Annotated in this window: 50 protein-coding genes (2 of these 50 running past the window's edge); 19 read left to right on the top strand and 31 right to left on the bottom strand. The window is 70.3% G+C overall.

All coding sequences use genetic code 11. From position 1 onward, the window contains the following. Positions 1–341, top strand: partial view of a PPOX class F420-dependent oxidoreductase gene (locus tag ACGFJ2_RS18850; RefSeq protein WP_357947820.1) — the 3' portion only. Its footprint begins 124 nt before the window's first position; the window shows 341 of its 465 coding nt (coding positions 125–465); its start codon lies off the left edge, out of view; its stop codon occupies positions 339–341. 65 nt (positions 342–406) lie between these two features. Here the strand turns inward: ACGFJ2_RS18850 and ACGFJ2_RS18845 are convergent, their stop codons facing one another. Further along, the gene (locus ACGFJ2_RS18845) at positions 407–2416 is read right to left on the bottom strand and encodes a beta-galactosidase (protein ID WP_393469792.1); all 2010 of its coding nucleotides are present in this window, start codon (positions 2414–2416) and stop codon (positions 407–409) included. A gap of 286 nt (positions 2417–2702) precedes the next feature. Here ACGFJ2_RS18845 and ACGFJ2_RS18840 point away from each other — a divergent pair, with 286 nt between their 5' ends. From ACGFJ2_RS18840 to ACGFJ2_RS18825, 4 genes are read left to right on the top strand one after another with little or no spacing between them, the layout of a single operon-like run. Further along, entirely contained in the window at positions 2703–4004 is a 1302-nt protein-coding gene (locus tag ACGFJ2_RS18840; RefSeq protein ID WP_393469790.1) for an ABC transporter substrate-binding protein, read from the top strand. Beyond that, positions 4001–4846 carry a sugar ABC transporter permease gene (locus ACGFJ2_RS18835; RefSeq protein ID WP_358429757.1) on the top strand — a complete coding sequence of 282 codons (846 nt, stop codon included), beginning with the start codon at positions 4001–4003 and terminating at the stop codon, positions 4844–4846. Before ACGFJ2_RS18840 ends, ACGFJ2_RS18835 begins: the two co-directional genes overlap by 4 nt. A gap of 2 nt (positions 4847–4848) precedes the next feature. Next, positions 4849–5634: a carbohydrate ABC transporter permease gene (locus ACGFJ2_RS18830; protein WP_357947829.1), complete on the top strand. Its 786-nt coding sequence runs from the start codon at positions 4849–4851 to the stop codon at positions 5632–5634. Between the two features lie 12 nt (positions 5635–5646). Continuing rightward, entirely contained in the window at positions 5647–6522 is an 876-nt protein-coding gene (locus tag ACGFJ2_RS18825; RefSeq protein WP_357947832.1) for a nucleoside hydrolase, read from the top strand. Here the strand turns inward: ACGFJ2_RS18825 and ACGFJ2_RS18820 are convergent. The 10 genes from ACGFJ2_RS18820 to ACGFJ2_RS18775 form a co-directional block, all read right to left on the bottom strand. Continuing rightward, the gene (locus ACGFJ2_RS18820; RefSeq protein ID WP_393469785.1) at positions 6519–7532 is read right to left on the bottom strand and encodes a LacI family DNA-binding transcriptional regulator; all 1014 of its coding nucleotides are present in this window, start codon (positions 7530–7532) and stop codon (positions 6519–6521) included. The two genes, ACGFJ2_RS18825 and ACGFJ2_RS18820, sit on opposite strands and share 4 nt — an antisense overlap. Positions 7533–7627: 95 nt before the next feature. After that, positions 7628–8482, bottom strand: coding sequence for a geranyl diphosphate 2-C-methyltransferase (locus ACGFJ2_RS18815; RefSeq protein WP_357947837.1), 855 nt, complete (start codon positions 8480–8482; stop codon positions 7628–7630). A 55-nt stretch (positions 8483–8537) separates the two neighbouring features. After that, positions 8538–9812 (bottom strand): family 2 encapsulin nanocompartment cargo protein terpene cyclase, encoded by a 1275-nt coding sequence (locus ACGFJ2_RS18810; RefSeq protein ID WP_393469782.1) that lies wholly within the window; start codon positions 9810–9812, stop codon positions 8538–8540. A gap of 21 nt (positions 9813–9833) precedes the next feature. Then, a complete protein-coding gene (locus ACGFJ2_RS18805; protein ID WP_393469779.1) occupies positions 9834–11228 on the bottom strand; it encodes a family 2B encapsulin nanocompartment shell protein in 1395 nt (464 codons plus the stop codon). Between the two features lie 368 nt (positions 11229–11596). Then, entirely contained in the window at positions 11597–12643 is a 1047-nt protein-coding gene (locus ACGFJ2_RS18800) for an aldose 1-epimerase family protein (protein WP_393469776.1), read from the bottom strand. Next, positions 12640–13344: an SDR family NAD(P)-dependent oxidoreductase gene (locus ACGFJ2_RS18795; protein WP_393469773.1), complete on the bottom strand. Its 705-nt coding sequence runs from the start codon at positions 13342–13344 to the stop codon at positions 12640–12642. The genes ACGFJ2_RS18800 and ACGFJ2_RS18795 overlap by 4 nt, the downstream gene beginning before the upstream one ends. After that, on the bottom strand, positions 13341–14384 hold the full coding sequence (locus ACGFJ2_RS18790; RefSeq protein WP_393469770.1) for a hypothetical protein: 1044 nt from the start codon (positions 14382–14384) through the stop codon (positions 13341–13343). The genes ACGFJ2_RS18795 and ACGFJ2_RS18790 overlap by 4 nt, the downstream gene beginning before the upstream one ends. After that, entirely contained in the window at positions 14372–15550 is a 1179-nt protein-coding gene (locus ACGFJ2_RS18785; protein WP_393469767.1) for a CaiB/BaiF CoA transferase family protein, read from the bottom strand. The genes ACGFJ2_RS18790 and ACGFJ2_RS18785 overlap by 13 nt, the downstream gene beginning before the upstream one ends. Beyond that, positions 15550–16314, bottom strand: a complete 765-nt coding sequence (locus ACGFJ2_RS18780) for an enoyl-CoA hydratase/isomerase family protein (protein ID WP_393469764.1) — start codon at positions 16312–16314, stop codon at positions 15550–15552. Before ACGFJ2_RS18780 ends, ACGFJ2_RS18785 begins: the two co-directional genes overlap by 1 nt. Positions 16315–16322: 8 nt before the next feature. Next, positions 16323–17024, bottom strand: coding sequence for a FadR/GntR family transcriptional regulator (locus ACGFJ2_RS18775; protein ID WP_358173986.1), 702 nt, complete (start codon positions 17022–17024; stop codon positions 16323–16325). Positions 17025–17130: 106 nt separating this feature from the next. Between ACGFJ2_RS18775 and ACGFJ2_RS18770 the strand changes: the two genes are divergently transcribed. Continuing rightward, positions 17131–17997: a fumarylacetoacetate hydrolase family protein gene (locus ACGFJ2_RS18770; protein WP_393469761.1), complete on the top strand. Its 867-nt coding sequence runs from the start codon at positions 17131–17133 to the stop codon at positions 17995–17997. A gap of 91 nt (positions 17998–18088) precedes the next feature. Here ACGFJ2_RS18770 and ACGFJ2_RS18765 read toward each other — a convergent pair whose 3' ends face one another. After that, on the bottom strand, positions 18089–18403 hold the full coding sequence (locus tag ACGFJ2_RS18765; protein ID WP_357947865.1) for a DUF6289 family protein: 315 nt from the start codon (positions 18401–18403) through the stop codon (positions 18089–18091). Positions 18404–18582: 179 nt separating this feature from the next. Between ACGFJ2_RS18765 and ACGFJ2_RS18760 the strand changes: the two genes are divergently transcribed. Both ACGFJ2_RS18760 and ACGFJ2_RS18755 read left to right on the top strand, forming a co-directional pair. Beyond that, positions 18583–19536, top strand: coding sequence for a hypothetical protein (locus ACGFJ2_RS18760; protein WP_393469758.1), 954 nt, complete (start codon positions 18583–18585; stop codon positions 19534–19536). 74 nt (positions 19537–19610) lie between these two features. Next, complete coding sequence (locus tag ACGFJ2_RS18755; RefSeq protein ID WP_393469755.1) at positions 19611–24821, top strand: DNRLRE domain-containing protein; 5211 nt, start codon at positions 19611–19613, stop codon at positions 24819–24821. Positions 24822–24964: 143 nt separating this feature from the next. Here the strand turns inward: ACGFJ2_RS18755 and ACGFJ2_RS18750 are convergent, their stop codons facing one another. Then, positions 24965–26548, bottom strand: a complete 1584-nt coding sequence (locus tag ACGFJ2_RS18750) for an MDR family MFS transporter (protein WP_393469752.1) — start codon at positions 26546–26548, stop codon at positions 24965–24967. Between the two features lie 113 nt (positions 26549–26661). On the opposite strand from ACGFJ2_RS18750, the gene ACGFJ2_RS18745 reads away from it, so the two are divergent. After that, positions 26662–27300, top strand: coding sequence for a helix-turn-helix domain-containing protein (locus ACGFJ2_RS18745; protein ID WP_357947874.1), 639 nt, complete (start codon positions 26662–26664; stop codon positions 27298–27300). Here the strand turns inward: ACGFJ2_RS18745 and ACGFJ2_RS18740 are convergent. Both ACGFJ2_RS18740 and ACGFJ2_RS18735 read right to left on the bottom strand, forming a co-directional pair. Further along, the gene (locus tag ACGFJ2_RS18740; RefSeq protein ID WP_393469749.1) at positions 27272–30577 is read right to left on the bottom strand and encodes a glucodextranase DOMON-like domain-containing protein; all 3306 of its coding nucleotides are present in this window, start codon (positions 30575–30577) and stop codon (positions 27272–27274) included. The genes ACGFJ2_RS18745 and ACGFJ2_RS18740 overlap by 29 nt on opposite strands. A 57-nt stretch (positions 30578–30634) precedes the next feature. Next, positions 30635–31792, bottom strand: a complete 1158-nt coding sequence (locus ACGFJ2_RS18735) for a DUF418 domain-containing protein (protein WP_393469746.1) — start codon at positions 31790–31792, stop codon at positions 30635–30637. 242 nt (positions 31793–32034) lie between these two features. On the opposite strand from ACGFJ2_RS18735, the gene ACGFJ2_RS18730 reads away from it, so the two are divergent. The 4 genes from ACGFJ2_RS18730 to ACGFJ2_RS18715 all read left to right on the top strand — a co-directional run bounded on the left by ACGFJ2_RS18730 (position 32035) and on the right by ACGFJ2_RS18715 (position 33621). After that, complete coding sequence (locus ACGFJ2_RS18730) at positions 32035–32724, top strand: type 1 glutamine amidotransferase domain-containing protein (protein ID WP_357947880.1); 690 nt, start codon at positions 32035–32037, stop codon at positions 32722–32724. Continuing rightward, the gene (locus tag ACGFJ2_RS18725; RefSeq protein ID WP_393469743.1) at positions 32721–32852 is read left to right on the top strand and encodes a hypothetical protein; all 132 of its coding nucleotides are present in this window, start codon (positions 32721–32723) and stop codon (positions 32850–32852) included. Before ACGFJ2_RS18730 ends, ACGFJ2_RS18725 begins: the two co-directional genes overlap by 4 nt. A 17-nt stretch (positions 32853–32869) precedes the next feature. Beyond that, positions 32870–33127 carry a dienelactone hydrolase family protein gene (locus tag ACGFJ2_RS18720; protein WP_393469740.1) on the top strand — a complete coding sequence of 86 codons (258 nt, stop codon included), beginning with the start codon at positions 32870–32872 and terminating at the stop codon, positions 33125–33127. An 86-nt stretch (positions 33128–33213) separates the two neighbouring features. Further along, the gene (locus ACGFJ2_RS18715) at positions 33214–33621 is read left to right on the top strand and encodes a nuclear transport factor 2 family protein (RefSeq protein ID WP_357947886.1); all 408 of its coding nucleotides are present in this window, start codon (positions 33214–33216) and stop codon (positions 33619–33621) included. A gap of 124 nt (positions 33622–33745) precedes the next feature. On the opposite strand, the gene ACGFJ2_RS18710 is transcribed toward ACGFJ2_RS18715, so the two are convergent. Continuing rightward, positions 33746–34639: a TauD/TfdA dioxygenase family protein gene (locus ACGFJ2_RS18710; RefSeq protein WP_393469737.1), complete on the bottom strand. Its 894-nt coding sequence runs from the start codon at positions 34637–34639 to the stop codon at positions 33746–33748. Positions 34640–34884: 245 nt separating this feature from the next. On the opposite strand from ACGFJ2_RS18710, the gene ACGFJ2_RS18705 reads away from it, so the two are divergent. After that, positions 34885–36480 carry a protein kinase gene (locus tag ACGFJ2_RS18705; protein WP_393469734.1) on the top strand — a complete coding sequence of 532 codons (1596 nt, stop codon included), beginning with the start codon at positions 34885–34887 and terminating at the stop codon, positions 36478–36480. Here the strand turns inward: ACGFJ2_RS18705 and ACGFJ2_RS18700 are convergent. The 3 genes from ACGFJ2_RS18700 to ACGFJ2_RS18690 form a co-directional block, all read right to left on the bottom strand. After that, positions 36372–36797, bottom strand: coding sequence for a DUF4832 domain-containing protein (locus ACGFJ2_RS18700; protein ID WP_358174780.1), 426 nt, complete (start codon positions 36795–36797; stop codon positions 36372–36374). The two genes, ACGFJ2_RS18705 and ACGFJ2_RS18700, sit on opposite strands and share 109 nt — an antisense overlap. Before the next feature lie 219 nt (positions 36798–37016). Then, a complete protein-coding gene (locus ACGFJ2_RS18695; protein ID WP_357947893.1) occupies positions 37017–38270 on the bottom strand; it encodes an FxsB family cyclophane-forming radical SAM/SPASM peptide maturase in 1254 nt (417 codons plus the stop codon). Positions 38271–38362: 92 nt separating this feature from the next. Beyond that, the gene (locus ACGFJ2_RS18690; RefSeq protein WP_363991017.1) at positions 38363–38560 is read right to left on the bottom strand and encodes a hypothetical protein; all 198 of its coding nucleotides are present in this window, start codon (positions 38558–38560) and stop codon (positions 38363–38365) included. A 380-nt stretch (positions 38561–38940) separates the two neighbouring features. On the opposite strand from ACGFJ2_RS18690, the gene ACGFJ2_RS18685 reads away from it, so the two are divergent. Continuing rightward, positions 38941–39153 carry a hypothetical protein gene (locus ACGFJ2_RS18685; RefSeq protein WP_357947899.1) on the top strand — a complete coding sequence of 71 codons (213 nt, stop codon included), beginning with the start codon at positions 38941–38943 and terminating at the stop codon, positions 39151–39153. Between the two features lie 34 nt (positions 39154–39187). Further along, complete coding sequence (locus ACGFJ2_RS18680) at positions 39188–41317, top strand: hypothetical protein (RefSeq protein ID WP_393469729.1); 2130 nt, start codon at positions 39188–39190, stop codon at positions 41315–41317. A 40-nt stretch (positions 41318–41357) separates the two neighbouring features. Here the strand turns inward: ACGFJ2_RS18680 and ACGFJ2_RS18675 are convergent, their stop codons facing one another. From ACGFJ2_RS18675 to ACGFJ2_RS18630, 10 genes are all read right to left on the bottom strand, one after another. Next, positions 41358–42371 carry an NAD-dependent epimerase/dehydratase family protein gene (locus ACGFJ2_RS18675; RefSeq protein ID WP_357947904.1) on the bottom strand — a complete coding sequence of 338 codons (1014 nt, stop codon included), beginning with the start codon at positions 42369–42371 and terminating at the stop codon, positions 41358–41360. Continuing rightward, positions 42368–43603: a hypothetical protein gene (locus ACGFJ2_RS18670; protein ID WP_393469726.1), complete on the bottom strand. Its 1236-nt coding sequence runs from the start codon at positions 43601–43603 to the stop codon at positions 42368–42370. Before ACGFJ2_RS18670 ends, ACGFJ2_RS18675 begins: the two co-directional genes overlap by 4 nt. Further along, complete coding sequence (locus ACGFJ2_RS18665; protein ID WP_393469723.1) at positions 43600–44880, bottom strand: phenylacetate--CoA ligase family protein; 1281 nt, start codon at positions 44878–44880, stop codon at positions 43600–43602. The genes ACGFJ2_RS18670 and ACGFJ2_RS18665 overlap by 4 nt, the downstream gene beginning before the upstream one ends. Positions 44881–44882: 2 nt before the next feature. Then, on the bottom strand, positions 44883–45575 hold the full coding sequence (locus ACGFJ2_RS18660) for a hypothetical protein (protein ID WP_393469720.1): 693 nt from the start codon (positions 45573–45575) through the stop codon (positions 44883–44885). Beyond that, the gene (locus tag ACGFJ2_RS18655; protein ID WP_358173956.1) at positions 45572–46780 is read right to left on the bottom strand and encodes an ATP-grasp domain-containing protein; all 1209 of its coding nucleotides are present in this window, start codon (positions 46778–46780) and stop codon (positions 45572–45574) included. The genes ACGFJ2_RS18660 and ACGFJ2_RS18655 overlap by 4 nt, the downstream gene beginning before the upstream one ends. Beyond that, a complete protein-coding gene (locus ACGFJ2_RS18650; RefSeq protein WP_393469717.1) occupies positions 46777–47808 on the bottom strand; it encodes a glycosyltransferase family 2 protein in 1032 nt (343 codons plus the stop codon). The genes ACGFJ2_RS18655 and ACGFJ2_RS18650 overlap by 4 nt, the downstream gene beginning before the upstream one ends. After that, positions 47801–49021: a hypothetical protein gene (locus ACGFJ2_RS18645; protein ID WP_358173950.1), complete on the bottom strand. Its 1221-nt coding sequence runs from the start codon at positions 49019–49021 to the stop codon at positions 47801–47803. Before ACGFJ2_RS18645 ends, ACGFJ2_RS18650 begins: the two co-directional genes overlap by 8 nt. 121 nt (positions 49022–49142) lie before the next feature. Continuing rightward, positions 49143–49505, bottom strand: a complete 363-nt coding sequence (locus ACGFJ2_RS18640) for a nuclear transport factor 2 family protein (protein WP_357947922.1) — start codon at positions 49503–49505, stop codon at positions 49143–49145. Further along, positions 49506–50501, bottom strand: coding sequence for a UDP-glucuronic acid decarboxylase family protein (locus ACGFJ2_RS18635; RefSeq protein WP_393469714.1), 996 nt, complete (start codon positions 50499–50501; stop codon positions 49506–49508). It abuts the gene before it with no gap. Between the two features lie 346 nt (positions 50502–50847). After that, positions 50848–51219, bottom strand: coding sequence for a hypothetical protein (locus tag ACGFJ2_RS18630; protein ID WP_358173940.1), 372 nt, complete (start codon positions 51217–51219; stop codon positions 50848–50850). Between the two features lie 139 nt (positions 51220–51358). Here ACGFJ2_RS18630 and ACGFJ2_RS18625 point away from each other — a divergent pair, with 139 nt between their 5' ends. The 3 genes from ACGFJ2_RS18625 to ACGFJ2_RS18615 are packed head-to-tail and all read left to right on the top strand — an operon-like array spanning position 51359 to position 53479. Continuing rightward, the gene (locus ACGFJ2_RS18625; protein ID WP_358173938.1) at positions 51359–51886 is read left to right on the top strand and encodes a SigE family RNA polymerase sigma factor; all 528 of its coding nucleotides are present in this window, start codon (positions 51359–51361) and stop codon (positions 51884–51886) included. Further along, complete coding sequence (locus ACGFJ2_RS18620; protein WP_393469710.1) at positions 51879–53054, top strand: hypothetical protein; 1176 nt, start codon at positions 51879–51881, stop codon at positions 53052–53054. The genes ACGFJ2_RS18625 and ACGFJ2_RS18620 overlap by 8 nt, the downstream gene beginning before the upstream one ends. 29 nt (positions 53055–53083) lie before the next feature. Beyond that, positions 53084–53479: a hypothetical protein gene (locus ACGFJ2_RS18615; RefSeq protein ID WP_393469707.1), complete on the top strand. Its 396-nt coding sequence runs from the start codon at positions 53084–53086 to the stop codon at positions 53477–53479. On the opposite strand, the gene ACGFJ2_RS18610 is transcribed toward ACGFJ2_RS18615, so the two are convergent. Then, complete coding sequence (locus ACGFJ2_RS18610) at positions 53460–54710, bottom strand: MFS transporter (RefSeq protein ID WP_393469704.1); 1251 nt, start codon at positions 54708–54710, stop codon at positions 53460–53462. The two genes, ACGFJ2_RS18615 and ACGFJ2_RS18610, sit on opposite strands and share 20 nt — an antisense overlap. A 184-nt stretch (positions 54711–54894) precedes the next feature. Next, positions 54895–56206: the end of an NACHT domain-containing protein gene (locus ACGFJ2_RS18605; RefSeq protein WP_393469701.1), read on the bottom strand. The gene runs 1757 nt beyond the window's last position; 1312 of the gene's 3069 nt are visible here — the last part of the coding sequence; the start codon falls outside the window, past its right edge; it ends in the stop codon at positions 54895–54897.

Below are 56206 nucleotides of genomic sequence, written 5' to 3'. Positions count from 1 at the left end.
TGTCCTGCGGGGTGGACGAAGGCGGCCGGATCGTGGTGTCGACCTATCCCGACCGGGCCAAGACGCGCAACGCCCGCCGTGACGAGCGGGCGTCGATCTGCGTGCTGTCCGACGACTGGGACGGCCCGTACGTCCAGGTCGACGGGCGGGCCGAGGTGCTGGACATGCCCGAGGCGCTCGACGCGCTGGTGGACTACTACAGGTGCATCTCCGGCGAGCACCCCGATTGGGATGACTATCGGGCCGCCATGGAGCGGCAGGGCAAGTCCCTCATCCGCCTCCATATCGACCGTTGGAGTCCGATCGCGACCGGTGGTTTCCCGGCCCGTCTGGCGCTCTGACCGGATCAGCTCTGACCGGATCAGCTCTGACCGGATCAGCTCAGACGGGATCAGCTCTGACGGGATCAGTCGAGAGGCCGTAGTGCGACGACCGCGCGCGGCGCCAGTGTCACCATGCCGTCGGCCGTGGACCCGGTCAGCAGGTCCTCGGCCGGATAGGGGATCGGCACGCGCCGCGTCTCGTCACCGTGGTTGAGCACGAACAGCACGGGCCCCCGGCGTACCGCCTCGACGCCGGGCGGCAGCTCGGGCAGGGCCCCGGTCACGTCCGCGTCGGCCAGCACCCGCGCGGTCAGCTCGGCCAGCCCGTCGGCCTCGGGCACCGTCGCCACGTACCAGGCGACGCCCGCGCCGCTCTCGTGCCGCAGCACCGCCGGGCGGCCGGCCAGATCGCCGTCGGCGAATGTGGCCACCGGCTCGGCGCCCTCGGCGGCCATCAGCTCGGTCCAGATCCGCGCGGTGAAGCCGGTGCCGTCGGCCCAGTGGCAGCGCACCGGCCGGTCCTCCGGCGCGGGCAGCCACTCCTCGCCGGACGCGCCCAGCACCTCGCGCAGCGGCGCGGGAAAGCGGCCGGTACGGACGTGCGCCCGCGGGTCCGCCACCCCGGAGAAGGGGCCGACCAGCAACACACCGCCGCGGTGCACGTACTCGGTCAGGGACGCGGCGTCCCCGTCACTGATCAGGTAGAGGTTCGGCACCACGGTCAGCGCGTACCCACTGAGGTCCGCGGACGGCGGCACCAGGTCCACGGTCACGCCGCGCTCCCACAGCGGCCGGTAGAAGCGCAGGAGCTGGTCGGGCAGGGTGAGCCGGTCACTGGGCCGGCCGCGCTCCTCCAGTGCCCACCAGCTGGCCCAGTCGTGCACCATCGCCACCTTGGCGGGCACCGGCGTGCCCGCCACCGAGGCCAGCCCGCGCAGCTCGTTGCCGTGGGCACGGACCTCGGCGTGCAGCCGGGTCTCCGGCCCCGCGTGCGGCACCATCGCGGCGTGGAAGCGCTCGGCCCCGAACCGGGAGGCCCGCCACTGGAAGTAGCACAGCCCGTCGGCGCCGCGGGCGAGCGCCTGCAACGACTCCAGCCGCAGCTGTCCTGCCTGTTTGGGGAGGTTGTGCGGGCGCCAGTTCACCCCGTTCGTGGCCTGCTCCATCAGTAGCCACGGCCGTCCGCCGCCGAGTGAGCGGGTCAGGTCGTGGGTGAGCGCCGAGCGGGCGGGGGAGAGCGGGTCGGCGGGGTCGGGGTACCAGTCGTTTGAGACAATGTCCTCTTCTGGCGCCCACGCCCAGTAGTCGACGGGCTTGAACAGACCCATGAAGTTCGTGGTGATGGGCACGTCCGGTGTTCGTTCGCGCAGGATGTCGCGTTCGGCGCGATAGTGCGCGAGCAGCGCGTCCGAGCAGAACCGCCAGAAGTCGAGCTGCTGTGTGGGGTTGATCATGTACGGGGCGCGGCGCGGGGTGATGATCTCGGCCCACTCGCCATAATGCTGGCTCCAGAAGCTGGTGCCCCACGCCTCGTTCAGGGCGTCCAGGTCGCCGTAGCGCTCTCGCAGCCAGGTACGGAACGCCGCCGCCGTGTCACCGCAGTGGCAGACCTGGCCGTACTCGTTGCCCACGTGCCACAGCGCTAGCGCCGGGTGTCCGGCGTAGCGGTCGGCGAGGTCGGTGACGATGGCCAGTGCCTTCTCCCGGTAGGCCGGGGACGATGGGCAGAACTGGTTGCGCGAGCCGTACCAGAGCCGGTGTCCCGACTCGTCCACGGGCAGGGTCCGCGGCCAGCGGTGGCCCAGCCACGGCGGCGGCGAGGCGGTCGGGGTGGCCAGGTCGACCGCGATCCCGGCCGAGCCGAGCAGGTCGAGCACCCGGTCCAGCCAGCCGAAGTCGCGCGCGCCCGGCCTCGGCTCGATCCGCGCCCAGCTGAACACGCCGACGGTGACCAGGTTGACCCCGGCCGCCCTCATCAGTTCGACGTCCTCGGTCCAGACCTCTTCTGGCCACTGCTCGGGGTTGTAGTCGCCGCCGAAGAGCAGCCCGCGCTCTTCGGTGAGGGTGTGCGTGCCCAGTCGCGGCGAGGCCATCGAATGCCTGCTCCGTCGCGCCGGGCCCGAGCCTAACGAAGTCATTCCACTCCGGCCTGGGCGGCTCGGCGCAGCAGTGGGCCGAGACGAGTTGGTGAAAACGTTTCGCAAAAAAATCTATGGCCCGGTTTGCGGGTATGTCAACGTCTTTAGGTGGTGCGTCCTAAATGTCCAGTCGGGCGGCGTACGAGCCGCCTGACCTGGCCCTTGTCCTTCTGCGCGCTTGGTGGCATCCTGGCCGCCTGAAGGTGACACGTGTAGACCTCGGTCCAGAAGGAGCTAGGGGATGAAGTTCTTCAGGGTGGTTATCGCCACGACAGCCCTGGCCGGCGCCCTGGCCGCCTGCGGCTCAGGTGGGTCGGGCGGGTCGGGCGGGTCGGGCGGCGCGAGCCAGGCCGCCGACGCCTCGGGCCCGATCCAGTTCGTCGGCCCCGAGGACCCCAAGACCTTCGCCCCAGTCATCGCCGGGTTCGAGGCCAAGAACCCGGGGACCAAGGTCAACTACACCCAGGTCCCCTTCGACCAGCTCAACAGCGTGCTCCAGCAGCGCCTCGCGGCCAAGGACGACTCGATCGACGTCTACACGGTCGACCAGCCGCGCGTCGCCGCGCTCGCCACCCGCGGCTTCCTCACCGACCTGAGCGACCTGACGGACAAGGTCAAGAGCGCCGCGCTCCCCGGGCAGTACGAGGTCAACGTCTTCAGAGACAAGCTGTGGGCGCTGCCCATCTGGACCTCCGACCAGTTCCTCTTCTACAACACCGAGTTGCTGGAGAAGGCGGGCGTCCAGCCACCGCCGAGCGACCCGGCCAAGCGGTGGACGTGGGAGCAGACGGTCGAGGCCGGCAAGAAGGCGCAGGAGAAGGCCGGCGCCCAGTGGGCGGTCATCCCTGAGCAGATCGAGCAGTTCTACCAGCTGCAGAGCCTCGCCGAGTCGCTCGGCGGCGGATCCGGGATCACCGGCCCCGAGATGCTGACGCCCGCCATCACGACCGACGGCTGGTTCAAGGCGATGACCTGGTACCACGGCCTGTTCGCGAACAAGCTGGCCCCGCGCGGCGTCGGCTCCTTCCAGACCTCGCCGCTGTTCAGCGAGGGCAAGGTGGCCTTCTTCGCCGGCGGCCCGTGGGACGTGGGCACGTTCGCCGCGGCCAAGGGGCTGAAGTGGGGCGTGGCACCGTACCCCTACTTCCAGGGCGGCAAGCCGGTGACCCCGACCGGCTCGTGGTCGTGGGGCGTCAACCCGGCCTCCAAGAGGCAGGCGGCGGCGAAGAAGTTCATCGAGTACGCCGCGCTCGACCCCGAAGGCAACCTCCAGACCACGCAGAACACCACGATCATCCCGTCGAACAAGGCGGCGTTCGACAAGTACGTACCCCTGCTCGACGCCAAGGCGAAGGGCGTCGGCGAGATCATGAAGTACGACGCCCAGAACACGGCGGTGGCGCGGCCCAGGTCGGTCGGCTACATCCAGTTCGAGGACATCATGACCAAGGCGTTCGCCGACATTCGTAACGGCGCCGACCCCAAGGCCCGGCTCGACCAGGCGACCCAGGAGATCACCACCGCCTGGAAGCAGCTTCGATGAAGGTCGCGCTGGCCTTTCTGGCGCCCGCGCTGGTGGCGCTGCTGGCGCTCCGGCTGATCCCCGCGGCCATCGCCGTGGGCAGCAGCCTGCGGCACACCAGCCTGGTCACCGGCGAGACGTCGTTCGTCGGCCTCGGCAACTACGCGACGCTGTTCGACGACCCGACGTTCCTGCAGAGCGTCAAGGTCACGCTGGTGTTCAGCCTGATCGTGAACCCGCTGCAGATCGCGGTCGCCCTCGCGCTGGCGGTTCTCTACACGCGGAAGTTCGCCGGGGTGCGCTTCCTGCGTTCCCTGGTGATCCTGCCGATCGCGGTGCCGCCGGCGGTGTCGGCGGCCATCTGGAGCGTGGCCTACCGGCCCGACGGGATGCTCAATGCCGTGCTGCACGTGCTGGGCATCCCGCAGCAGCCGTTCCTGACCTCGCCGCAGCAGGCGCTGTGGTGCCTGATCGTGCTGCTGTCGTGGATCGGGGTCGGCTACTGGATGATGTTCCTCATCGCCGGCATGCAGGACATCCCGCGCGCGCTCTACGAGGCGGCGGCCATCGACGGCGCCTCGTCCTGGGCCAGATTCTGGCATGTGACGCTGCCGCTGCTGCGCAGGCCGCTGGCGTTCGTCCTGGTGGCCGACACGGTCTCCAACTTCCTGGTCTTCGCCCCGGTCCAGATGCTGACCAACGGCGGCCCGCAGGGCTCCACGAACGTCACCATGTTCGACATCTTCACCCGCGCCTACAGCGTCGGCGACCTCAATCTGGCCCAGGCCGAGGTCATGCTGCTGGTGCTGGTCGTGCTCGCGGTCGTCATCGTCCAGTTCCGTCTGCTGCGCGCCAAGGACTGAGCATGCTCAGAAAGACACTCGCCGGCGTCGTCGGCCTCGCTTTCGCGCTGCCCCTGCTGTGGGCGCTCAGCAGTTCGCTGCGCGGCACGGGCAACCTCGGCAACTCGCTGATCCCCGCCGACCCGACGCTCGCCAACTATCTGGCGCTGCTGACGGGCGGCTTCGGCCGGGCCATCGCCAACTCGCTGCTCGTCGCGCTGGCCACGGTCCTGATCGGCCTGGCCATCTCCGCGGCGGCGGCGTTCGGCCTGTCGGCCATCAGGTTCCGAGGTCAGGGCGTGCTCTTCGGCCTCGTCGTGCTGAGTTTCCTCATCCCGTTCGACGCGATCGCGATCCCGCTGGCCACGCTCTTTCGCGACTGGAACCTGCAGAACACCTACGCGGGCCTCATCCTGCCCGGACTCGGTCACGGCCTGGCGATCTTCCTGCTGCGTCAGTTCTTCCTGGCCGTCCCGGCCGAGCTGGTGGAGGCGGCGCGGATCGACGGGCTGGGGTGGTTCGGGGTGTTCGCCCGGCTGTATCTGCCGTTGTCGCGTCCCGCCCTGGTCAGTGCGGGTCTGACGTTGTTCATCTTCCAGTGGCAGGCGTACGTCTGGCCGCTGCTCATCGGCACCGACGCCGAGCACCAGCTGGGGCCGATCGCGCTGGCCAACATGCGCGGGCAGTTCACCATCGACTACGGGCAGCTGTTCGCCGGCTCGGTCGTGCTGACCGTGATCCCGCTGGTCATCATCCTGCGCTTCCAGCGCCAGTTCACCCAGTCCATCGCGACGACCGGGCTCAAATAGAGAAAGGCCATCATGGCTGACCGTCAGATCGTTCTCGACACCGACCTCGGCTCCGACGTGGACGACGCGCTCGCGCTGGCCGTCCTGCTCGGGTCGCCGGAGGTGGACCTGCTCGGCTGCGTCACCGTCTACGGTGACACGGCGCTGCGGGCGCGCCTGGCCCAGCGGCTGGTACGGCTGGCCGGCCGTACCCTCACCGTGGTGCCCGGCGCGGAGAAGACGCTCACCGACCGCGAGGTCTGGTGGGCGGGCCACGAGGGCAAGCTCTTCCCCGACCTCGACACCGAGCGGATCTCCCATGAGCCGGACGCCACCGCCTACCTCACCGAGCTGGTACGCCAGGCACCGGGCCAGATCGACGTCGTCGCGATCGGCCCGCTGACCAACATCGCGAACGCCATCCAGGCCGACCCGGAGTTCGCGGCGAACGTCGGGCACCTGTGGATCATGGGCGGGCGCTTCGACTCCGCGAAGCCGGAGCACAACTTCAAGTGCGACCCCGAGGCGGCGAAGATCGTGTTCGACTCCGGCGCTCCGATCACCGTGACCGGGCTGGAGATCACCACGACCGTGCGGCTGGAGGCCGGCGACGTGGCCAGGATCGCTGAGGCAGGCGAGTTCGGGCAGGCGCTGAAGGCGGAGATCGAGCAGTGGTGGCGGTTCTGGAACGAGGAGTGGAACAGCCCGCACGACCCGATCACGGTGCTGACCCTGCTGGCGCCCGATCTGTTCGGATTCACGCCGGAGGGCCACGTGGCGATCGGTCCCGATGGGGGGAGCGTGTTCACGGAAGGCGCGGGCCGCACGAGGATCACGGTCGCGGCGCGCGCGGACGAGGTCGCCGCGCAGATCGTCGCCAGGACCGTGGCGGCGGATCACGCCACCTAGGGCGTCCGCCGGTCCTGGCAGCCGCACGAGCCGCGGACCACGAGCTCGGCGGGGTAGATCTTCGTCACCGGCTGGTGGGCGCCCTGCTCGACCCCGGCGATCAGCGTCTCCGTGGCGAAGCGGGCCATCTCGTCGATCGGCTGCCTGATCGTCGTCAGGCCCGGCACGGTGAACGCCGACTCGCGTGCCCCGTCGAACCCGACGATCGCCAGGTCACCGGGCACCCGCAGGCCCAGGTCGGCGGCGGCGCGCATGGCGCCGATCGCCTGATGGTCAGTGGTGGCGAACACCGCGGTCGGCCGCTGGGCCAGCAGCTCGACGGCGGCCGAATAGCCGCCCTCCATGCTGAGCGGGCCCAGCGCGACCAGTGAGCTGTCGAGCCCGGCCTCGGCCAGCCCCCTGCGCCACCCTGCCAGCCGCAGCTCGACGGCCGTGATGTCCAGCGGCCCTCCGATGAACGCGAGCCGGGTGTGGCCGTGCCCCGCCAGGTGCGCGGCCGCGAGCCGGCCGCCCTCCTCATCGTCCACGGCCAGCCTGGAGAAGAAGGGGGGCGCCTCGTGGTCGATCGTCACGACCGGGATGCCGCCCTCCATCTCCTTGACCTGTTGGGGCGACGGGCGCACCCGCATCAGCACCAGGCCGTCGACCTGCCGCTCCATGAACGAGCGCACGTAGCCCTCGGCGCGTGCGGGATCCTCGGCCGAGTTGCCGAGCAGGACGGAGTAGCCGCGCTCCCAGGCCACGTCCTCGCACGATCTGGTGAACTCGCCGAAGAACGGGCTCTTGCCGCCCGCGCTGTCGGAGGCGATGACGCCGATCGTCCAGGTCCGCCGCGCGCGCAGCGACCTGGCCACGGCGTTGGGACGGTAGCCCAGCTCCTCGACGGCCGCCAGCACCCGGCTCCGGGTCGCCGCGGACACCGGCTTGGGGCCGTTGTTCATCACATAGCTGACCACGGCGGGCGAGGTCCCGGCCAGGCGCGCCACGTCGTTACGGGTTACCACGATCACACCACTTTACCGCCCGGTACACGCCTTTGAGCGCCGCCCAGGGAGGGGTGCCGCCGGCGACGCTCGCGTCGCCGGCGGCCGGGACGGCAGGTCTGTCAGGCGCGATCGGCCGCGATGAGCAGGTACTGGAAGCTGCCGTTCTTGTAGGCGTCGAGGAAGGGCTGTTCGATGCCGGTGGCCAGGGCGGTCTGGGCGCGGAGCTCCCAGTAGGGGATCGTCGCGGGCGTGAGGTCCACGACGCTGATGGGGACGAGGCGGTTGGCCGCCATTTCCCTGAAGTACGTGCTGCGCGGATGGATGTCGCAGATGTAGTGCGCGTTGATCTGGCTGATGGCCCGGGACGGCAGGCCGTAGGCGTCGTTGTAACAGCCGGTGATGCACACATATCGGCCACCGCGGCGCAGCAGCCGGGCGTGTTCGGCGAACAGCAGCGAGAGCTCGACGTACATGGTGCTCTCGTTGTTCCAGATCGCCTGGAACGTTCCAGACTCGAACCCGGTGTCGAGCATGTTGCGGAAGTGGAAGCGCACCTTGTCGGCCACGCCGCGCTTCCTGGCCTGCTCGTTGGCGAAGGCGACCTGCGACTCGGAAATGGAGACGCCGTCCACGTGGCAGCCGAACCGCAGGTTGGCGACGATGCTGGAGCCGCCTCGGCCCGAGCCCGCGTCCATGGCCCGGTGGTGGGGTTCGAGCGGGCCGAGCCGGCTCATGAGGAAGTCGGCCTGCGCGGATTCGAGCCGGTGGAGCTCCTTGATCACGCGTTCGTCCCGGGTCTCCGCGGGGCCGTCCAGGACCGTCCAGTCGACCTCGCCGATGCCGTAGTGATGGTGGTAGATGCCGTCCACTTCGCCCAGCCGGAGGTTGACCGGGTTCTGCTCGGTGTTCCAGTAGTCGGCGACGGATCGCTGGTAGAGGCTGCTGAGAACGGAGGAGTCCTGCGTAGCGGTCACCTGAGGGATTCCCTTCTTCAATGAACTGCTCTTCAACGAACTTCGGGGGGTGCGGTCAAGACTGATAGCGGCTGGTGGAGCCGTGCCATTCGAGGCATCCGGCCATCCACGCCTGCGCGCCGCGCAGGAACCGGTGGAGCTCGGGACACCGGAGGGAAATGAGCGCGCGATGGCTGGATTCGAAGCCCTTGACGAGATCGTTGTGGAGGGCGACCGCGCGTTCGGTCGCCTCGCGGATGGAACACTTCTCCTCGGCCGCGATGAGCAGGATCACGTTGGAGTCGGGGAGTTCGTCCGCGGCCTCCTTCTCGACGGAATACAGGTCGTTGACCAGGACGCTGGCGGTGCCCGCCTGCATGAGCGCGGTGTGGAAGCGCCGCATGAAGAACAGGTCGGCGGCCAGGTTGTAGCCGCCCACGATGTCGATCAGCGTCATAGAGGTGTAGAAGCTGTCGTGCTGACGTGCCGCGAGGTAGCGCCAGACCGGCGGCGGCGTCTCCAGATAGCGCCAAGCCGCGTAGGCGGCCCAGCTCACGTACATCTGGGAAGTGATGTTGCAGACGCGCCCGATCTGTGCCGAGCTGGCGTGGCGGGAGATGTGGCTGATGCTCGACCTCAGTGAGACCAGGACGGGGTCGGCCTGGATCGCCTCCTCGAGCCGGCGGGTGTAGTCGCCCGCGGGCGGCGGCGGGTCCATGGCGGAGGTCACCAGGGCCAGCCGCGGTGGCAGCTCGGTCGGCGTCGCGCCCAGGTCGGTCTCGTCGGCGTAGTAGTCGTCGGCCGCCCACCAGGCGGCGTTCGTCTGCGCCGCGATCAGCAGCATGTCGGGGTCGTCGGCGTCGGGGTGCGTGAGCATGGCCAGCCGGCCGTAGCCCGTGTCGCTGAACTCCTTCATCCGGCCCTCGTGGAGCCCGACCCGCTCCGCCCACGCCACCAGGCGCCGGTTGACCTCGTCGCCCAGGTCCTCGTCGACGCGTACGGTCTCGGGGCAGTACAGCGGGGGGTACGACCCGTCGCCCCACTCCCGCTCCCGGTAGGCGAGCGGCTCGAGGTCGTACGTGAGCATGGCGCTCGACAGGGTCAGCCGCGGCTGCGGGGATTCGTGCCCGTCGTGCTCGCAGACCCTGGGCGGGGGCCACTGGTCCGGGGACGGGACGCGCAGCGCCGAGGTGCCCAGACCGGTGGGGCCCGCCACCATCCGGGCCGGCGCGTCCGCTCCGGTGGGCTTGTCTGGTACGGCCTGGAGCCGGGATTCGGCGGGTCGGCGGACGGACGGGCCGGTCGGCAGCGTGATGGCGGCCGGAGGTTCTGCGGTGTCGTCTGCGGGCATGCGGCCCTCTTCCTAAAGTTGTCAGGAGCGGGGGGCGGCGATGTTGGCGTTCTCCAGGATCCCGATCGCGTCGGGCACCAGGATCGCCGTCGAGTAATAGGCGCTGACCAGGTAGGACATCACCGCCTGGCGGTTGATCCCCATGAAGCGGACGTTCAGGCCGGGCTCGTACTCCTCGGGGATGCCGACCTGGTGCAGGCCGACCACTCCCTGGTCCTCCTCGCCCGTACGCATGGCCACGATCGAGCTGGTGTGCCCGTCGATGATCGGGATCTTGCCGCAGGGGAAGATCGGGATTCCGCGCCAGGCCGGGATCTCGTGGCCGTTGACGTTGGCGCTGCCCACGGTCAGGCCGCGCTTGTTGCATTCGCGGAAGAAGGCCGCGATCGCCTTGGGATGCGCGAGCAGCAGGCGGGTCTTGCGGCGCATGCTGATCAGGTCGTCCAGGTCGTCCGGGGTCGGGGGACCCGACCAGGTGTTGATCCGCTGGCTGTAGTCGGCGTTGTGCAGCAGCCCGAACTCGCGGTTGTTGAGCAGCTCCCATTCCTGGCGCTCGCGGATCTCGTGGATCGTCAGGCGGAGCTGCTCGTCGAACTGGTTCATCGGCTCGTTGTAGAGGTCGGCCACGCGGGTGTGGACCCGCAGGACGGTCTGCGAGACGCTCAGGGGGTATTCGCGAGGGTGGAGCTCGTAGTCCACGAAGGTGCCGCCGATGTCCGGCTCGCCGACGTGCCCGGCGGCCACGTGGACCGCCGCCTCGCCGCGCTTGTTGACCGGTTTGCGGGTGCCCTCCAGGTAACGCTGGATGTGCTCCCGCAGGGCGGGCGACTGGTCGAGCAGCCGCTGGAACTCCCGCCGCGGCGACACCATGACCGTCCCGGCGGTGGTGGCCTGGATCGAGCACGGCCACCGGGCATCGTCCTCGGCGAAGACCTCGTCGCCGAACTGGTCGCCGTCCGCGATGACCCCGAGCACCACCGTGCCGCCGTACTGGCCGGTGGACAGCCGGTTGAGCCGGCCGTGGGCGATGACGAAGGTCTCGGTGACCGGCGTCCCGGCCTCGACGATGACCTCCCCGGCCTGGAACTGGCGAGCCGTGAACGTCGAGGCGAGCGCGCTCAGCACGTCGAGGTCGCCGAACCCGCGCAGGGCGGGCAGCTCCGTGAGCGTCTCCGAGATGATCCACACGTCGTCGGCGCCGTTCTGCACCACGCTGACCCGGCCACGTCCCACCGCGTGGGTCAGGCGGCGGTTGACCCGATAGGTGCCCCCGGCCACGTCCACCCACGGAAGCATGCGCAGCAGCCAGCGTGAGGTGATGGCCTGCATCTGCGGACGGGTCTTGGTCGTGGTGGCCAGGTTGCGCGCGGCCCGGGTGTCCAGGCTCAGCCGCTGTTCCGCTTGCTCGGGGGGCATGTTTCCTCGCACTCTCTGATAGGGGAATGAAACCCGTCGGCTCAGCGGGCCGATTTCGGCGGCTTTGAGAGTACGGGTGGGAAATCTCTTCCGGAGAGCATCAGAGCGGTGAGGGTAATTCCTCGGTCGTGGTGGCGCGGAATGTGAGCGGCTCTGTCATCGAATTCTCGGTCGCCTTCACGCTGGTGGTCCGGTCGAGGCGTCTTCGATGCTAAAGGCCGTTCCGCAGCCAATCAATGGCTCTCTCTGGCTATTCGACCATTCAAGCACGTCTGATTTAGCCGATAATTCATGAATTGCCTGGCGGAAAAAGCAGAGGACCCGGTCCGCACCGAAAGTCAGGTGCGGACCGGGTCCTCCTTATGGACTCAGGCCGTTTCGACCCTGAACGTGGTCTGGTAGGTGCGCGACTCCTGAGCCCCCAGCCAGATCATGCTGCCGTCCTCGCGGGCCGCCGCGTCGCCGCCCACGTGGTGGGTGGACGGCTCCAAACCGATCGCGTAGTTGCCGGAGCGCAGGTTCAGCCACTCGAAGAAGCACGGGAACTGCGCCGCCCGGAACTCCACGCTGACCGCCATGCCCAGCCGGTCGTTGACCACCGCGACCCGGTGCAGGCCCTCGGCGCCGGGGTTCAGCGCGTGCTCGTACACCTGCTCCACGAAGCCCGGCACCGGCCCCGGCAGCGTCAGGTGGTCGGCCCCCTGCTCGGCGACGCTGTCGCTCTGCCACAGGGTCTCGCGGATGTCCGCCTCGAACCGGGCGCCCTCGTCGAGCAGCGGCCAGCCGAGGTTGATGTGGTAGAGGAACATGTGCGGCGTCGGCTCGAACCCGGCGTTGGTCACCGTGTCGGTCAGCCGGATCTCGTCCCCGCCCAGGTCGGCCTCGATGCGGCGGGTCAGGGTCAGGTTCTCGCCGAAGACCGCCGCCTGCCGTACCTCTCCCTCGGCCCACAGGACGCAGTGGTCGCCGTCCCAGCGCTCGCCGTAGCCGGTCAGCCGGGCGGGCAGGTTGCCCGCGCGGCCGTGCAGGCCATGCCGTACGGACTGGCGGGGCGGATATCGGTAGGTGTCGGCGGGGACCTCGCCGCCGAACAGCGTGTGGTCGAGGCCGCCTGTGACCATGAGCCCGGAGAACGAGCGCAGCCAGGACAGGCCGTCCTCGTCGTTGTTCTCGTGCAGCCCCGGATGGCGGAAGCCGGTGGGGGAGCGCCAGCCGAAGGACCGTCCGGCGTGCTCGGCCGCGCCGATGTCCATGCACCGGTCGACCAGCACGTCGAAGGCCAGCCCCGAGCCGGTGCGGAACTCCAGCGTCCGGATGCCGCGTTCGGCGCCGTCGCCGAGCGTCACCAGGCGCACCCCGCCCATCGCGGCCGGGTCGCCGGTGAGCTCCGCCAGTTGCCTGCGGGTCGGCGTCATGCCATCACCCACCCTCCGTTGACTTCGATGGTCTGGCCGGTGACGAAGGACGCGTCGGGGCCGGCCAGGAAGGACACCACGGCGGCCAGCTCCTCCGGGCGGCCGCGCCGCTGGAGCGCCTGCCGTTCGAGGACGAACCGGTTGTACGCCTCGGGATCCGGATGGATCTCCTCGGCGGCCGTGGGGAACGCGCCGGGCGAGACGCAGTTGACGCGGATCTCGCGCGGCCCGAGCTCGCGGGCCAGAGCCCTGGTCAGGGCGGTGGCGGCGCCCTTGGTGGCGACGTAGGCGGCCAGGTCGGGCCAGCCGCCGTGCATGGTGATCGACGCGATGTTGATGATCGCGCCGGCGCCCAGCGAGGTCATCTGCCTGGCCGCGTGCTGGGCCGCCAGCCAGTAGGCGCGCTGGTTGACCGCGTGCACGTCGTCGTACTCGGCCGGCGGCACCTCCAGGAAGGGCCTGCTGGGATAGATGGCCGCGTTGTTGACCAGGATGCCGACCGGCCCGAGCGCGGCGGCCGTACGGGTGAAGGCGTCCTCGATGGCGGCCGGCTCGCGCAGGTCGGCCGCCAGGTTGAGCGCGCCGTCGAGCGAGCCGGCGTCGAGGTCGAGCGCCGCCACCTGGTGGCCGTCGGCCGTCAGGCGGCGCACGATCGCCTGGCCGAGCGCGCCGGCCGCGCCGGTTACCAGCGCCGTGGTCATGTCCACTCCCTGTGCAGGTCGTCGAGCAGGTCTCTGGCCGGTCTGCGGGCGGTCAGCCCGTCGCGGAGCAGGGCGGAGGTCCGCTCCTGCTTGCCGATGTAGCCGGGGAAGCGCGGCCGGATCCAGGCCGCCTCCACGGTGTCGCGAGTGTCGCGGTAGAAGCCCGAGGCGTCCCAGGCGGAGCGGGCGGCGGGCTGGCCGCCGGTGGCGGGGAACAGCCCGGTCTGCACCGGCTCCGAGAGCAACCGGCGCAGGTGGGCTCGTACGGCGTCCTTGGTCCCGCTGTCGCGCACCCGGCTCTTGGAGACCGCCAGCCCGGTGCCGCCGAGCACGCTCCCCGGCGCTTCGCCGGGCCAGGAGGGGGCGTCGGCGAAGGCCAGCGGGTAGGTGGCGTACCCGTACACCAGCGGGCAGAGGTCGGGCCCGCCCGCCGCCATGGCGTCGAGGACGCCGATCGGGTTGCGCAGGGAGACCTCGGGGTCGGCCAGCGCGAGCAGCTCGGCCATGAGCTCCAGCGCCCGCAGTCCCGCCTCGCGGTCGAGGAAGTCGCCCGAGCACAGCGCGCAGAACATGAGGAAGGCGTGCGGCCCGCCCAGGCACAGCGCCAGCCGCCCGCCCTTCCGCGCGAACTCCACCGTCTCCGGCCAGGTCTCCGGAATGTGCGTGCCCGGCCAGGCGGCGGCCACCTGGGCGGCCGCGTCGAGCGGCAGCGCCCACTGGCGTCCGTCCAGGTGATAGCTCTCATAGGAGCGGCCGACGGTGCGGGCGCGGAAATCGGCCAGCTCGGACGGCGCGAACAACTCGTCCATCGGCACCAGCGAGTCCAGCGCCGCGCCCAGTCCGGGGTGGTCGATCACCAGCACGTCGTATGACGCGCTGAGCGTGGCGATCGGCTCGGACTCGAAGCCTTCGAGCGGCTGCCGGTGCCACTCGATCGGCTCGGGCACGTCGCCGTACGGGTTCGGCCCGGCCAGGTCGAGACGGGTGAGCTCGTCGAGCGGGGCGTGGCCGCGGGGGTGGTCCCAGGTCAGTCCGCGCACGCCAGCACGCCCTTCTCCACCAGCTCGGCGGCGCGCTCCGCCGGGTAGCCCAGCTCGCCGAGAATCTCCGCGGTGTGCTCGCCCACCAGCGGCGCGCCCCTGCGTACCTGGGGCGGGGCGGCGCTGAGGCCGTACGGGAAGCCGGGCGTGGTGACCGTGCCCTCGGTGCGGTGGTCGTAGGTGACGAACGAGCCGTTGTGCCGGACCTGCGGGTCGGCCACCAGCTCCGCATAGCCGTACACCGGGCCCGCCCACAGGTCGTGGCGGGCGCAGATGTCCAGCCACTCGGCGGTCGTGCGCTCGGGCAGCCGCCGGGCGACGGTCGAGGTGATCTCGTCGCGCTGGGTGTGTCCGTCCATGCCGGCCAGCTCGGGCAGGTCGAGCGCGATGGCCAGCCCGTCGAGCCTGGGCATGCCGAGCGCGAGGTAGCCGTCCTTGGTGGCGAATACCCCGTACGGCGCGCGGATGTAGGTGTGGCCGTGCGGCTCGCGCCCGCGCCGCTGCGGGACCCCGCCGACGGTGAAGACCGACAGCTCCTGCATCTGTACGGCGATGGCCGCGTCAAGCATGTTGACGCTCACCCGCTGGCCCTCGCCGGTGCGCTCGCGGTGCAGCAGCGCGGCCAGGGCGCCCTCGAAGGCGCTGTAGGCGGTGATCGCGTCGATCGCGTAGGTGCCGGCGGGCGCCGGGGGGTCGCCGTCGCGGCCGGTGCTGAGCATGGCGCCGCTCATGGCCTGGAGCAGCAGGTCCTGTCCCGGCCGCGTCACGTACGGGCCGCTTTCGCCGTACCCGGACATGGAGACGTAGACGACGCGCGGATTGAGCCCGCTGATGGTGTCGTGATCCATGCCGAGGCGCTCGGCGACGCCGGGCCGGTAGTTCTGCAGGAACACGTCCGCCGTCGCGGCGAGCCGGTGGACGATGTCGCGGCCCTCGTCCGACTTGAGGTTCACGGCCAGGCTGCGCTTGTTGCGGTTGAGGGACAGGAACGAGGCGTTGACCTGGTTGCCCGTGGCGCCTCCCGCGGGGGCGTGGCGCTGCCACTCGCCGGTCACCGGCTCCACCTTGATCACGTCCGCGCCCAGGTCGCCCAGGCGCATGGCGGCCAGCGGGCCGGCCATGGCGATGGACAGGTCGACCACGCGGTAACCGTCGAGGACGCCCATCAGCGCCCCTCGAAGACCGGCTCGCGGCGGGCGGCGAACGCGGCCCGGCCCTCGGCCGCGTCGGCGGTGGCCATGCAGACGGTCTGCAGGTCGCGCTCGTACTGGATGGCCTGGTCGAGCGGCATGGTGTAGGCCGCCTTGAGGTTGGCCTTGGCCGTCTGGGCGGCGATCGGCGGCCGGGCGGCGATCTTCCCGGCCAGCTCTCGTACGGCCGGCAGCAGCTCGTCAGGGGGCAGCACCTCGGTGACCAGCCCCCAGTCCTTGGCCCGCGCGGCGTCGATCGGGTCGCCGGTGAGCAGCATGGTGGCCGCGTTGCCGGGGCCGACGGAGTGGGCGAGCAGGGCGGACTGGCCGCTGCCGCCGATCCAGCCGAGCTTGATCTCGGGTGCGGCGAAGGTGGCGGTGGTGGCGGCCAGCCGGATGTCGCAGGCCATGGCCAGCTCCAGGCCGCCGCCGTAGGCGTAGCCGTTGACGGCGGCGACGATCGGCTTGCGCAGGGCGCGGACCGCGTCGCCGTAGTCGCCGCGGTTGCGGAACTCCCACGGCGTGGCGTACGCGTCGAGCTCGCGGATGTCGCTGCCCACGCAGAAGGAGCGCTCCCCGGCGCCGGTGAGCACGGCCACCCGGATGGCGGGGTCGGCGTCCACGCGGTCGAGGCAGGCGCGCAGCGTGTCGGCCATCTCGGGGGTGATGGCGTTGAGTTTGGCGGGTCTGTTCAGGGTGATGACGGCCACCGGGCCGGCCACGTCGAGCAGGACGTCCATGGATTCCCTCAGCAGTGGAGCGCGTCGGCGCGGGCGACCTCGACCACCTCGCGCATGGCCTCCTCGGCCTTGCGGTGATGGCGGCGCCGGATCGCCACGGCTACGCGCTCGTGGTTGGGCAGCGTTTCCTTGTTGTGCGCGACCGATCGGGTGTGCACCTGCCGTACCGAGCGCAGGGCGATGCTGATCATGTCGTAGATGTAGAGCAGCAGGTCGTTGTCGGCGGCGCCGAACACGGCCCGGTGGAAGGCCAGGTCGGCGTCGATGAAGGGGTCGGGGTCGTCGGCCGTGGCGTGCAGTGCGGCCAGGGCCTCGTCGATGCGCTGGATGGCCGCCGCGTCGGCCCGCTCGGCCGCCACCCGGGCCGCCCCGGGCTCCAGCGCGACGCGCAGGTCGGCCAGCACCCGGATGTCCCCGGCCTGGGCGTCGGCGCCGAACCGCCAGCTCAGCACGTCGGCGTCGAGCAGGCTCCAGGACTCGCGCGGCCGGACGCGGGTCCCGGCGCTTCTCCTGGTCTCCAGCAGGCCCTTGCCGGCCAGCACCTTCACGCCTTCCCGTACGGCCGAGCGGCCCACGCCGAGCTCGTTGACCAGTTGCTCCTCGATCGGGATGGGCGTGCCGGGCACCAGCGAACCGTCGACGATCCGGGCACCCAGGGCGTGCACGACGTGAGCATGCCGAGCCGTGTCCGGGTAAGGATCAGTTGCCACGGTTTCCTCCGTATTCGGATGTTTGGCACAGTATCGGGACGGTCGGTTTTTTCATAGACTTTCATCTGATGAAGTTCGGACTTCATCAGATGAAGCTGGGAGTGTCATGCACATCGTACGGTTTGTCAGCCCGCTGACCAGCGCGGACGCGGTCGGCGTCGACGACGGCGACCAGGTGACGCAGCTGGAGGGGGTCACCACCGTCGGAGAGCTGCTCCGCCTGCCCGTCGCGGAGCTACGCGAGCGGTGCGCCGCCGCGGCCGGCCCGCAGCACCCGTCCGCGTCCGTGCGCAGGCTCGCGCCCGTGGACGGGCTGATGGAGGTGTGGGCCGCGGGCGTCACCTACCGGCGCTCGCGCGAGGCGCGGGTGACCGAGAGCGAGCGGGCGGCCGACGTGTACGAGCTGGTCTACGACGCCGAACGGCCCGAGCTGTTCTTCAAGTCGGTGGCCTGGAAGGTGTCGGGGGACGGCGGCCGGATCGCCGTGCGCGCCGACTCCGAGATCGACGTACCAGAGCCGGAGCTGGGCCTGGTGCTGAACTCCGCGGGCGAGATCGCGGGCTACACGGTGGTCGACGACGTGAGCTCGCGCACGATCGAGGGGGTCAACCCGCTGTACCTGCCGCAGGCCAAGATCTACCTTGGCGCGTGCGCGGTCGGCCCGGCGATCCGGCCCGTCTGGGAGGTGGCCGACCCGTACGCGCTGGACATCACGCTGACCATCGCCAGGGCGGGGGAGACGGTGTGGGACGGCAAGGCGTCCACCTCGGAGCTGCACCGGCGCCTGGACGACCTGGCCGGCTACCTGTTCCGCGCCGACGCCTTCCCCGACGGGGCCGTGCTCTCCACCGGCACCAGCCTGGTGCCCGACCTGCCGTTCACGCTGCGCGACGGTGACAAGGTGACCATCGGCATCGCCGAGATCGGCACGCTGACCAGCACCGTGGTGCACGGCCTGGCCGCCATGGGCTGAGCGCGGTTCACCGTATAGCGCTAAGGCAGGCACGACCAGGGCCGGGCACCGTCTTCGGTGCCCGGCCCGTCGTGATTACGGCCCGTCGTGATTACGGTCCGCAGGGCGGAGTGAAGATGCGCAGGATCCCCTGCCGTACGCCCCAGCCTCCGGAAGGCTGGCCACAGCCCCTCCAGAACTGGCCGACGAGCTTGTCGTTCCCGTCGAAGTAGTCCATGACAAGCAGGACGTCGCCTCCGCCCGGGGGAGTCGAGATGAAGGTCGACGGCTCGGGCACGGGGGCCGAGGCCGACGCGGTGCTCGCCGGTAGCAGCGTGAGCGCGGCGGCGACGGCCGCCGCCACGAGGACGGCCAGCATCCAGGCCAGGACGAAGCCGACGCCGCGCGGGCGGCTGGATCTGATCATAGAGACGTCCCTTCCTATGAGTTCTCCAAAAGGAAGGCGTTCCATCGCGTTCCGTGATGGGACAGCTGACGACAGCAAACGTTTACCGTCCGGCCATCCAAGATCACCTAACCGGCCAATAATGATCTTTACGTTTGCGGCGTTTGTGCGTTGCCCCCACCGATAGTGGAAGGACATTCGTGCGCATTCCCACCCGGGTCGTCGTCGCCGTCATGTCGGCGATTCTTGCCCTGAGCTCCGTGAACTCCGCCGGCACCCCGGCCTTCGCGGACACCGACCCCGCCCTGGCGGCACTCACCCAGGTCGTCCCCGAGATCGTCGAGGAGGCCAAGACCACGCCGCCCACCGAGATCCCCGAGGGCGACGTCCAGCGGCCCTTCGCCATCGCGACGGACCCCGACCGCACCCTGGTCGCGACCGTCAGCGAGACCGACATCGGCATCGGCATGCCGGAGGCCGCCGGAAACGGCAGCCAGCCGCTGCCCGGCCTGGTCACCTACGCCGCCAAGCAGCCCAGCGTCGCCTACGCGCACCAGCGCACCGGCCAGATCGCCCGGGCGATGACCATCATCAAGGACTCCTCGGCGCCGACCGAGTACCGATTCCCGATCTCCGCCCCCGAGGGCAGCGAGCTGGAGGTCGAGGAGGACGACGGCACCGTCCTGATCTACAACAACGACATCTATCTCGCCGAGATCGACCTGCCCTGGGCCAAGGACGCCAACGGCAACGCGGTGCCGACCTCGTACCGGGTGGAGGGCATGACGCTCATCCAGACGGTGAACCACGCGGGTGCCGCTTACCCCGTGGTCGCCGACCCCGCGCTCAAGCTTCAGTGTGAGTGGTGGAAGGCCATGTGCCGGCTCATCTTCTCGAAGAAGCTCACCAAGAAGATCTACAACGCCTGGTTCGTCGCCGGTGTCGCCGGCGCCATCGAGGCGCTGAAGGGCAGCTGCGACAAGCTCAAGGGCAAGGCGAAGCTGATCTGCAAGATCGCCTACACGACGGGCGGAGCCTCGGTCATCTACAAGGTTCGGGAAGCCGCGAACAAGAAGCAGTGCCTCGCGATCCGGTTCCAGGCTCCGGGCATCGTCTGGTACGAGGTCCGCAAGAAGAGCTGCCAGAGCAAGTAACTCCGCACCACCCCGACGCCCCCGCCGACTCGGCGGGGGCGTCGTCCGCTACCCGCACACTTTCCGGAGCACCCATGCCTGGCATCACGCCACGGGCCCTCGCCGGTGGCCTCGCTCTCCTGCTTCTCCCCCTCGTCGCGCCGCCGTCACCCGCCGCCGCCGAGCCGTCCCCGGCCGCAGCCACCGTGCCCGCCGCCACCGCTGTCCCCGCCACCGCCAAAGCCACGTCGAAGCCGGTGGGCGATCCCAGCGCGCCCGCCGGTCTCACGGCCGAGCCGAGCGCGGCCGACGAGCCCTCCGCCCGGCTGTCCGCCCGGCTGACCGGCCGGCGGGTCGAGGTCGCGGACGCCCGTACCGAGACCACCACCACCTACGCCAACCCGGACGGCACGCTGACGGTCGACTCGTTCGCCGGCCCCGTCAGGTTCCGCCGCGACGGCGAGTGGGCTCCGGTCGACATCTCGCTCACCAAGGCGCCGTCGGGCGAGATCGTGACCCGAGGCCACGGCCGCGCGCTCACCTTCGGCGGCGGACGGTCCGGTCTGGCCCGCGAGGCGGCGACCGACCTGATCACGGTCGGCGAGGGCGCCGCCAAGGTGAGCCTGCAGTGGAAGGGCGCGCTGCCCACGCCAAGCCTGTCCGGCGAGACGGCCACGTACCCCGACGTCATGCCGGGCGCCGACCTGATCGTCACCGCCACCAGGACGGGCGCCGAGCAGTTCCTGCTGGTCAAGTCCCGTCCGGCCGCCCCGCTCTCGTACACCCTGAGGCTCAGCGCGCCCGGCGTGCGGCCCCGCCAGGCTCCGGACGGCGGCGTCGAGCTGGTGGACGGCAAGGGCCGGACGACCGCCACCATCCCGGCGCCCGTCATGTGGGATGCCACGGTGGACCCGGGCTCCGGTGACCACCCGCACCGCGCGCCCGTCGCCATGAAGGTGTCCGGCCAGGACCTCGTCCTCACCCCCGACCCCGCCTTCCTCGGCGACCCGGCCACCAAGTACCCCGTCACTGTCGACCCTTCGCTCAACCTCGGCCAGGTCTTCGACACCTTCGTGCAGGAGGGCTACGGCACCGACCAGTCCGGCTCGACCGAGCTCAAGATCGGCAACAACGGCAGCGGCCAGGTCGCCAGGTCGTTCATCACATGGAAGATCCCCGGCATCGCGGGCAAGAAGATCGTCTCGGCGTCGCTGAAGCTGTGGAACTTCCACTCCTGGTCGTGCAACACGAGGTCGTGGGAGGTGTGGTCGGCCAACCGGGCCTCGACGTCCTCGCGCTGGCCGGGCCCGGCGCTGGCCGATCGCTACGCCGCCTCCAGCGAGACCAAGGGCTGGGGGAGCGGCTGCGCGGACGGCTGGGTGAGCGCCAACGTCACCTCGCTGGTCCAGTACTGGGCCAACGAGGGGTGGAAGGAGTCCGGCATGGGCCTGCGGGCCGCGAGTGAGACCGACGAGTACGCCTGGAAGCGGTTCAACTCGGGCAACGCCTCGGCCCACGTGCCGTACATCTCGGTGACGTACAACTCCTACCCGAGCACCCCGGTCTCCACCTGGCTGTCCCCGTACACCGACTACGACGGCACGATCTGGACCAACACGCTCACGCCGCAGCTGCGCAACCACGTGCGCGACCCTGACGGCGGCAACGTGCGCGGCCTGTTCGACGTGTACGCGGGCTCGACGCTGGTCATCGACAACCTCTACGGCGCGTACGTGGCCAGCAACGGCTTCTCCGGCGCGAACGTGCCGGCCGGCAAGCTGGCCAACGGCAAGACCTACACGATCCGGTCGTGGGCCAACGACGGCTCGCTCACGTCGAAGGCGTACCAGACGGCCACGTTCGCCGTGGACACCGTCGCGCCGCCCGCCCCCTCGGTGGCCTCGGCCGACTACCCGGCCGACGGAGGCTGGCACGGCGACGCCGGCAAAGCGGGCACCTTCACGCTCAAGCCCGCGAACACCGACTCCGGCTGGCTCGCCTACCGGCTGGACGGTGCGGCGGTCACGAAGGTGCTCACCACCGGCGCGGCCGTCTCGGTCAAGCTGACCCCGGCCGCCGTCGGTCCCCACACGCTCACCGTGTACACCCTGGACAAGGCCGGGAACGCCTCGCCGGCCACCGCGTACGCCTTCAACGTCGGCTCGGGCGCGGCCGTGGCCACGCTCGCCGCGCCGAAGGACGGCCTGCGGAGCACCGGCAAGGTCCCGCTCGCGGTGACCGGCTTCGGCTTCACCCAGGCCACGTTCCAGTACCGGCGGGCCGACACCGACGAGTGGGCCGACCTCCCCGTGGCGAACGTGCTCACCGCCGACGGCAAGCCCCTGACCGCCTGGCCTGTGGCCGCGCCCAACGGGGTGTCCGGCCTGGTCTGGGACGCAGGAACCCAGCTCGGCGACGCGGCGCCGCAGGTGCGCGCGCTCGTCGGCAGCACGGCGGGCCCGGTGGCCTCGACGTCGGCCGAGATCGTCGTCGACCGCCGCGCCACCGAGGCGGCGACCAGCGAGGTCGGGCCGGGCACGGTGAACCTGCTGACCGGCGACTACCGCCTCCAGACGACCGCGGGCGGCCCGTTCGGCCTGACTCTGACCCGGACGGCCACGTCCCGGAACCCCGGCTGGTCCCAGGGCCTCGCCTCACTCGTGGAGACCTCGCCGAACTCGGTCCAGGTGACCAGGGCTGACGGCACGCCGGTCCAGTTCACCAGGACCAAGGACGGATGGCGGCCCGAGCGGGGCGCCGAGGACCTGACGCTCACCGGCACGTACACGCTGAGCGACTCCCGAGGGCAGGCGACCACGTTCGCCAAGCAGGGCGACCGGTACCTGCCCACCGAGTACACCTACGACCAGGACCGGCCGAAGTCGCTCACCCGATCCGGCCACACGATCGACTTCGGCTACGGCACGGACGGCCGCCTCAGCACCGTGTCCTTCCAGGGCGCCGTGGTCACCCAGTACTCCTACGACGCCGCCGGACGCCTGTCCGAGACCTGGGACCCGAGAATCACCCCGGCGCTGAAGACCACCTACGGCTATGACAGCGCGGGCCGCGTCACGACGCTCACCCCGCCGGGAGAGCTGCCGTGGACCTTCGGCTACGACGCCGACGGCCGCCTGAAGAGCGTCGCCCGCCCCACGCTCAAGCCCGGCACCGCCGACCAGATCGCGGGCGAGGCCAAGACCACCATCGTGTACGGAGTGCCGCTCAGCAAGGCGGCCGGCGGCCCGGCCGACCTGACGGCCACGACCATCGTGGCCTGGGGACAGGCGGTGGCACCCGTGACGGCCACGGCGGTCCACCCACCGAACTCCACCACCCGCCCCACCGTGACGTACCTGGACGAGTCGGGCAGGGCGGTCAACGTGCTCACCCCCGGCGGGCACCTGTCCGCGACCGACTATGACCGGTTCGGCCACGCGACGCGCGTGCTCACCGCGGCGAACAGGGAGCTGTCACAGCGGCCGACCACCGACAACCGGCTCGCCGAGCTGGCCATCACCGCCTACGGCTCCGAGGAGCGGGCGGACCTGCTGTCCACCCGCTCGGTCTACGACGACTCCGGCCGTCGCAAGCTCGAGGAGCTGAGCCCGGTCCACATCATCAACCTGGAGTCCGACGTGGACGACCTGCCGGCCGGATACGGCATCGGCGCCAGGAGCCGGACCGTCAGCACGTACGACGAGGGCCGCCCGACCGGCGCGGCGGCCCGTGACCTGCCGACCACCGTCAAGACCGGCGCCGTCATAGTCGGGCGCGAGTCCAAGCCGGACGTGGACGTCAAGACCACCGCCATCGCCTACGACTGGGCCACCGGCCGGCAGACCAGGACGGTCCGCGACCCCGGCGGCCGGGCGGTCACCGCAGACACCGCCCCGCCCGTCCTCTACACGGTGACCGGCGGCGCCCCCTGCGGCGGGCGGCCGGAATGGGCGGGCCTGGTGTGCCAGGAGGGCGGACGGACCTCCACCTACACCGCCACCGGCCTGCTGGACACGGTCATCGAGGGCGGCGTCGCCACCACGGTCAAGCGCGACGCGGCCGGTCGGCCCATCACGACCAAGGCCGGCGGGGAGAGCGAGATCGGCATCGGCTACAGCCCGGCCAGCGGCCGGCCCACCGAGCGGTGGCGCGGCACGGAGAAGATCGTGACGGCCTACGACCGGCTGGGCCGGGTCATCTCCCACACCGACGCGGACGGCGGCCAGACCCGCACCGAGTACGACGACCTCGACCGCCCGGCCAAGGTCACGGACTCGGCCCCGTCCACCAGGGTCTACACCTACGACCACGCGGCCGAGCCACGCGGCCTGCTCACCTCGGTCACCGACTCGGTCGCGGGCACCTTCACCGCCCGCTACGACGCCGACGGCCACCAGGTCGAGGGCGATCTGCCGGGCGGGCTGCACCTGCTCTCCGTGTACGACGAGCGCGGGCAGAACTTCGCCCGGGTCTACACCCGCGACGGCGTGGAAGGCCCGGTGATGATCGACCAGGTCGGCCGGAACATCCACGGTCAGGAACTGCTGAACATGCGCAGCGACACCATGAGCGAGCGGCAGCTGGGCTACGACAAGGCGGGGCAGCTCGCCTCGGTGCTGGACATGGCGTTCCCGCTGTGCACGCTGCGCCGCTACGGCTACGACGGCGCGGGCAACCGGGTCCGGCTGGCCGTACAGGAGTCCGACGAGGAGTGTCCGGAGGCGAACGACGCGGCTTCGAAGATCACGACCTACGCGTACGCGGACGGCAGGCTGGTGGGTGACGGTTACGCCTACGACCCGGCCGGCCGCACCACCTCACTGCCCGGTGGCCGGGGGATCGACTACTTCGCCGACGGCGTACCGGTCAAGCAGACAGTCGGCGGCACCAGCCTCACCTGGACCCGCGACCCGGCGGGCCGCGTCAGGTCGGAGACCACCCCGGGGGGCGCGGTCACGGTCCATCACTACGGCTCGGCCGGCGATCAGCCCGCGTGGCTTGTTGAGAAGGGGGAAGTCGTCAGGAACGTCATCGGGGCCGGAGGCGAGCTGGGCGCGCTCACGGGCGCCGGGGGTTCGGTGCGGCTCCAGCTGCTCACCGTCGGGGGGAGCGTCGGGACCGAGCTCGACCTCGGCACCGGCGAGGCCACCGTGCTCGGCTACGACGAGTATGGAGTGGCGTCGCAGCAGCGCAGGTACGGCTGGCTCGGCGGGAAGCTCCACTCGACCACGCCGGACGGGACGGTCCTGATCGGCGGGCGCCTCTACGACCCGCGCCTGGGCCGCTTCCTCCAACGTCCCTACTGATCCCGGGCCGCTTCGCTCGAAGAAGCAGCCCTATTGAGCCGCTTCTTCGAGCGGCCCGACAAAACCGTAAGGGTGCGGTTCCGGTCATCAGGTGATCGGAACCGCACCCTTACGTGGCCGGGGCGACCCCCGCCCGTGCGGACTCAGCCGCTCATGGCGACCGACTCGGCCTCGGCCTTGGCCTGGGCCGCCTGCGGCGTGGCGGCGCCACGCAGCGGGACCTGGCGGATGAACAGGGCGGCCACGATGCCGATGGCGGCCACGACCGCGCCCCAGGTGAACAGCGCGGTGATGCCGTTGGTGACCGCCTGCTGGAACAGGTTCTGGACCGCCTCGGGCAGGCGGCGCAGCAGCTGCGGGGTCATCGAGGCGGCCTGGCCGGCGACGGCGGGAGTGCCGACGAGGGTGTCGGTCAGGTGGCTGGTGTAGACGGCACCGAGCAGCGAGACACCCAGCGAGCTGCCCATGTTGCGGAGGAAGGTCGACACGCCGGTGCCCGCGCCCATGTCACGCAGCGCGAGGCTGTTCTGCGCGATCAGGGTGCTGGTCTGCATCAGCCCGCCCATGCCGGCGCCGAGGACCACCATGTAGAGGGCGGTCACCGTGGTGGAGGTGGCGACGTCCATGGTGGCGAACAGCGCCAGGCCGATGGTGACCAGGACGGCGCCGACGATCGGCACCGACTTGTAGTGCCCGGTCTTGCTGATCAGCTGGCCGGCGGCCAGGCTGACGGCCATCGAGGCGATCATCATCGGCATCAGCAGCAGGCCGCTGTTGGTGGCCGAGGAGCCCTGGACGAACTGCTGGAACTGCGGCAGGAAGCCCATCGCGCCGAACATCGCGAACCCCGAGATGAAGGCGACCGCGCCGGACAGCGAGAAGTTGAGGCTCTTGAAGACCCGCAGCGGCATGATCGGCTCGGCCACGCGCCGCTCGACGAAGATGAAGGCGACGAACGCGACCACGGCCAGGGCGATCAGCCCGAGGATCTGCCCGGAGCCCCACTCGTACTGGGTGCCGCCCCAGCTGGTGACGAGCACCAGGGCGGTGATCCAGATCGTCAGCAGGCCGGTGCCCCACCAGTCGATCACGGCCTTGCCGGTGCCCTTGGGCAGCTTGGCCAGGGTGATCCAGCACAGGACCAGGGTGACCGCGCCGAGCGGCAGGTTGACGTAGAAGGCCCAGCGCCAGCTCAGGTTGTCGGTGATGAAACCGCCGATGAGCGGGCCGCCGATCATCGCGACCGGCATGACGGCCATCATCACGCCCTGGTACTTGCTGCGGTCGCGCGGCGGGATCATCTCGCCGATGATCGACAGCACGCCGACCATCAGTCCGCCCGCGCCCAGCCCTTGGACGGCGCGGAAGGCGACCAGCTGCGCCATATCCTGGGACGCGCCGCACAGCACCGAACCGAGCAGGAAGATCGCCACAGCGGTGGTGAAGATGATGCGGCGGCCGTAGAGGTCGCCGAGCTTGCCCCAGATCGGTGTGGCCACGGTGGAGGCCAGGACATAGCCGGTGGTCACCCATGCCAGGTGCTCGAGGCCGCCCAGCTCGCCCACGATCGTGGGAATCGCCGGGGCGACGATCATGTTGTCCAGCATCGCCAGCAGCATGGCGACGACCAGACCGCTCATGGTCACCAGGATCTGGCGGTGGCTGAACCCTAACCCGACCTGCTCTTCTTCCGCTCCCGAGGCGGTGTCCGCGCTGTCCTTGGCCATGACGTGCACTCCTGTCGATCCATAGAACTTACCTGTCGGTCGGCAAGCGTACTTGCTAACCGGCCGGTAGGCAAATAGGCTGTGTAACAGTTTTGAAGCAAGAGGGAAGAGCCATGACCAAGACGGAGTCGGCGCCGGGTGCGCGGCGCAAGGGCAGCCAGACGCGAGCCGAGATCCAGGAGGCCGCGCTGACCCTGTTCACCGAGCACGGCTACGACGCCACCTCTATGCGCGAGATCGCCGAGCAACTGGGCATCACCAAGGCGGCGCTCTACTACCACTTCGACAGCAAAGAGGCCGTCATCGTCAGCCTCTTCACCGACCACATGCGCGCGATGGACGAGCTGCTCGACTGGGCGGCCGGGCAGCCGCACTCCCCGGAGCTGGCCGCCGAGCTCCTGAGCCGGTGGCTCACGATGAGCAGCCAGCAGGGGGTGCGGAACATGCGGTTCGCCGTCGCCAACCACACCGCCCTGAAGACGGCCATGCCGACGGGTCAGAGCAGCCCGCTGGAGCGGACCGACCGGGCCACCCGGCTCATCCTGGGGCCCGGAGCCTCAGTGCAGGATCAGCTCAGCGTCCGGCTGGCTCTGCTCAGCGTGCACAGCGCCGTGCTGGCCGCTCAGGGCACCGAGGCGACGAACGACGACATCGTCGCCGCCGCGATGCGCACGGCGACACTCCTGGTCAGCCACCTGTTCCCCGACCTGCCTCTCCTCAGCCTCAGGGGACCCGAACCGCCCGCAGAGTGACCGGGCCGAGGAGCGGGTTCAGTTCGTCGGCTTGCGACTGTCCGGCCGGGGTGAGCACGTCCACGGCCTTGGGCACGCCGCCGGGGTCGACGGAGCACAGGGGAGCGGTCCCGCCGGGGGCGCACACGCCGAACTGGTACGGCTGGGGAGTGGCGGTGAAACCCCTGGCCTGGTCGGCGCTGAACCCGTCCTGACCGGCGAGCACGACCGCGAACCGCCAGCCGGGCCCCGGCGTGCCGAAGTCCGCCTTGGGCAGGGCGATCGTGATCGTTCGGGTGGTTCCGGAGCCGCGGACGGCGGCTCCGGACCGGGCGGCGCCGGCGGCCGTCACCCAGACCGGGGCGGCGAAGCCCTGCGCCTCGACCCGCTGCGACCAGGCGTCCTGCTCGGCGATGCGGTAGTTGCGCTGCGGGAACGCCGGATCGGTCGAGCGTGCGGTCACGGCCGGGTCCTGGACGTACACGTCGAGCAGCTGGGCGCCGATCTGGCTGCCGAAGGTGGGAGTGAGGTCGGCGATCTCGGCGCGCAGGTAGACGGTGCTCGCGTCCGTGATCACCTGGAACCTGCGCAGGTCGAAGGCGCCCGCGTGGAAGTCGGCGGCCGTCGGGTAGGCGTAGGTGCCCGGCCCGTCGTCGTCGCCGTCGGGGTCGGTGACGTCGAGCACGGTCGTGGCGCCGGTGATGTCGCCGACGATCGACCGCCGGGCGTACCCGGTGCGGCCGTCGGAGGTCTTGGTGGTTGTGGTGGTCACTGTGCGGCCGTCGGGGGTTGTGGCGGTCACGGTGAGTACGACCTCGCCGAACGAGACCGGCGCCTGGGCGGTGAAGCGGCCGTCGGCTCCGGCCCGTACCGAGACGACCTTGGTGGCTGCGCCGATGTCGATGGGCGTGGCCGCGACGTCGACGCGCGCACCGGGCGCGGTGGTCCCTTCGACCGTGACCGATGTGCCGGTGGCGGTGCTCCCTTCCGCCGGGGCGGTGACGGTGAGCGGCGCCGTCGCGGGCATGCCGTGGGCGGCGTAGCGGCGGCGTACGATCTCGGGCTGCTCGGCCGGGCGGCCCGCCGCGAGCGAGAGGATCAGCCGTACCTCCTGGGCCTGCGCCCAGGTCAGCGGGGAGGCCGAGCCGGCGGGCTCGCCGTCGCGGAAGCCGATCGAGGCGGTGGCCGGGTCGGTGCCGTACGGCGCGGCGGCCAGGTCCGGGTTCTCCCACGCCTGCTCCGGGACCAGGCCGGTGCCGGAGGACATGGCCCGCATCGCCGCCAGGAGGGACGCCGCCGTACGCGGGTCGCCGGTCTGCAACGCCTGCTCGGCCCGTTCGCCGGACAGGACCGGCCACAGGTGGCCCGAGCCGGTGTTCGCGGTGGGCCAGGGCCGCCCGGACGGGGCGCAGGAGGTGGGGTCGGGCTCGTAGCAGTCGCCGTAGCCGTCCTCGGTGCCCGCGGTGTCGGAGCCGTAGCGGTACCAGCCCCGGCCGTTCGGCGTCGTACGCCCGATCACCCGGTCCACGACCGGCAGACTGGCCAGCACGTCGGGGTCGGTGGCGGGCAGGACGCCCAGCCGGGTCAGCTCCAGGAAGCCCGCGTCCATCACCCGGCGCTGGTCCTCGGTCGGGCCGCCGTTGCCGAGGTTGTACGGGGCGGCGGCGTCCGGGTCGCCGGTGCGCGACAGGCGCAGGAAGTAGCGGGGGGCGTACGGGCCGGTCGTGGTGACCGTCCAGCCCTTGACCGAGCGGGCGAAGTGGTCGGCGGTGGCGCGGTAGAGCCTGCCCCGGCCCTGGTCGTCGCGGCCGGCGGCGATCTCCCCGGCGGCGACGAGACCGGCGATCTCGGCCGCGATCGTGGACGGCGAGTAGCCCTGCTGCTCCTCCCAGCGCTCGACGCCGAACGCGGGCCCGTGCGCGACCAGGAAGTCCGCGGCCTGGCGGACGTGTTCCCACAGCTCCGCGCCGATCCCGGCCTGGTGGGCCATCAGGATCGGGTACGCGCTCTCGTCGAGCTGGTCGCCGCCCGAGTCGGGGGCGAGCCGGCCGTTCAGCAGGGAGTTGCGCGGCAGGCGGCCGTCGGGCAGTTGCTGGCGTTCCAGCAGGAAGCGGGCCGTGGCGCGGGCGGTCGCCAGGTCGCCGTCGGTGAGGAAGCCGGTGAACGCCTCGTACAGGTCGCGGGCGAACACCTCGCGATACGACCCGAAATAGACCGCCTTGCCGCCCACCTTCTCGCCCGCGCCGACCGCCTGACCCCATGGGCTGGCCAGCGAGGCGACGACGGCTCCGGGGAAGGTCTTGTCCTCGCTCGCCTTCAGCACGTTGGCGGACAAGCGGTAGGCGTCGGCGAGCGAGGCGGGCGGCTTGCGCAGCCCGGCGTCGTAGGTGGCCCAGCCCGCCTCGTACCGGGCTCGGGTGGTCTCGAACGGCCGGGTGGCGGCCTCGCCCGCGGTCCGCAACGCGGCGGCCGCCGTACGGCCGAAGCCGAGCGCGAAGGTCACCGCACCCGAGCCGTCCAGGGGCAGCCGGGCGGTGGCGACCACGTTGCCGTCCGGCGCGGTGGCGTTGGGGGTCAGCGTGTGGTCGGTGTCCAACTGCGCGGCGCCGTCGCTGGGCGTTCCCGCGTAGCCGACGCCCGCCTGGGGCAGCCGCCGCTCCGCGCGCAGCGCCAGGTGGGTGGGTACGGCGTAGTCGCGGGCGGGCGCGGAGGTCTCGGTGTTCGAGTCGGAGATCACCGGGGCGCCGGTCGGGCCGTCGACCACGCCGCTGTCGGCCCCGCCGTTCGGCGTGCCGCCGCCTCCGTTGCCGTTGACGCTCGCGTCCAGCCGTATGTACAGGCGCAGTCCGGCCGGCTGGAGCCGGGTCCTGACCACGACGGCGTCGCTGTCCGGATCGGTGAGATAGGTGGAGGTCAGGCGGTAGCGGCCGGCCTTGCTGGACGAGGTGATCGTGCAGGTCATGCCGGAGCGGTCGGTGCTCACCTTGTAGGTGGTGTCGCGGGACTGCAGCTCGGTGAACGTCGTGCCGTCGGTGACGGCGAACTGCATCGTCTCGACGTTGGTGTTGTCGATGGTCGGCTCGTAGACGTCTGACAGCACGCCGCCCGCGACCGTGTACCAGACCTTCGAGGCCCGGCCCGTGGCCGTCCCGACGCAGTCCTTGCGCGCCAACCCGAAGTGAGACGCCACACCCGGCCCGGCCGGGGCGGGACCCCGGGCCTGCGCCGGTATGACCGGGAGCCCGACCAGCGCGACGGCGACGGTGAGGGCGAGTGTGAACCGTCGAACCATGGCCATGCCGTGCCCCCTTGGGTCCGCCCTTTCGTTGCAGAGAAGACCAGGCCCTGATCCGTGTCAACCCCGACCCGCGGTGAGGCGGCGAAGGCCGTACTCGATCGGGCCGTAACGATGGCTCCGCAGCCACCACCAGCTCAGCCCGAGCAGGAGCGCGTAGATCACCGCGGCCACGCCCATCACGGCGAGCGGCGACAACTTGCCCGCCAGGGCCAGTCCGTAGCCGGTGAAGACCAGGCAGCAGAGCAGCGACTGCCCGATGTAGTTGGAGGCCGCCACCCGCCCGGCCGGCGACAGCACGCCGATGACGGCGGGAAAGCGCTTGAACGCCTGGAGCAGGGTGACCACGTAGGCGGCCGTCAGCAGCACCGAACCCACGTTGTTCACCGCCAGCGCGACCAGATCCAGCGTGTCCCCGGACGAGGACGACGCCCAGGTGAAGAAGACCGCGGCGGGCAGGCCGACGCCGAAGCCCATCCACTGGACGCGCGGCACGAGATGGGCCCAGCGCTCCGGCTCCTCGAACAGCCTTGACCGGCCCGCCGCCAGCCCGAACAGGAACATCGCCATCGCCATCGGCCCCTGCCCGATCCACACCATCGCGGCCAGCGCCGGGTACGTCTCCACCTGGAACGACAGGAAGCTCAACGGCCCACCCGTGACCAGCGCCTCCGCCCGCGCCCCGGCCGCCGCGTCGGTCACCGCCGCCGTGCCCGCTGCCGTGCCCGTCGCCGGGTCGAGCAGGGTCAGCCCGGCCAGCAGCAGCCAGATCACCGACATGACGCCGATGATGGCGCAGCCGGTGACGACGGCCTTCCTGGGCGAGATGCCGCGCATCGCCAGCAGGATCACTCCGAGGGTGGCGTACAGCGTGAGGATGTCGCCGACCCACAGCAGGAACCCGTGCAGGACGCCGATCACGAAGAGCCCGAGGCAGCGCCGCAGCATCCTGGCCTTGACGTTGACCCCGTCGCGCGTCTGGAGCGTGAAGGAGTAGCCGAACAGGAAGGAGAACAGGATGTAGAACTTCGTCAGCACCAGCGTGCTGACGAGGTATGCGACCGGCCCCTCGGTGATGGGCAAGATGCCCGTCCCCACGGCGTAGCCGGGATCGGCGAAGAACCCGATGTTCGCCACGAGGATGCCCGCCAGCGCGAACCCCCGGACGGCGTCGATCTCGTGCACACGCCGTGAGCCCGGCGCCTCGGTCAGTGTCATGATCCCGACGCTAGAGAAGCCGAGCCCACCGGCACATCGACCTTTGGCAGCCTCCAAGGCCGACCAAAGTCGCTGGATCCTTCCGTTCCTCCGGAGCAGGTGTCCTTCCCGAAGGACCCTAGCCACCACGGACCGTCACAGGGATACGGTCGTGGGCGGAGCGGCCAGCTATCAGAATGCTGATGGATGCACCCACATGGGGCTATTGGCGGCCGATGGCCCCCGAGGGCGATCATGGGGCCATGACCCAACGCATTCTGATCGCACTGACCAGCCACGCCGCACTGGGCGACACCGGCAGGGACACGGGTTTCTACGTCCCGGAGGCGGCCCATCCCTGGGAGCTCTTCACCAAGGCCGGATTCGAGGTCGACCTCGTGAGCGTCGCCGGTGGCGAGCCGCCGCGCGACGGGGTGGACCTGGACGACCCCGTCCAGCAACGCTTCCTCGCCCTGCCGTCGCTTGGCAAAACACCTCGGCCGGAGGATGTTGATCCGTCCGGGTACAGCGCGATCCTGTTCGCCGGCGGGCACGGCACGATGTGGGACTTCCCTGACAACCCTGCCATGGCCGCTCTGACCCGTACCATCTGGGAGAACGGCGGCGTAGTCGCCGCCGTGTGCCACGGCCCGGCTGCCCTGGTCGGCGTGACATTGTCCGACGGCACGCCGCTGGTGGCGGGGCGCCGGGTGGCGGCCTTCACCGATGCCGAGGAGGCGGCCGTCGGGCTGACCTCGGTGGTTCCTTTCCTGCTCGCCTCCCGCCTGCGCGAACTGGGCGCCGACCACGTGCCCGCCCCCGACTTCCAGCCCCAGGTGATCCGCGACGGCCGCCTGGTGACAGGCCAGAACCCAGCCTCCGCCACAGGTGTGGCCGAAGCCGTCCTGTCCGCCCTTGCCGACGTCGCCTCAGGCACCGGCACGGCACCGTGAATCCCACGGTGCTGACCAGCGACGGTCCCATGGGTGGATACCTCGTCCGCCCCGCCGGGGACGGCGTGTATCCGGCCGTCATCGTGGCCCACCAGCTGTTCGGGCTGACCGATACGCGGGCTGGCTGACGGGCACCGACATCCCGGTGAGCAGCCCGGAACCCACGCTCGACCTGACCCCGGGCATCAAGGGCAAGCTGGTGTACATCGTCGGCGACCGCGACCACGCGATCACCGAAGAGCAACGGACGGCCATCGCCGAGCGCCTTCAGTCCGACGGGATCAGGCACGAGATGGTCGTCCTGGCGGGCGCCCCACACGCCTTCCTGGCACAGGAGGACTCGCCGTACCACGCCGAGACCTGGCAGCGCATCGAACGGGCCCTCGCCGACGAACTGGCCTGAGCCGTCCCGAGCCGCAGGCGAACCCTCAAGTAGCATCTATCGTGCGGGCCGAGCGACATTTCTACTGGTCACGAGGGGTGTAACGAGTGAACAGCGCAAGGGATCCCGAAGCTGAGATCCGGGCTCGGCTCCAGGAGCATTGGGCGGCCTCCGAACGCGGCGATGTCGACGCCGAGCATTCGATCTACGCCGCGGACGCGATCCTGGACTACCCGCAGTCGGGCGAGCGCTTCAGAGGCCGGGCGAGGATCCAGGCGCAACGCGGCGGGCACCCGGCCGAACGCCACTTCACCATCCGCAGGATCCTGGGCGGCGGCGGCGTTTGGGTGAGTGAGTGTGTGATCACCTATGACGGCGTGCCCACACACTCGCTCAGCGTCATGGAGATCACCGATGGCCTCGTGACGCACGAGACCCAATACTTCGCCGACCCCTTCCCCGCACCTCCCAGCCGGGCTGCGCTGGCCGAGCCGATCCCGGTCCGCGACCAATAGGAAATGCACGCCCGGCCGCCCACCATCCCGGCCTGGCCGGGCGGGACCACCCCCTCGATCGATCGGCGGTCTCGCTCGGCCAGGCCGCGTAGTCGTCTCCCTGGACGACAGGCCGTTCGCGGGGTCAGGCCGCGACAGGTGAGTACGCGGCCGCGTCCCCCTTCAGCACCGTGCTGGTCCGTCCGTCCACGTCCACCGGGACGTCGCCCGCGATCGTGACCCGGTGCAGGCGGCGCGGTTGGTCGCCGAAGTCGTGCACGACGCGGTGCTGGGTGGCGCGGTTGTCCCAGATGGCCACGTCGCCGGGCGCCCATCGCCAGCGGACGGTGTTCTCCACCTGGGTGACCTGCTCCTGGATCAGCTTGATGACCGAGGCGGAGGTCTGCGCCGACAGTCCGATCAGCCGCTTGGCGAAGTCGCCCAGCAGGATGGCCCGCTCGCCCGTCTCCGGGTGTACGCGCACCACCGGGTGCTCGGTCTCGTAGACGGTGGCGGCGAAGACCTCGGCGTACTCGCGGGTCCGCGCGGGATCCTCCGACGTCGCGATGTCGTACTGGTTGGTGTGTACGGCCCGCAACCGGTCGAGCAGGTCACGCAGCTCGGCGGGCAGGTACTCGTAGGCGGCCACGGTGTTGGCCCACAGCGTGTCGCCGCCCGCCGGGGGAACGGTGATGGCCCGCAGGACCGAGGCGAGCGGCGGCCGGTCGACGAACGTGACGTCTGTGTGCCAGCGGTCGACCTTGTGCCCCTTGCGATAGTCGAGGTCGAGGATGTGCGCGTTGTCGTCGAGGGCGGGCACGGTGGGGTGCGCGGTGGTCAGGTCGCCGAGCAGCCGGGCGAAGGCGACCTGCCGCTCCTCGTCCAGGTGGTCCTGGCCGCGGAAGAAGAGCACCTTGTGGGCGAGCAGCGCGAGGCGGATCTCGGCGACGACGTCGGCGGGCAGGTCGCCGCCGAGCCGTACACCGCTGACCTGGGCGCCGATCCGGCCCGCTACGGGGTCGATGTGCAGGGTTGACATGGATGTGGTCCTTCCAGGAGATGGGATGTCGGCCGATCAACGGAAGGACGGACAGAGCGCGCTGGCCACGCGGCAGAAGTCCACGTGACCTCGGATGGTGAGAACCATGGGCGTCACAGTTCTCACCGTAGATCGGGGACGCTCCTATAGTCAACACAACAGGTAGGAAATAAGGGTTTTAGTATTTCGCGCAATCCGCGTGTGGGACTGACGCGAATAAGGGGTGACTTTCTCGGGAGGAAGCGATGCGCGCTATCGAGCCCCTGCGTACGGGTGACCCACGCCGGCTGGGCGTCTATCGGGTGATCGGCCGGATCGGCAGAGGCGGCCAAGGTGAGGTGTACCTCGCGGAAGCGGACGGGCCGGACGGGCCGACCGGGCAGCGTGTCGCCGCGAAACTGCTGAACGCCGGGTCGTGGGACCACGAGCGGGCGCAGCGCATGTTCATGCGCGAGGTGGCCCTGGCCAAACAGGTGGCCCGATTCTGTACGGCCCAGGTGGTGGACGCCGGGATGCTCGGCGGTCAGCCGTACTTGATCAGTGAGTTCATCGACGGGCCCTCCTTGGCCGAACGGGTGGCGAAGGACGGTCCGGTCATCGGGAGCGCGCTGGAGCGGCTCGCGATCGGGACCGCCACCGCCCTGACCGCCATCCACCAGGCCGGCATCGTGCATCGCGACTTCAAGCCGGGAAACGTGCTGATCGGTCCCGACGGTCCACGCGTCATCGATTTCGGCATCGCTCGTGAGGCGGACACCACGGCCACGGCGACCAGTCAGATCATGGGCACGCCCGCGTACATCTCGCCGGAACAACTCGCCGGCTTGCCCGCGGGCGCCCCCTCCGACGTGTTCGCCTGGGGTGTGACGATCGCGTTCGCGGCCATGGGGAAGGCGCCGTTCGGGCAGGACTCGATTCCTGCGGTGATCAACCGCGTGCTGAACGATACGCCCGATCTGTCCCCGATCCAGCTGCCGCTGCGCGACCTGGTGGAGCGATGCCTCGCCAAGGACCCGGCGACCCGGCCCACCGCGCAGGAGCTCCTGCTGACGCTCCTCGGGGGCAGGTCGGGCGACCTCAAGGCCGCCGCCGACCTCGCCCCACCCGCCGCCCTGTCCGCCGAGCCGCCTATTGATCCGCCTACCGAGCAACCCGCTGAGCCGTCCACTGGGCCGTCCACTGGGCCGTCCGCCGGGCCGTCCGGTGGTGCGCGGTCGGGGCGTCGCGTGGCGCTCACGGTGGCCGCCGCCCTGCTGGTCGGTGTCGGCGTAGGCGCGGCAGCCGTACGGCCGTGGGCCCCGCGGACGGTGAGCGCGGACACCCGGACCGGCGCGACCGTCACCACCCACCCCCCGACGCCCAGCCCGAGCGCGACCAGCCTGGACACAGCCAACCTGACCACAACCAACCTGACCACGACCGGCCTGACCGGGACCAGTCCGGCCACCCCCAGCGCGACACCCAGCCCGACGGTGCCGGTCGTGGCCGGGCTGCGGCAGAAGGACGCGGCGTCCAGACTCCAGCAGGCCGGGCTGGCCCCCGGAAAGCTCACCCCGGACTGCTCCACCGGTGGCCCGCCCGGCAAAGTCCTGCGCGCCGCCCTACGGCCGGGCACGAGCACGGTCGACCTGGTGATGAGCGCGGCCCGCGCCCGCGTGCCCGACGCGCGCGGCTGGCCGCTTGACGCGGGAAAGGCGGCCGTGGAGAAGGCCGGCTTCACGGTGAAGGTCGGCTACCGGAAGGGACCCGACTGGATCGGCAAGGTGGCGGCCCTGAGCCCGCCCGCCGGAGCGACCGCGTGCACCGGCACAGAGGTGGAGATGTCGATCGGCGTCAAATGATCGGCGGCCGTTGGGCGCGCGGCAGAATTCAGGCATGTGCGTCGAGGAGCTGTCCACGGCCGAGCACCGGGTGTGGACGGTGGCAGCAGGCTGTTGAAGCCGTTGGTGGCCTCCCAGACGTTCTCGTTGGCCAGCCGGATCGAGTATTCGGGCCGGGACGACAGCTGCGGGTCGGGTAGGTCGAGCAGCAGCGCGTAGGTGCCCGCCGACATGCCCGACGGCAGCGTCACGTGGTCGATCGCCGCCGTGCCGCCCGCGAGACAGAGGCGGGGATGGCGTTGAGCGGGAAGCGGTACACGGCCTAGGCGGCGGGTGATCTCGGCCAGGCAGTCGCCGCTGTTCCAGCCGCTGATGACGTCGGGGTAGTAGTCGGTGTTCAGGTGCGTTCGTGAACCCGGACGGGTTCGGCCTGGTTACCGAGGACTCTGCCCGGTGGGCGCGCGGGGCCTGAGGAACTTAAGAATTTCGCCGAACGCCCGAAGACCGCGTCGTGTTCGCGGTCTTCGGGCTGTCCTGCTCGGGAAGGCGCCGCTGGGTTAGTTGTGTTCCAGTACGTCCTTGGCCACACGCTCGACGATGTGGCCGATAAGACGGGACAAGTCGGCGCAGTAGACGGACGGGTTGAGATAGCCGGTTCCGACCTTGTAGCGGTGGGCGTAGAGTCCACCGCCGCAGATGTTGCTGATCGGGCAGGCCTTGCATGTGTCGCAGAGCGCGTCAGCACCGATCTGCCGGGCGACCGAGCCGGGCTGCAGCATGAGCGCGTCGAGCGAGTCACGTGACACATGGTGGCCGCTGATCGCGGCTCGATTGAAGGACGACTTGAGCTGGTGGCAGAAGTCGATCGAGCCGTTGGTGTCGATAGTGAGCGATTGGAAGGGTGCGAGTCCCACGGTCTCCGCGTGGCTGTGCCCGCCCAGGACGAGGTTGATGATCTCGTCGAACAGGCGGATCGACGTCGGACGTACCGGAGCGTCATACCATCGATCGAAAATCGGGATCAGCCAGTCGGCGTACGTCGTGGTATTCGAGTCGCCACCCCAGGCCGGCGGCGGCTGGTTCCAGTTTCCATGCGGGAGCAGGAAGTCGACCATGGGCGGCTCATGGGCAATGAGCATCTCGTAGACGTCGATCGGGTCGTTGGCCACGTCGACCGTGCACAGCAGGCCGGAGAACAGGTCGCGATACTCCGGGGTGCGCAGGGCGTTGAGGCCGCTGATGGTCGCGTCGTAGCTGCCGCGACCGTTCGCGTACTTGCGGTGCCGGTCATGCGCTTCCCGACCTCCGTCCAGACTGACGTAGGCGCGGATTCCACATTCACGCATCAGCCGGAGGTTGTCCGGGGTGAGGAGCACCGCGTTCGTGGTCATACGGATGTCGAGCTCGATGCCAGGTGGCGTCTCGGCGTGGAAGCGCTCAGTGAGATAGGTGATCAGTTCGGGGCCCGCCATGAGCGGCTCGCCGCCGTGCAGAACCACCTTGGCATCAGGTATGTCATCGGCGTGGGCCCGCATGTGTTCACCGAAGCGGGCGGCGGCCTGGTCCACGGTGTCCTTCGACATAGTGGCCGGGTTGTCTTTCCAGCTGTCATCGGCCATCTCGTATACGTAGCAATAGTCACACGAGAGGTTGCACCTGCTGTGAACTTTGAGAACGAATTCGACGAATGGTTTTGGCCGCCACTGCGGATCCGCCAGGGCCGCGTCGACGACATCCTTCGTCGGCCACTCACTGACCTTGGTACCTAGGCTCACCATCGAGTTAAGGCTGATCAGGGGGAGTTCTCTCACTTAAACCATCCTTACCCTGTATTTTCGCAGGGAGAAGGCTGCGCGGCTTGGACTGCAAGACGCCGCGCAGCCGGAACTCGGTTGCCCTGGGATCAGCTATTGAACCAGCCCGCCGGCGTGTAGACGGCGTCGTCGCTGGCCACGCGGTCGAGCGCCGCGCCCAGCGCGCTAGAACCGGTGTCGGCCGAAGCCGCGGCCGCGCCGACAGTGAGCGCTGCGGCCGCGGCCGCAGTAGCGGCGGCGAGGGCCGCGACTCGCCGCAGGTGTTCCAGGTTGGACTTTTCGGGCATGTGATATCTCTTTCCTGTAAAGGAATTAATTACCTCCAGATCGTAGGCATGGCGATCTTCGTCCGCAAGCCTGTGTTTTTACCGTCCTTTTCAGTGGACCGTGACATTTCATGTCACAGCAGCAGCCGCTCGAGGCCTCGGCGTGGCGAAACGCCAGGTCGCGGACGGTGCTGAATGCGGGCCGGCCAGGCTACGTCCGGGGAGATGGTGTTTGAGAAGGCCACCCGTAATCCAACGGACCGCTAAGAGGAAATCGCCTTAATGTTAACTTTTCTACTATTTGTCTCATTCGTCGAGTCGGCTTTCTTGCGACGCCGCGCGTCATCGATTTCGGCATCGCTCGTGAGGCGGACACCACGGCCACGGCGACCAGTCAGATCATGGGCACCCCTTCGTACATCGCGCCGGAGCAGCTCGTCGGCTTGCCCGCGGGCGCGCGCGGCTGGCCGCTCGACGCGGGAAAGGCGGCTGTGGAGAAGGCCGGCGACCGGAATGGTCGCGACTGGATCGGGAAGGTGGCGGCCCTGAGCCCGCCCGCCGGAGCGACCGCATGCACCGGCTCAGAGGTGGAGATGTCGATCGGCGTCAAATGATCGGCGGCCGTTGGGCGTGCGGCAGAATTCAGCCATGCGCGTCGAGGAGCTGTCCGCGGCCGAGCGCCGGGTGTGGGAGGCGTTCCCCCGGGGCGAGCTGGTCGACTTCCGCACCGGGAAACCGGACGAGGACGACCCGGCGACCGGCGCGAGCTGGGGCGCGGAGCGGACGGTCCGCGCCGGAGTGATCACTGAGCTCCTCCTGCGGGAGGAATCAGCGCGGTTACCGGCCAGGTGGGAGGAATCAGCGCGGTCACCCGCCCTGCGGGAGGAATCAGTGCGGGTACCCGCCCAGTGGGAGGAATCGGCGCGGTTACCGGCCCTGCGCCTCAAGGGCGCCCGCGTCACCGAACTCCTGGACCTGACCCACGCCACCATCGGCCACCCGGCGCGGTTCCTCTCCTGCGACTTCGAGCAGGTGCCGCGCCTGTACTGGGCCCGCTGCCAGCAGCTGAGCTTCACCCGGTCCCGGCTGCCCGGCCTGTCGGCGTCGAACGCCCAGATCGGCGGCCACCTGAGGCTGGAGAGCTGCCTGTTCACGGGGCGGGTGGAGCTGCGCGGCGCCCACATCGCGGGCAGCCTCACGCTTGACCACGCCCAGGTGCGGGCGCCGGGGCTCGCGATCGACTGCGACCGGCTCCAGGCCGACCGTGGGATCGCCGCCATCGAGTTGCGGGCCGAGGGTCACGTGCGGCTGTCCAACGTCAAGGTCGGCGGTACGTTGATCATGGACGACGCCCGGCTGACCGCGACCGACCGGCACGCTCTGACGCTGGACGGCCTCGTCGCCGACGGCAACGTGTTCTGCCGGTGCATGACGGTCACCGGGATGATCAGCCTGCGCAACACCCGCGTGACCGGGCCCTTCGCCCTGACCGGCACCACCATCGACCACCCGGGTGAGATGGCCTTCCGCGGCTCGCGGATCACCGCCGAAGGCGGCCTCTACCTGGGCGGGACCTTCTCCGCCAACGGCACGGTACGGCTGGCGGACTCCCGCGTCGACCGCGAGCTCAACCTGACCGGCGCCCGCCTGGACAACCCCGGCGGCGACGCGCTCCAGGCAGAGGAGATCCAGGTCGAGGGCACGATCGAGGCGCGCGGGCTCACGGCACGCGGCCGGGTCGACCTGTCCCAGGCCCGCGTCACCGGATCTCTGCGCCTGGCCGGCGCCGACCTCTCCGCCCCGGGCAAGGTGGCGCTGGACGCCGACGGCATCTCCATCGGCGGCGCGCTGGCCTGCGTCGACGGGTTCCGGTCCGCAGGCGTGGTACGGCTGGTCGACGCCACCATCGGCACGATCGCCGACTTCAGCGGCGCCCGCCTGAGCAACACCCCCGGCGGCAAAACGCTGGACGCGGCCGCGGCGACCATCGGCAGCGGGCTGTTCTGCGGGCATGGCTTCACCTCCGACGGCGAGATCACGCTGATCGGCACCCAGGTCCGCCGGCACGTGTACTTCAACGACGCCACACTCGCCAACCCCGGCGGCCGGGCGCTGGCGGCCTGGCAGTTGGAGGCGAGTGAGCTGTACCTACGCCCGAAGTCGGCCCCCGAAGGCACCGTCGACCTGCGGCACGCCCGCATCGGGGTGCTGCGCGACGACCCCGCCACCTGGTCGCCGCGTCTGCAGGACGGCCTGACGTACGAGGCACTGGATCCCACGCTGCCCGCCGCCCGGCGGCTGGCCTGGCTGGAAGACGGCTCGGACGAGTACGTGCCGCAGCCGTACGAGCAACTGGCCAACACCTATCGGCGGCTCGGGCACGACGAGGACGCCCGCACGGTCCTGCTGGCCAAGCAGCGGCGGCGGCGCGCCACGCTCCGCAGGCCCGCCCGCGCATGGGGCGTGCTGCAGGACGTCACGGTCGGCTATGGCTTCCGGCCGCTGCGCGCCGCCGCCTGGTTCGTCGCGCTGCTGGTCGTGGGGGCGACGGTGTTCGCGCTCGACCGCCCGCCGCCTGCCGAGGCGGGCAAGGGGCCCGTGTTCAACGCCGTGGTGTACGCCCTGGACCTGCTGTTCCCGTTGATCGACTTCGGCCAGGAGAAGGCGTTCCAGCCGGTCGGCGGCGCTCAGTGGGTCGCCTACGGCCTGGTGCTGGCGGGCTGGATCCTGGTCACGACCATCGTCACCGGCATCACCCGGGCCCTGTCCCGTCAATAAGCCGTCACGGGACGACGAGCGCCTGCCACGATGTAGGCCGTCACGGGACGATGAGCGCCTGCCACGACGGCGGCATGTTGCGGGCCACCTCGATCCCCGAGAACACCGACGGTTCCTGCGGACCGTGCTTCTTCGCCCACGCGGCCATCTGCGCGAGCCCGTCGGCCAGCGGCACCGACCCCGTCCCCACACCGAGCAGGTCGCGGGCCTTGTCGTGGGAGGAGTAGGCGTGCACCACCTCGTGCCGCGCCGGCAGATGCCGGACCCGGAGCGGCGCGTCCATGGCCGCCGCCACCGCGCCCGCCAGTTCGTTGACCGTGTACGGCCGGTCGCCGCCGATGTTGAAGGTCTCCCCGTAGGCCCGCGGGTTGCCGATCGAGCGGGCGATCGGCAGCGCGACGTCGTCGATGTGGCTGAAGGCCCTGGTCTGCTCGCCGTCCCCGAAGATGGTGCACTCCTCGCCGCGCAGGATCTGGTTCATGAAGATGCCGATGACGTTGCGGTAGCGGTCGCCGATGTTCTGCCGCTCGCCGTAGACGTTGTGCGGGCGGAAGATGACGTACGGCAGGCCGAACATCTCGTGCGTGACCTTCAGCTCCTGCTCGACCGCGTATTTGGCGATCCCGTACGGGTCCACGGGCGCGGGCGTCAGGTCTTCGGTCATCGGCGGCTCCGCGTGGCCGTACACGGCGATGGAGGAGGTGAAGACGAAGCACCGGACGGTTCCGGCGTTGACGGCCGCGTTGATGAGGTTGACGCTGCCGATCACGTTGTTGGTGTAGTTGTAGCGCTTGATGAAGTGACTCAGCCCCTCGGCGGCGTACGCGGCCAGGTGGAAGACGTAGTCGAAGCGCCACTCCGCGAACAGCGCGTCCACCACCTCGGGGTCGCAGACGCTGCCCTGGTGGAAGCGGGCGCCCTCCGGGACGTTGGCCGGGTCGCCGCCGGAGAGGTCGTCGAGCACCACCACGCGATGACCGGCCCGGAGCAGGTCGGTCGCCACATGCGAGCCGATGAAACCCGCGCCGCCGGTGACCAGCGAGGTATGGGTCATGACAAGGACTCCTTCGCTACAGGGTGAGGGGAGAGCGTGCGCCGTGGCCGGAGCCAGCGCAGGAGGACCGCCGCGTGGACGAGCGCGCCGACGGCCAGCACGCCCACCGCGCCGAGCGCCCCGGCCCAGGGCACGACGACGGCCGCCAGCACCACGACCGCCGCCAGCGACACCACCGCGCCTGCCGCGGTCACGCGCAGCGCTAGGGGAGTGGCGTTCTCCATCAGGTAACTGGCGCTGCCCACCGCGAAGATGATCGGGACGCAGGCCACGTACAGGACGACGACCCCCAGCCCGCCGAGCGGCCGCAGCAGGAGCGCCGCCGCGCAGGAGACGGCCGCCACATAGGGGATCCCGGCGAGCAGCAGCAGGCGCAGCCAGCGGGACAGCCGCTCGTAGGCCGCGGACAGGTCCCGCTGGTGCAGTGCTTGGGAAACGCCGGGCTGCAGGACGCGCAGCAGGTAGCCGAACGCGTTGAGCAGCGTCCCCGAGGCGACGGAGGCCATGTAGAGCCCGGTGCTCTCCGCCTGCGCGCCGCTGACCGAGAGCGTCACGAACAGCAGGCTCATCGACACGCCCGCGACCACGTCGGGGATCGCCATCAGCAGGGACGTCCCCACCGCGACGTGTACGAGGACCCGGCGCCGCAGCCCGGCGAAACTCGGCCGCAGCCTGGTCAGCAGCACCACGTTGAGCACGGACACGTTCGTCAGGCACAGGGCCAGGAACACCGTGGGCGAGGCGTGCCCGGTCGCCGCCGCCCCGGTCCAGCAGGCCAGGCCCGTGGCCAGGACGAGATGGTTGGCCACGTCCCGGCCCGGCCGGCCGATGGCCCGGCTCAGGCCGACCAGCACCTGGTTGCCGCCGATGCCGATCGCGTACAGGCCCGCCAGCCCGCCCAGGAGCCACGGCCCGTTGTGCCCGAACAGCAGCACGCCCGCCAGGACCGCGATCGCGATCACCAGCAGCAGCCCGGCCAGCGCCACGAAGACGCCGACCAGCAGGCCGACGGTGTGCCGCGCCCGCGGGATCAGCTTCAGCGCGCACTTCTCGATGCCGATCGACGCGAGCGGCGTCAGGAATGCCGCGCCGCCCATCGCCTGGGCGTATCCGGCGTAGTCTCCGGAGCTCCAGACCGCCAGGAGCACGACGTTGGCCAGCAGGAGCGTGCCCCGGAAGGCGGCCCGCCCGCCGAGCAGCACCATCAGCTGTCTGGGTGCCGCGAGCCTCATGCGGGCGGTGCGCCGTAGTCGGAGGTGACGAACCTGCCCTTGCCGCCGGCGGTGATCTCGACGGTCTCGGCGGGCACCACCTCCAGCGGGAACTCGCCACCGGCCAGGCCGAAGAGCTTGTCCCGTACGGTCGCCAGCACCTCGCCCGGCGGGTCGGCGCTGGGCACGACGTGCACCCGCACCAGGCCCGCCGTGTCCTGGTGGACGAAGCACTCGCTGATGCCCGGATGGGTGGCGGCCAGGTGCAGAAAGGCGTCGGGGTAGAGCCGCTCGCCCGACGGGAGCGTGACGTAGTCGTTGCTGCGCCCAGTGGTGAGCCGCAGAATGCGGAAGCGGCGGCCGCACCGGCAGCGGCCAGGCTCGATGAGGCCGATGTCGCCCAGGCTGTAGCGCAGCAGCGGCATGGCCCGCTCCATGAAGGCGGTGACGACCACCTGACCGGCCTCGCCGTCCGGGACCGGATCGCCCGCCGCGTCGACGATCTCGCAGTAGACGCGGTCCTCGCCCAGGTGGGCGCGGCCGTAGCGGCAGTCGTAGGTGACGTTGAGCACCTCGAAGGCCGAGTACTCGTCGAAGACCGGAGCGCCGAACCGCTCGGCGAACATCGCCCGGTGCTCGGGAAGCAGCAGCTCCGACTCGGTCATGACGATGCGCAGGGTCCGCCGCAGCCGCGCGAGCTCCTCCGGGGTGAGCTCGCGCAGCAGGCCCCGCAGGTGCACGGGGTAGCCGATCAGCACCTTGGGCCGGTTGGCCAGGAGCTCCGCCTTGATCTCGCGCATCGGCCGGTGGGAGAGGATCACGTGCCGCCGGAACAGCCCGAACCGCTCGAACATCCGGGCGGGCGGCGCGAACGGCCGGATATGGCTGAGCCGGTCGGTCGGCAGGTAGCGGCCCGTCGCCAGGAACCGCCGCACGCAGGCCGCCATGTGGTAGTCGTGGCTGTCGCGGTCGTGCAGGATCCGGACCCGGCGGCCGGTGCTGCCGCTCGTCTGGAAGGACAGGCACCGATCCTGGTCGACGCCGTCGGCGAGCAGCCGTTCCAGTGGCTGCTCGCGCAGCACCCGCTTGTCCAGCACCGGCAGCTCGGCCAGCTCGGCCAGGTCACGGAGCGGGCCGCCGCGCGCATAGCGGGGGTCGTCGCGGTAGTAGGGCACCCGGGTACGCGCCAGCTCCAGCATCCGGTTGAGCCCGCGAAGCTGGCGACGGCGCAGCCCCGCCGCGCCGCCGTACTGCCGCGCGATGCTGAGCGGGACGTAGCCCGCCTCGCGGATGATCATCGCTACGCGCTCTCCGAGCGGGCCTGGAGTGCCTTCGGCGTGAGCCTGCGGCCCAGCGACTCCCACCAGCGCTGCGGGCTGAGGAAGACGACGAGCGCCAGCACCACGTGTACGGCGATGAAGGCGTACGCCTCGTACTTGGTCGGCGCGTGGCCGATGAACACGCTCATGTGCGTGGCCCAATCCCAGACCTCGGGGATGGTGACAAAGGCCGGGTCGACGTGGTTGTTGACCGTCAGGAACGCCAGATCCTCCAGGCCCGACAGCATCAGCAGCAGCATGCCGTAGCCGAGCCGGCGCACCGTCCCCGCCGAGCCGCCGCCCAGCCGGAACGCCATGGCGAGGGAGACGATGATCAACGGGGTCAGCGTGAGGACGTGGTAGTAGAGGTCGTAGTACGCCTCCCTGGTGCCGGCCACCTCGGAGCCGAAGAAGAAGATCTTGGGCACGAAGTAGAGGAAGTACACCAGGAACGCCGCCGGGATCGCCAGCACGTGCAGCCGGAGGCGCCTGGCCCACTCCACGTCGAGCCGGGATATGGCCTCCGTGGCGAAGACGAAGGGCAGCAGCTTCACCAGGAAGATCCACAGCGACTTCACCTGGCGGTCGTGCGGCAGCCCGAACCAGACGAACGCCGCCGCCAGGACGGCCAGCGCCGCGAAGATCAGGAAGCCGAGGTGCTTGCGGGGGATCATTCTGAACCTCTCGTATCAGGCTCGATCACGAACCGGAGGGTGCGCAGTGCTTCGTCCAATGCCGTTTCCAGCTGCTCACGCGTGTCGGCGACCATGACCAGGTAGCCGAGCTTGTGGCCGGCCTGCGTGTAGGCGCGGACGTGCTCACCCACCGTCTTGAACACCTGGACGTCGACGACCTCGGGCATCCGCCGGAGCGCGTCCAGACCCTCGATCGCGGTGAGCACCCCGTCGACGTCGGCGGCCAGGATGCGCAGCACGGCCGTTCGGCGGCGCGAGACGCCGATGCGCAGCGGCTCGCCCAGGGCCAGCCGGATGGCCGCCTCGACGGTGTTCAGCCCGAACGCGTGCTGGACCATCAGCGGCATGCCGTTGCCGCCCAGCCTGGCGCCCATCTCGATGAAGCAGATGTCGCCGCCGGGGGTCAGGACGAAGTCGAAGTTGACCGGCCCGTGCCGGTGGCCGACGGCCGCGCAGATCGCGGCGACCGCCGCGCTCAGCCGCGCGTGCACGTCGTCGTCCAGGTCGGCGGGGACGACGTGGGACAGGCTGATCATCGCCGGTGGCCCGGTGATGACGCGGTCGGTGACCGCCATGAAGGCGAGCTCGCCGTCGGCGAAGAAGGACTCCACGGCGCAGTGCCGCCCGGCCACCAGCTCCTCGACGATCACCTGCCGGGAGAAGGAGTACTTCCAGGCGTGCTCGATGGCGCCCACCAGCTCGGCGGGACCGTCGAGCACGGTGATGCCCTTGCTGCCCGAGGAGTCGGCCGGCTTGACGATCAGCGGATAGCCCAGGCGGTCCGCCGCCTCGGTGAGCTCGTCGATGCTGTCGTGCTGGGCGTGGCGGTAGGTGGGCAGGCCCAGACGGCCGACCACCTCGCGGAAGAACCCCTTGTCCACCGAGCAGCGCAGCGCGTCGGGGGCGGGCTGGTGGGCGGTGCGGTAGAGGCGGCTCAGCTCGGCGACCGCCTCCTGGGCCGCGTCGCTGGCCGGCGAGATGACCGCCGCCACGTCGATCGGGCCCAGCGCCTGGGCGATCCCCTCCGGATCCCGGCTGGTCATGCAGAGGAACTGGTCGGCCTCGGCCGCGCCCAGGGCGTCCGGGCGCTGGTCCACGCCGATCACCCGGTAGCCGAGCCGGCGGCCCTCGCGGTAGGCGGGGAGCTGGTCCTCGCCGCCGCCGAGCACGATGAGGTTTCTCATGAGGCGTTCTCCCAGACCTCGGTGGCGACGTAGGGGGTCTCGTAGCCGTACAGGGCCTCGTCCGCGCGGATCGGGATGTTGGCCTCCCTGATCTGATAGCGGGGCGCGCCGATCGCCTGGACGCGCATCATCCGTACGAGATAGCGGGCGACCACCGCGAGCGTGACGAGCGTGACCAGGCCGGTGACCAGGCTGGCCTCCGCCAGCTCGGTCGGGCCGAACCGGCCCGCCAGCGCCAGCGCCAGGATCGCCACCCCGATCACCACCACGGCGGTGGCCAGCGCGCTGAGCCAGACCAGCGGCCGGAAGGAGAATCCGACGAAGAGCTCGATCGCGTGGGCGGCCAGCTTGCGCAGGTTCCACTTGCCCTGGCCGTCCAGGCGCGGCCGATGCGTGGTGGGCAGCGTCGTGTAGCGGGCGCCGAGCAGCGGCGCGGTGGCGATGAAGTACGGCGTGGACAGCCGGCTGTCCACCACCTTGCGCGCCACGCTGGTCTTGACGATGCGGAACACCGACGCGCCGGGCGGCAGCTCGATGCCCAGCCAGCGGCGGGCGAACGTCTGGTGGCCGCGGGTGCCGAGCCGCCGGTACCAGGCGTCCTGCCGGTTCTCGCGGACCGCGAACACCACGTCGTAGCCCTCGAGTGCCTTGTCCACCAGGCGGTGCATCTCCTGGGGAGGGGACTGGAGGTCGGCGTCGAACTGCACGGTCCACGGTTTCGAGGCGTACTTGAACCCGGCGGAGAACGCCGCTTCCAGCCCGAAGTTGCGGGCGAAGGAGAGGTACTTCACCCGGGGGTCCTCAGCCGCGAAGCCCTTGATCGCCTCAAGGGTGCCGTCCGTGCTCCCGTCGTCGACGAAGAGCAGCTCGACGTCGTCGTAGGCGGCCAGCTCGGCGCGGATCTCCCGGTACGCCCGCTCGACGCAGGCGATCTCGTTGTAGCAAGGAATCATGGCGGTGATGCCGGGCCGGGGGCGGTTCGCCGCTTTCGTGGCCGGTGGCTTCTCTCTCAGGGTGGAATCAGACATCCGCCGCGGCCCCTTTCTCTGGCGGCGCGGGATTCCCGGAGGGATCGAGCACCTTGACGAGCTTGATCTTGCCGTTGGGTTCCGGGGCGATCTCCTCGACCGGCAGGACGGTGACCTCCTGGTCGGGTACCGCGCGCAGGACCGCGTCCCGGATGTCGGCCGTCACGCCGGGACGGGCGTCATGGGCCAGCACCACCCGCACCTCGAGGGACCCCGGCCGGTGCTGGACCAGCTGCATCCGGCTCACCTCGGGGAAGCTCTGCACGGGGAAGGTGATGAAGTCGCCGTAGTAGCGCCTGCCGTCGGCGCCGGCGATCCGGTCCTGACTGCGGCCGATCACCTCCCGCACGATCGGGGTCGTGGCCACCCCGCACGGGCAGTCGTTCGGGCCGATCCGGACCCGGTCGCCGAGCCGGTAGCGGATCAGCGGCATCGCCTCGCTGTGCAGGCGGGTGATGAGGATGTCGCCTTCGCCGTCCTCCACCGAGACGGTCCCGTCCTCGTGCTCCACCTCCACCACCAGGTCGGACGAGCGCAGGTGCAGCGCCCCTCGCGGGCAGGTGCGGGCGATGGTGAAGACCTCGACGGAGGCGTACACCTCTCGGTGGGCCGCGCCGAAGTAGTCGAGGATCCGCGCCCGCGCGGTCGGCGACAGCCGCTCGCCGCCGAACAGCACGGTCCGTACGCCCCGATGCCGGACGCCACGCCGCCGCAGTTCGTCGACGACGCTGCGGATGACGTTGGGGAACCCGATCAGGAAGGTCGGCCGGGCCGCCAGGAACGCCGCCACCTGCTCGTCCAGCGAGCGGCCCGTCGGGATGTGGAAGTTACGCAGGACGCCGAAGCGCTCCAGAGGATGGCGCAGGAACGGATTGACGCGGAAGTAGGCGATCCGGTCGGTGGGGCGCAGGCCGTTGGACAGCATGTCCTGGAGGTAGGTCGCGCGCAGGTAGCCGAGATCCCGCTCGGAGTTGCGGATCGTGATCGGGATGCCGGAGGAGCCGCTGGTCGTGGCCGCTCGGGTGTTGTCCGGGGTGAAGCCGGCCGCGAGCAGTTCGTCGCCGGCCGTGCCGTGCAGATCCGTACGGTCCAGCACGGGGAACTCGGCCAGGTCCCGCGCGCTCTGTAATCGCCGGACCAGCGCGGGGTCGAGCAGCCGCCGGTAGTGGGGGACGTTGTCGTAGGCGTGGCGTACCAGGGTGCGTAACAGCATGGCCTGGAGGCGTAATTGCTCCGTGTGGTCGAGGCGCTCCCGCCGCCGGATCCGGGCCAGATGATAGGCGACCGGCGCGAGATTGATCGTGGATCGAAGCCTGCTCAGGGGGCCACCTCGCTCAACTGAAGGTGTTCTGGTCGTGCACGAGCAGCCACTGTCCGTCGATTACGGCGAAGTACAGCGTGAGGTAGTACGACTTCTCGTACGGCCGGCCTTCGGCATCCAGGTCGGCATAAGCGACGGACAGCACCGCCAATGCTGATTCGCCATAGGTCTCCGTCCGGATGACCGTCGGCTGGAGTGACCAATCAGGATCGCCGAACCAGGCGGTATGGAACTCGCCGATCGCGTCTTTTCCGGTGAGCAGCTTTCCGTTGGGCAGAATCACCGTGGCGTCCCGGTGGACGGTTGCCATGAATCCGGCCAGGTCACGGGTTTCTATCGCACGCAAATGCGCGGCGAGCGCTGGTGAGAATTCCATCTAGGGCGCCGCGGCGGTGAGGCCGGCCTGGTCTTCGGCGCCTTTGGCCTGCCATAAGTGCGGGTGCTCCTGGAACCAGGAGATGGTGCGCCGCAGCCCCTCCTCGATCGGCGTCCGCGGTTCCCAGCCCAGCCGGGTCCTGGCCAGCGTGATGTCGGGGCGGCGCACGGTCGGGTCGTCCTGGGGCCGTGGCGTGAACGCGATCCCCGACGCCGAGCCGGTGAGCTGCTTGATCCACTCGGCCAGCGCGAGCACGGACAACTCGTGCGGGTTACCGATGTTGACCGGGCCGCCCAGGTCCGAGTTGCACAGCCGGACGATCCCCTCGATCAGATCGTCCACGTAGCAGATGGACCTGGTCTGGGTGCCGTCACCGGCCACCGTGATCGGCTCGCCGAGCAGTGCCTGGCGGACGAACGTGGGGATCGCCCGCCCGTCGAACGGCCGCATCCGGGGGCCGAAGGTGTTGAAGATCCGCAGGATCGCCGTGTCGACGCCGTGGGCCCTGCGGAAGGCCATGGTCATCGCTTCGGCGAACCGCTTGGCCTCGTCGTAGACCCCGCGCGGGCCCACCGGGTTGACGTTGCCCCAGTAGCTCTCCGGCTGCGGGTGGACCAGCGGGTCGCCGTACGTCTCCGAGGTCGAGGCGAGCACGAACCGCGCGCCCTTCTCCTTGGCCAGTTCGAGCGCGTTGAACGTGCCGTTGGAGCCGACACGCAGCGTGTCGATCGGCAGTCGCAGGTAGTCCGTCGGCGAGGCGGGGGAGGCGAAGTGCAGGACGGCGTCCAGGTCACCGGGGACGACGAGGTGCAGCGACACGTCGGCCCGGACCAGCCGAAACCGCTCCTCGGCCATGAGGTGCTCGACGTTGGCCGGCGACCCGGTGAGGAAGTTGTCCACGCAGACGACCTGATAACCATCGGCCAGGAACCGTTCGCACAGATGCGAACCGAGAAAACCGGCACCACCGGTAATGGCCACGGTGGGGCGGTTCATAACAGCTTCTCGTGAAGTCGCCAGGTCAGGGCGCCCGAACAGGACAAGTTGTATTCCTCCAGCTTACTTGCGCGGCGTAACGCCCGCTGTCTTTATTTCCGGTAATGCGGCGGGCTGTGCTGCGTAAGATGTTTAATGTCCCGCTTTGCGATTTCGGGGCGATGCTATGTCGGCCTGCTCGCCAGCGTCAAGACATCTGTCATAGAGGAGCTTTCCGCCCGCCTCCATTCAGTAACCACTCGCTTGCGTTCTGGTCGATCCGTCCAGCGTCAGGGCCGTGCCGCTCCCGATGGCGGCGGCCGCAGAGGGCGCCGCCATCGGGAGCGCCGTCAACCGGCCCGGCGGGTCACCGGCTGATGCTGGGCGTCTGCCAGGTCGCCCCGGTGTTCATGTCGATCAGCTTCAGGAAGCAGCTGCCCTGGGACCCCACGGCGAAGGTGTAGGTGCGGGTCTCGCCGGCCGAGATGTAGAACGATCCCTCGTCGCCGAACCAGCGCCCGTTGGCGCAGACGAGGTTGAAGTCCACGTGCGCCGTGCTGCCCGCGACTTTCTGGTAGGAGGCGTCGTATCCGCGCGGGTCGATATTTACACACAAATATCCCACGCCCGTCGACGTGCACTGCGACGCGGCCTCGGCGGGCGCCCCGAAGGCCAGCAGACCGCCTGCCACGGTAAGCGCTGAAAGGGCAGTGGTAATGGTGCGACGGATGGCCTTCATTGCTCTCTCCTATTTCCTGGTCGGGGTCGATGGCATGGAATTTAGCAGCTCCCGGGTACGCATACTTTCCGTTTAATGGGCGGCCCGTGAATTGTGGTGGAAAAAGAAAATAGAGGGGGGACGCAACCTTCCTCCGCCCTTGCGTGTCCTTGTAGGGGTGGAGGATCCGCAGGACGGCGAGAGGTCGTTCGAATCATTCGTGGCCGCTCGGCTGGCGGCGCTGTACCGCTACGCCATGGTCCTGACCCGCGACCGGCACGACGCCGAGGACCTGGTGCAGGAGGCGCTGACCAGGACGGGGGTGCACTGGCGCAGGATCGTCCGCAAGGACGACCCGGAGGGCTACGTCCGCACGGCGATGCTGCGCATCATGACCAACCGCTGGCGGCGCCCCCGGCGGGAGGTCGCCGTGGCCGAGCCGCCCGAGCCCGCCGTGGAGGACAGCGGACTGGAAGGTCTGCTCGCCGACGCGAGCCTCAGGGCGCGGCTCGCCGAGCTGCCCCCGCGCATGCGCGCGGTTCTCGTCCTGCGCTACGTCGAGGAGCGCAGCGAGAAGGAGATCGCCCGCCTGCTGGGCTGCAGCGCCGGCACCGTCAAGAGCCAGGCGTCACGGGCGCTCGCCAGGCTGCGCACCGCTCTCGATACTCAGGAGGTCGATCATGGATGACGTGGAGTCGCGGCTGGGCGACGTGCTGGGCGACCCCGGCCGGACGGATCCGCCCGAGGGCCTCGCCGACCGCGTCCACCGGGGCGTCGCGGTCAGGCGGAGCCGGCGCCGGGCTCTGGCGTTCGCCGCGGCGGCGTGCGCGGTCGTGCTGGCGGTGGGCGTGCCGGTGGCGTGGCGGCAGATCGGGGGAGGGGAGCAGATGGTCGCCAACTCCATCGACGGGCTCGAAGACCTGGTCGACATGCCTGGTTCGGTCGCCTTGCCGAAAGAGACCAAGGACGCCGGCGACTTCTTTCCCGAGGCGCTGGGCGAGGACGGGTCCGTGCTGGGCCGGTCGGACAAGGCGAAGAAGCTGTGGGAGACGGGTCCGGACGGCGGCTCGCTGCGACCGCTGAACGTGGACGCGGGCGAGACACCGGCCACCGGATCGGGTATCCGCGTATGGCCGGGGACCAATATCGTCGCCCCGCTCTACTGCCAGGACCAGAACGGCATCACACCGGTCATGCCGTTGAACCTGGTCGGATCGCCGTTCTGGGTCAGCGGAGGGACGATCGTCGGCAGTGACCCGCAGATGCGGCCGTGGACGGCCAAGGGCTGCACCCAGGGAGCCCCGGTGTCCGGCGTCTCCGGCGAGGCGGTCGCGTTCTCCTATCCCGACCTGTTCGTGGCCGACCCCTTCGACGCCAAGGGCCTGCGCCAGGTGGACGTCGAGTCGGGGGCGGTGGCCGCCCGGCGCCCCCTGCCCGAGGGGGTGAACGTCCGGGCGACCAGTGCGGAGCGGTGGCAGCTCTGGCTGGCCGCGGCCAACCGTGACACGTTCGCCTGGGTCGTCGACGGCGTGCTCAGAACGGCGGACCGCGCCGACTGGCAGGTCACCGAGGGCCCGCGTGTCGGCCGGGCGGTGGAGCTCAACTGGGGCCTCACCGGGATGTCGAAGGGAAAATATCAAGCCATGTACGCCCACCTGGGCGCGCACCTCACCGCGGGCAATCGGCTCATCGTGTACACCGGGCACGCCGAGTTCGACGAGAGGCCCGGCTGGCAGTCTGTGGTCTACGACCCGCGCAGCGGACAGTCGTTCGAGCTCCAGGGCGTGGCGTACGCGGCCGGCGACTGGCTCCTGTGGAACGACGGCACCTCCTACCGCCTGGCGCGGGTCCGTTGATCGGACGCCCCTGGGTGATGATCGTGCTCGTGGCGCTCCCCACGGCCGTCAACCTGGCTGACGACGGGCTCACCTGGATCTGGACCCGATCCCTGCCGGGGCCCCTGCTCCACGCGATCGCGTGGGCCGGGCTGCTGGACGCGTGGCTGCTGCTCGACCTCCTCGCCGCCGTGGGCGTGCTGGGTGGCGCCGCCGTCGTGGCGGTGGCCGTCCGGCGCCCGGCGGTCGCCGCCACACTGCTCGGCCTGGTCGCGGCGGTCAGCCTCGCCGCCGTCCCGACCGGGTCGGAAGGGTGTCCGTCGCTCTGGTACGGCCTGGCGTACGCGGCGGCACTGGCGACGCTGTCGCGCTCTCGGCCGCGCCGAGACGCGGCCGAGAGTCGCGCCGATCCTCATCCGGCCTCGGTCAGCACTGGTCGAGGTTGATGCCCTTCGTCTCGCGGGCGGTCAGGAAGACCACCAGGCTGATCAGGCACAGGGCCGCGAGATACCAGGGGAACCAACTGGCGTGGCCGCTGTCCGTCAGCCGCTCGACGAGGTGCGGTGACGTGCCGCCGAACACCGCCACGGTCAGCGAATAGGGCATCCCCAGGCCGACCGAGCGCACCTGCGTGGGGAACAGTTCCGCCATGGCGGTCGGCGCGACGGAGGCGTAGCAGCCGAACAGCAGCAGCCCGACGGTCATCACGATCACCAGCGACTCGGGCGTCGAGTTCAGCAGCGTGAACAGCGGCACGATGAGCACCACATAGCCCCCGGCGAAGGCGCACAGCAACGGCTTGCGCCCGATCCGGTCGGACAGAGCGCCGTACAGGGGCAGGACCATGATCATGGCGGACTGCGCGATCACCGACGCCCACAGCGCCGACTCCGCGGGCATGCCGAAGTTGTCCTGTACGTAGCTGGGCAGGTAGACGAGGAAGGTGTAGTAGACGACCGTCGCGCCGACGGTGAATCCGACGACGCGGAGTCCGCTGACCGGATGCCTGCGGAGCACCTCCCAGGTCGGACGGCGCACTCTGAGGTCCCGTCCGGCCAGGAAGGGGCTGGTTTCGTGCAAGGTGCGCCGCAGTTGCAGGCCGTAGACCCCGAACACGGCGCCGATCGCGAACGGCACGCGCCACCCCCATTCGGCCAGGCCGGATTCGCCCAGGACGGTGAAGAGCAGTTCCGCCAGCAAGGTGGCGGTCAGGGGGCCGAGCGTGCCGGTGACGTACGCGAAGCTGGAGTAGAACCCCCGGCGGCCGGGCGGGGCGATCTCGGCGAGATAGGTGGCGGCGGCGGCCATCTCCCCGCCCGTGGACAGCCCCTGCACGATCCTCGCCACCAGCAACAACGCCGGTGCCAGCAGCCCGATCTCCGCGTACGTGGGGCACACCGCCAGGATCAGGCTGCCGCCCGACACCAGGAGCACGGCCAGCGTCATGCCGCCGCGCCGGCCGAACCGGTCGGTGTAGCTGCCGAGCAGGATGCCGCCGAGGGGGCGGAAGAGGAAGCCGATCGCGAAGATCATCATGGTTTTGACCTGGGCGAGCGCGGGGTCGTCCGCGGGGAAGAACTGGCCGGCGAAGAATACGGAGAAGATCGCGTACGCGTTCCAGTCGAACCATTCCAGCGCGTGGCCGATCGTGGCCGCGACGAGGCCGCGGCGCGACATCGGGCGAAAATGGCCGGCGGTGACGGGGGAATGGCGCATTGTGTCAGTATCACGCGCGACGTGGTCTTTCTGGGCGTGATTCGCGACCTGTGCTGGGGTCGTCGGCGTAATAGGGCGATTGGGAAAAAGCGACATTCTGCGATTTATGATGACAATATTGGTTATTATGTGTGACACATATTTGTCACACGGTCGCGAGAATGATGGTTTCGGTGGGTGGCAGTTCTCCGGTGGAGCGTCGTTCGAGAAGGGTGATCCCGGCCGCGAGCTCGCGGAAGGCGACGGCGAGCTCGTTGGCGCCGCGGGTGTCGGCCTCGGCGGCCAGGCAGAGGGTCGCCAGCCGCAGCGTCGTCGCGGTGCCTGAGGTGAGCCGCTCGCGGCGGGTGAACAGCGGCACGGCCGCCGCGCGCAGTCCGTCCGCGATCCGGTGCGCCCACGGAGCCGGCGTGCCCGCGTCGAGCGGCCCGAGGGCGCTCCTGAGCGCCTCGTCCACTGTGTGCAGCCTGCTCATCAGCGTGTCCGGCGGCACGACGTACGGGCCGGCCGGGAGGCTGGTCTGCTTGAGGAACGCCCGGGCGAACTGGGCCGGCCAGTCGGCGGGGGCCGTGTCCAGGCGCAGGACCCGCGCCAGAGCGTGCGACAGCGCGCGTCCCATGACCCGGTCGAGGGCCCGGTCGAAGGCGTGATCGAGGTCGAGCGCGTGATCGAGCACGAGGTCGGGGTCGAGCACGACATCAAGGGCGTCGGCCGCCGTCCACCCGCCACCGGGGTTCGCGGTCCGGGCGTGGGTGAAGGACGCGGCCAGGGTGTCGGCCATGGCGCGGGCGCGGGCGCGGTCACGCTCGTGGTCGAGGCATCGGCTGAGCGCGCGAACGTCGGCCTCCATCTGGTCGAGGCCGGCCGGGTGGGCGAGGCCGAACGCGTCGCCGATCCCTCGTACGTGACTGATGGTCCTGCTCAGGTCGAAGGCGTGGTCGAGAACGTGGTCGAGTGCCGGGTCGAAGACGGGAACGAGGTCGAGGCCGCGGCGCAGCACGCGGACGCCCACGATGGCGCGCAGCAGGAGCAGGCGGACGAAGGTGGGCATGGAGCGGCGGACGTCATCGTTGACATGCCGGATCAGCGTCGCGGCGGCCACCTCGTAGGGCTGCCCGGCGCCGGGAGGCGTCCACAGCCGGGGAGCGCGGTGATCGCCGGGTTCGCTCCAGACGCTCAGCGCCGGCGCCCCGGGGTTGAGCGAGCGCTGAACCACCGGATTCTCGATCTCGTCATGGGTCGGCAGCCGATAGACGGGCTCGTTGCCGGTCACACCGTTGACCCAGTCGACGAAGGCCGCCGCGTCACCCGCGCGTACCCCCGTGATCGGGTGGTCGCCGCACGGCCCGTACGCGATGGGCTCGACCCTGGCCGGGCCATCCGGCTCCGGAGCCCGCGTGTCCAGCACGTACAGCCAGTAGATGCCCGCGGTGATCGGGCGGGCGCAGACGCGTCCGCCG

This window comes from Nonomuraea sp. NPDC049028, from assembly GCF_043197735.1.
Classification (GTDB): Bacteria; Actinomycetota; Actinomycetes; order Streptosporangiales; family Streptosporangiaceae; genus Nonomuraea.
This window is presented reverse-complemented; position numbering and strand designations above follow the sequence as displayed.

Coding starts and splice junctions, on each gene's coding strand:
- ACGFJ2_RS18845 (WP_393469792.1), bottom strand. CDS start 2,416: ATGGCCTCGCCGCGACTGGGCACGCACACCCTCACCGAAGAGCGCGGG.
- ACGFJ2_RS18840 (WP_393469790.1), top strand. CDS start 2,703: ATGAAGTTCTTCAGGGTGGTTATCGCCACGACAGCCCTGGCCGGCGCC.
- ACGFJ2_RS18835 (WP_358429757.1), top strand. CDS start 4,001: ATGAAGGTCGCGCTGGCCTTTCTGGCGCCCGCGCTGGTGGCGCTGCTG.
- ACGFJ2_RS18830 (WP_357947829.1), top strand. CDS start 4,849: ATGCTCAGAAAGACACTCGCCGGCGTCGTCGGCCTCGCTTTCGCGCTG.
- ACGFJ2_RS18825 (WP_357947832.1), top strand. CDS start 5,647: ATGGCTGACCGTCAGATCGTTCTCGACACCGACCTCGGCTCCGACGTG.
- ACGFJ2_RS18810 (WP_393469782.1), bottom strand. CDS start 9,812: ATGCCCGCAGACGACACCGCAGAACCTCCGGCCGCCATCACGCTGCCG.
- ACGFJ2_RS18805 (WP_393469779.1), bottom strand. CDS start 11,228: ATGCCCCCCGAGCAAGCGGAACAGCGGCTGAGCCTGGACACCCGGGCC.
- ACGFJ2_RS18800 (WP_393469776.1), bottom strand. CDS start 12,643: ATGACGCCGACCCGCAGGCAACTGGCGGAGCTCACCGGCGACCCGGCC.
- ACGFJ2_RS18795 (WP_393469773.1), bottom strand. CDS start 13,344: ATGACCACGGCGCTGGTAACCGGCGCGGCCGGCGCGCTCGGCCAGGCG.
- ACGFJ2_RS18785 (WP_393469767.1), bottom strand. CDS start 15,550: ATGGGCGTCCTCGACGGTTACCGCGTGGTCGACCTGTCCATCGCCATG.
- ACGFJ2_RS18780 (WP_393469764.1), bottom strand. CDS start 16,314: ATGGACGTCCTGCTCGACGTGGCCGGCCCGGTGGCCGTCATCACCCTG.
- ACGFJ2_RS18770 (WP_393469761.1), top strand. CDS start 17,131: ATGCACATCGTACGGTTTGTCAGCCCGCTGACCAGCGCGGACGCGGTC.
- ACGFJ2_RS18765 (WP_357947865.1), bottom strand. CDS start 18,403: ATGATCAGATCCAGCCGCCCGCGCGGCGTCGGCTTCGTCCTGGCCTGG.
- ACGFJ2_RS18755 (WP_393469755.1), top strand. CDS start 19,611: ATGCCTGGCATCACGCCACGGGCCCTCGCCGGTGGCCTCGCTCTCCTG.
- ACGFJ2_RS18750 (WP_393469752.1), bottom strand. CDS start 26,548: ATGGCCAAGGACAGCGCGGACACCGCCTCGGGAGCGGAAGAAGAGCAG.
- ACGFJ2_RS18745 (WP_357947874.1), top strand. CDS start 26,662: ATGACCAAGACGGAGTCGGCGCCGGGTGCGCGGCGCAAGGGCAGCCAG.
- ACGFJ2_RS18740 (WP_393469749.1), bottom strand. CDS start 30,577: ATGGCCATGGTTCGACGGTTCACACTCGCCCTCACCGTCGCCGTCGCG.
- ACGFJ2_RS18735 (WP_393469746.1), bottom strand. CDS start 31,792: ATGACACTGACCGAGGCGCCGGGCTCACGGCGTGTGCACGAGATCGAC.
- ACGFJ2_RS18730 (WP_357947880.1), top strand. CDS start 32,035: ATGACCCAACGCATTCTGATCGCACTGACCAGCCACGCCGCACTGGGC.
- ACGFJ2_RS18710 (WP_393469737.1), bottom strand. CDS start 34,639: ATGTCAACCCTGCACATCGACCCCGTAGCGGGCCGGATCGGCGCCCAG.
- ACGFJ2_RS18705 (WP_393469734.1), top strand. CDS start 34,885: ATGCGCGCTATCGAGCCCCTGCGTACGGGTGACCCACGCCGGCTGGGC.
- ACGFJ2_RS18690 (WP_363991017.1), bottom strand. CDS start 38,560: ATGCCCGAAAAGTCCAACCTGGAACACCTGCGGCGAGTCGCGGCCCTC.
- ACGFJ2_RS18685 (WP_357947899.1), top strand. CDS start 38,941: ATGGGCACCCCTTCGTACATCGCGCCGGAGCAGCTCGTCGGCTTGCCC.
- ACGFJ2_RS18680 (WP_393469729.1), top strand. CDS start 39,188: ATGCGCGTCGAGGAGCTGTCCGCGGCCGAGCGCCGGGTGTGGGAGGCG.
- ACGFJ2_RS18675 (WP_357947904.1), bottom strand. CDS start 42,371: ATGACCCATACCTCGCTGGTCACCGGCGGCGCGGGTTTCATCGGCTCG.
- ACGFJ2_RS18670 (WP_393469726.1), bottom strand. CDS start 43,603: ATGAGGCTCGCGGCACCCAGACAGCTGATGGTGCTGCTCGGCGGGCGG.
- ACGFJ2_RS18665 (WP_393469723.1), bottom strand. CDS start 44,880: ATGATCATCCGCGAGGCGGGCTACGTCCCGCTCAGCATCGCGCGGCAG.
- ACGFJ2_RS18660 (WP_393469720.1), bottom strand. CDS start 45,575: ATGATCCCCCGCAAGCACCTCGGCTTCCTGATCTTCGCGGCGCTGGCC.
- ACGFJ2_RS18655 (WP_358173956.1), bottom strand. CDS start 46,780: ATGAGAAACCTCATCGTGCTCGGCGGCGGCGAGGACCAGCTCCCCGCC.
- ACGFJ2_RS18650 (WP_393469717.1), bottom strand. CDS start 47,808: ATGTCTGATTCCACCCTGAGAGAGAAGCCACCGGCCACGAAAGCGGCG.
- ACGFJ2_RS18645 (WP_358173950.1), bottom strand. CDS start 49,021: ATGCTGTTACGCACCCTGGTACGCCACGCCTACGACAACGTCCCCCAC.
- ACGFJ2_RS18640 (WP_357947922.1), bottom strand. CDS start 49,505: ATGGAATTCTCACCAGCGCTCGCCGCGCATTTGCGTGCGATAGAAACC.
- ACGFJ2_RS18635 (WP_393469714.1), bottom strand. CDS start 50,501: ATGAACCGCCCCACCGTGGCCATTACCGGTGGTGCCGGTTTTCTCGGT.
- ACGFJ2_RS18630 (WP_358173940.1), bottom strand. CDS start 51,219: ATGAAGGCCATCCGTCGCACCATTACCACTGCCCTTTCAGCGCTTACC.
- ACGFJ2_RS18620 (WP_393469710.1), top strand. CDS start 51,879: ATGGATGACGTGGAGTCGCGGCTGGGCGACGTGCTGGGCGACCCCGGC.
- ACGFJ2_RS18610 (WP_393469704.1), bottom strand. CDS start 54,710: ATGTCGCGCCGCGGCCTCGTCGCGGCCACGATCGGCCACGCGCTGGAA.